The 42,948-nt window shown below is 42.7% G+C and carries 42 protein-coding genes and 1 pseudogene; 19 read left to right on the top strand and 24 right to left on the bottom strand.

Going from position 1 to position 42,948, the window contains the following annotated elements:
• Positions 1-46: 46 nt before the first annotated feature.
• Positions 47-691 (bottom strand): pyridoxamine 5'-phosphate oxidase, encoded by a 645-nt coding sequence (gene pdxH, locus HWQ41_RS11555; RefSeq protein WP_292762735.1) that lies wholly within the window; start codon positions 689-691, stop codon positions 47-49.
• Between the two features lie 127 nt (positions 692-818).
• Here pdxH and HWQ41_RS11550 point away from each other — a divergent pair, with 127 nt between their 5' ends.
• The 4 genes from HWQ41_RS11550 to HWQ41_RS11535 all read left to right on the top strand — a co-directional run bounded on the left by HWQ41_RS11550 (position 819) and on the right by HWQ41_RS11535 (position 4,904).
• Positions 819-1,904, top strand: coding sequence for an AI-2E family transporter (locus tag HWQ41_RS11550; RefSeq protein ID WP_292762733.1), 1,086 nt, complete (start codon positions 819-821; stop codon positions 1,902-1,904).
• A gap of 355 nt (positions 1,905-2,259) precedes the next feature.
• Complete coding sequence (locus HWQ41_RS11545; protein WP_292762731.1) at positions 2,260-2,517, top strand: zinc ribbon domain-containing protein; 258 nt, start codon at positions 2,260-2,262, stop codon at positions 2,515-2,517.
• 154 nt (positions 2,518-2,671) lie between these two features.
• Positions 2,672-3,502: a ScpA family protein gene (locus HWQ41_RS11540; protein WP_292762730.1), complete on the top strand. Its 831-nt coding sequence runs from the start codon at positions 2,672-2,674 to the stop codon at positions 3,500-3,502.
• 232 nt (positions 3,503-3,734) lie between these two features.
• A complete protein-coding gene (locus HWQ41_RS11535; RefSeq protein ID WP_292762729.1) occupies positions 3,735-4,904 on the top strand; it encodes an NDP-sugar synthase in 1,170 nt (389 codons plus the stop codon).
• A gap of 102 nt (positions 4,905-5,006) precedes the next feature.
• Here the strand turns inward: HWQ41_RS11535 and speA are convergent, their stop codons facing one another.
• Positions 5,007-7,022 carry a biosynthetic arginine decarboxylase gene (gene speA / locus HWQ41_RS11530; RefSeq protein ID WP_292762727.1) on the bottom strand — a complete coding sequence of 672 codons (2,016 nt, stop codon included), beginning with the start codon at positions 7,020-7,022 and terminating at the stop codon, positions 5,007-5,009.
• Between the two features lie 294 nt (positions 7,023-7,316).
• Between speA and ndk the strand changes: the two genes are divergently transcribed.
• Positions 7,317-7,766 (top strand): nucleoside-diphosphate kinase, encoded by a 450-nt coding sequence (gene ndk / locus HWQ41_RS11525; protein ID WP_292762725.1) that lies wholly within the window; start codon positions 7,317-7,319, stop codon positions 7,764-7,766.
• A gap of 297 nt (positions 7,767-8,063) precedes the next feature.
• Here ndk and HWQ41_RS11520 read toward each other — a convergent pair whose 3' ends face one another.
• The 4 genes from HWQ41_RS11520 to HWQ41_RS11505 all read right to left on the bottom strand — a co-directional run bounded on the left by HWQ41_RS11520 (position 8,064) and on the right by HWQ41_RS11505 (position 13,523).
• Positions 8,064-8,786, bottom strand: a complete 723-nt coding sequence (locus HWQ41_RS11520; RefSeq protein ID WP_292762723.1) for a TerC family protein — start codon at positions 8,784-8,786, stop codon at positions 8,064-8,066.
• Between the two features lie 589 nt (positions 8,787-9,375).
• On the bottom strand, positions 9,376-9,675 hold the full coding sequence (locus tag HWQ41_RS11515; protein ID WP_229483827.1) for a hypothetical protein: 300 nt from the start codon (positions 9,673-9,675) through the stop codon (positions 9,376-9,378).
• An 813-nt stretch (positions 9,676-10,488) separates the two neighbouring features.
• On the bottom strand, positions 10,489-13,095 hold the full coding sequence (locus HWQ41_RS11510) for a tetratricopeptide repeat protein (RefSeq protein WP_292762717.1): 2,607 nt from the start codon (positions 13,093-13,095) through the stop codon (positions 10,489-10,491).
• Positions 13,096-13,106: 11 nt separating this feature from the next.
• Positions 13,107-13,523, bottom strand: a complete 417-nt coding sequence (locus HWQ41_RS11505) for a hypothetical protein (protein WP_292762715.1) — start codon at positions 13,521-13,523, stop codon at positions 13,107-13,109.
• 392 nt (positions 13,524-13,915) lie between these two features.
• On the opposite strand from HWQ41_RS11505, the gene HWQ41_RS34285 reads away from it, so the two are divergent.
• The gene (locus HWQ41_RS34285; RefSeq protein ID WP_366931656.1) at positions 13,916-14,038 is read left to right on the top strand and encodes a type II toxin-antitoxin system RelE/ParE family toxin; all 123 of its coding nucleotides are present in this window, start codon (positions 13,916-13,918) and stop codon (positions 14,036-14,038) included.
• A 220-nt stretch (positions 14,039-14,258) separates the two neighbouring features.
• On the opposite strand, the gene HWQ41_RS11500 is transcribed toward HWQ41_RS34285, so the two are convergent.
• The 4 genes from HWQ41_RS11500 to HWQ41_RS11485 all read right to left on the bottom strand — a co-directional run bounded on the left by HWQ41_RS11500 (position 14,259) and on the right by HWQ41_RS11485 (position 16,997).
• Positions 14,259-14,702, bottom strand: a complete 444-nt coding sequence (locus tag HWQ41_RS11500) for a hypothetical protein (RefSeq protein ID WP_292762738.1) — start codon at positions 14,700-14,702, stop codon at positions 14,259-14,261.
• A gap of 68 nt (positions 14,703-14,770) precedes the next feature.
• Entirely contained in the window at positions 14,771-15,460 is a 690-nt protein-coding gene (locus HWQ41_RS11495; RefSeq protein WP_292762713.1) for a hypothetical protein, read from the bottom strand.
• Between the two features lie 92 nt (positions 15,461-15,552).
• Positions 15,553-16,323 (bottom strand): Uma2 family endonuclease, encoded by a 771-nt coding sequence (locus HWQ41_RS11490; RefSeq protein WP_292762712.1) that lies wholly within the window; start codon positions 16,321-16,323, stop codon positions 15,553-15,555.
• A gap of 29 nt (positions 16,324-16,352) precedes the next feature.
• Positions 16,353-16,997 (bottom strand): restriction endonuclease subunit R, encoded by a 645-nt coding sequence (locus HWQ41_RS11485; RefSeq protein WP_292762710.1) that lies wholly within the window; start codon positions 16,995-16,997, stop codon positions 16,353-16,355.
• Between the two features lie 427 nt (positions 16,998-17,424).
• On the opposite strand from HWQ41_RS11485, the gene acs reads away from it, so the two are divergent.
• Together acs and HWQ41_RS11475 are read left to right on the top strand one after the other, a co-directional pair.
• Positions 17,425-19,398, top strand: coding sequence for an acetate--CoA ligase (gene acs / locus HWQ41_RS11480; protein ID WP_292762707.1), 1,974 nt, complete (start codon positions 17,425-17,427; stop codon positions 19,396-19,398).
• 91 nt (positions 19,399-19,489) lie between these two features.
• The gene (locus HWQ41_RS11475; RefSeq protein WP_292762705.1) at positions 19,490-19,615 is read left to right on the top strand and encodes a hypothetical protein; all 126 of its coding nucleotides are present in this window, start codon (positions 19,490-19,492) and stop codon (positions 19,613-19,615) included.
• 403 nt (positions 19,616-20,018) lie between these two features.
• Here HWQ41_RS11475 and HWQ41_RS11470 read toward each other — a convergent pair whose 3' ends face one another.
• The 3 genes from HWQ41_RS11470 to HWQ41_RS11460 all read right to left on the bottom strand — a co-directional run bounded on the left by HWQ41_RS11470 (position 20,019) and on the right by HWQ41_RS11460 (position 21,293).
• Complete coding sequence (locus HWQ41_RS11470) at positions 20,019-20,564, bottom strand: shikimate kinase (RefSeq protein ID WP_292762702.1); 546 nt, start codon at positions 20,562-20,564, stop codon at positions 20,019-20,021.
• 130 nt (positions 20,565-20,694) lie between these two features.
• The gene (locus HWQ41_RS11465) at positions 20,695-21,075 is read right to left on the bottom strand and encodes a type II toxin-antitoxin system HicB family antitoxin (RefSeq protein WP_292762700.1); all 381 of its coding nucleotides are present in this window, start codon (positions 21,073-21,075) and stop codon (positions 20,695-20,697) included.
• Between the two features lie 53 nt (positions 21,076-21,128).
• Positions 21,129-21,293, bottom strand: coding sequence for a hypothetical protein (locus tag HWQ41_RS11460; protein ID WP_292762697.1), 165 nt, complete (start codon positions 21,291-21,293; stop codon positions 21,129-21,131).
• Positions 21,294-21,459: 166 nt separating this feature from the next.
• Between HWQ41_RS11460 and HWQ41_RS11455 the strand changes: the two genes are divergently transcribed.
• Together HWQ41_RS11455 and HWQ41_RS11450 are read left to right on the top strand one after the other, a co-directional pair.
• A complete protein-coding gene (locus tag HWQ41_RS11455; protein ID WP_292762696.1) occupies positions 21,460-21,801 on the top strand; it encodes a DUF433 domain-containing protein in 342 nt (113 codons plus the stop codon).
• Between the two features lie 48 nt (positions 21,802-21,849).
• Positions 21,850-22,095 carry a DUF5615 family PIN-like protein gene (locus tag HWQ41_RS11450; protein WP_292762695.1) on the top strand — a complete coding sequence of 82 codons (246 nt, stop codon included), beginning with the start codon at positions 21,850-21,852 and terminating at the stop codon, positions 22,093-22,095.
• A 171-nt stretch (positions 22,096-22,266) separates the two neighbouring features.
• On the opposite strand, the pseudogene HWQ41_RS11445 reads toward HWQ41_RS11450, so the two are convergent.
• Positions 22,267-22,515 (bottom strand): annotated as a pseudogene (locus HWQ41_RS11445) (NB-ARC domain-containing protein); the annotation flags it as partial.
• Positions 22,516-22,985: 470 nt separating this feature from the next.
• On the opposite strand from HWQ41_RS11445, the gene HWQ41_RS11440 reads away from it, so the two are divergent.
• Entirely contained in the window at positions 22,986-23,180 is a 195-nt protein-coding gene (locus HWQ41_RS11440) for a hypothetical protein (RefSeq protein ID WP_292762694.1), read from the top strand.
• 188 nt (positions 23,181-23,368) lie between these two features.
• Here the strand turns inward: HWQ41_RS11440 and HWQ41_RS11435 are convergent, their stop codons facing one another.
• From HWQ41_RS11435 to HWQ41_RS11420, 4 genes are all read right to left on the bottom strand, one after another.
• The gene (locus HWQ41_RS11435; RefSeq protein ID WP_292762692.1) at positions 23,369-23,551 is read right to left on the bottom strand and encodes a hypothetical protein; all 183 of its coding nucleotides are present in this window, start codon (positions 23,549-23,551) and stop codon (positions 23,369-23,371) included.
• 146 nt (positions 23,552-23,697) lie between these two features.
• Positions 23,698-23,988, bottom strand: a complete 291-nt coding sequence (locus tag HWQ41_RS11430) for a hypothetical protein (RefSeq protein WP_292762690.1) — start codon at positions 23,986-23,988, stop codon at positions 23,698-23,700.
• A gap of 210 nt (positions 23,989-24,198) precedes the next feature.
• Positions 24,199-25,026, bottom strand: a complete 828-nt coding sequence (locus HWQ41_RS11425; RefSeq protein WP_292762688.1) for a Uma2 family endonuclease — start codon at positions 25,024-25,026, stop codon at positions 24,199-24,201.
• A 90-nt stretch (positions 25,027-25,116) separates the two neighbouring features.
• Entirely contained in the window at positions 25,117-25,308 is a 192-nt protein-coding gene (locus HWQ41_RS11420) for a hypothetical protein (RefSeq protein ID WP_292762685.1), read from the bottom strand.
• Positions 25,309-25,424: 116 nt separating this feature from the next.
• Between HWQ41_RS11420 and HWQ41_RS11415 the strand changes: the two genes are divergently transcribed.
• From HWQ41_RS11415 to HWQ41_RS11395, 5 genes are all read left to right on the top strand, one after another.
• Complete coding sequence (locus HWQ41_RS11415) at positions 25,425-25,592, top strand: hypothetical protein (protein WP_292762683.1); 168 nt, start codon at positions 25,425-25,427, stop codon at positions 25,590-25,592.
• A gap of 507 nt (positions 25,593-26,099) precedes the next feature.
• Positions 26,100-26,426: a DUF6825 family protein gene (locus HWQ41_RS11410; protein ID WP_292762680.1), complete on the top strand. Its 327-nt coding sequence runs from the start codon at positions 26,100-26,102 to the stop codon at positions 26,424-26,426.
• Between the two features lie 157 nt (positions 26,427-26,583).
• The gene (locus HWQ41_RS11405; protein ID WP_292762737.1) at positions 26,584-28,269 is read left to right on the top strand and encodes an AarF/ABC1/UbiB kinase family protein; all 1,686 of its coding nucleotides are present in this window, start codon (positions 26,584-26,586) and stop codon (positions 28,267-28,269) included.
• Between the two features lie 17 nt (positions 28,270-28,286).
• Positions 28,287-29,024 carry a PP2C family serine/threonine-protein phosphatase gene (locus tag HWQ41_RS11400; RefSeq protein ID WP_292762678.1) on the top strand — a complete coding sequence of 246 codons (738 nt, stop codon included), beginning with the start codon at positions 28,287-28,289 and terminating at the stop codon, positions 29,022-29,024.
• A 656-nt stretch (positions 29,025-29,680) separates the two neighbouring features.
• On the top strand, positions 29,681-29,878 hold the full coding sequence (locus HWQ41_RS11395; protein WP_104908243.1) for an NblA/ycf18 family protein: 198 nt from the start codon (positions 29,681-29,683) through the stop codon (positions 29,876-29,878).
• A gap of 474 nt (positions 29,879-30,352) precedes the next feature.
• Here the strand turns inward: HWQ41_RS11395 and HWQ41_RS11390 are convergent, their stop codons facing one another.
• The 4 genes from HWQ41_RS11390 to HWQ41_RS11375 form a co-directional block, all read right to left on the bottom strand.
• On the bottom strand, positions 30,353-31,906 hold the full coding sequence (locus HWQ41_RS11390) for a serine/threonine-protein kinase (RefSeq protein ID WP_292762676.1): 1,554 nt from the start codon (positions 31,904-31,906) through the stop codon (positions 30,353-30,355).
• Positions 31,907-32,649: 743 nt separating this feature from the next.
• A complete protein-coding gene (locus tag HWQ41_RS11385) occupies positions 32,650-33,663 on the bottom strand; it encodes a glycosyltransferase family 2 protein (protein WP_292762674.1) in 1,014 nt (337 codons plus the stop codon).
• A 233-nt stretch (positions 33,664-33,896) separates the two neighbouring features.
• Positions 33,897-34,343: a hypothetical protein gene (locus HWQ41_RS11380; protein WP_292762671.1), complete on the bottom strand. Its 447-nt coding sequence runs from the start codon at positions 34,341-34,343 to the stop codon at positions 33,897-33,899.
• Positions 34,344-34,642: 299 nt separating this feature from the next.
• Complete coding sequence (locus HWQ41_RS11375) at positions 34,643-35,914, bottom strand: anhydro-N-acetylmuramic acid kinase (RefSeq protein WP_292762669.1); 1,272 nt, start codon at positions 35,912-35,914, stop codon at positions 34,643-34,645.
• Between the two features lie 439 nt (positions 35,915-36,353).
• Here HWQ41_RS11375 and HWQ41_RS11370 point away from each other — a divergent pair, with 439 nt between their 5' ends.
• From HWQ41_RS11370 to HWQ41_RS11360, 3 genes are all read left to right on the top strand, one after another.
• Positions 36,354-37,154 (top strand): hypothetical protein, encoded by an 801-nt coding sequence (locus tag HWQ41_RS11370; protein WP_292762667.1) that lies wholly within the window; start codon positions 36,354-36,356, stop codon positions 37,152-37,154.
• Positions 37,155-37,642: 488 nt separating this feature from the next.
• Complete coding sequence (locus HWQ41_RS11365) at positions 37,643-39,058, top strand: folate/biopterin family MFS transporter (protein WP_292762665.1); 1,416 nt, start codon at positions 37,643-37,645, stop codon at positions 39,056-39,058.
• A gap of 186 nt (positions 39,059-39,244) precedes the next feature.
• The gene (locus HWQ41_RS11360; RefSeq protein WP_292762662.1) at positions 39,245-40,741 is read left to right on the top strand and encodes a carotenoid oxygenase family protein; all 1,497 of its coding nucleotides are present in this window, start codon (positions 39,245-39,247) and stop codon (positions 40,739-40,741) included.
• A gap of 4 nt (positions 40,742-40,745) precedes the next feature.
• Here the strand turns inward: HWQ41_RS11360 and HWQ41_RS11355 are convergent, their stop codons facing one another.
• Positions 40,746-41,903, bottom strand: a complete 1,158-nt coding sequence (locus HWQ41_RS11355) for a universal stress protein (RefSeq protein ID WP_292762659.1) — start codon at positions 41,901-41,903, stop codon at positions 40,746-40,748.
• Between the two features lie 106 nt (positions 41,904-42,009).
• Entirely contained in the window at positions 42,010-42,603 is a 594-nt protein-coding gene (gene kdpC, locus HWQ41_RS11350) for a K(+)-transporting ATPase subunit C (RefSeq protein WP_292762656.1), read from the bottom strand.
• Positions 42,604-42,948 lie beyond the last annotated feature (345 nt).

Genomic DNA, 42,948 nt, shown 5'->3' with positions numbered 1-42,948 from the left:
CCCCATGCCCAATGCCCAATGCCCAATGCCCAATGCCCGCGTCTTCTTATGGTGACAACCGCTCAATTTTCCAAGTGCCATTATCTAAACGGCTATAGAGCAAGCGATCGTGCAGACGGCTAGGGCGTCCTTGCCAAAACTCAATTTCTGTGGGGATCACTCGTAAGCCTCCCCAATGAGGCGGTCGAGGAATCTCCTGATTTTCATATTTGCTCTTAAACTCCTGCAAGCGTCGCTCCAGGACTTCTCGGCTTTCTATCACCTCGCTTTGATTAGATACCCACGCACCCAGGCGACTGTTGGCAGGGCGACTGTGAAAATACTGGTCGGACTCAGTTTCGGAAACTTTCTCTACACACCCACTAATTCGGACTTGACGCTCCAGTTCTGCCCACCAAAAGACTAAAGCCGCCTGGGGATTTTCTGCCAGTTCTTGTCCTTTGTGGCTGTTGTAGTTGGTGAAGAAGGCAAAGCCCCGTTCATCAAAATCTTTGAGCAGCACGATTCTGGCTAAGGGCTTACCGTCTGGTGTGGCAGTGGCAATGGTCATGGCATTGGGTTCGGGGAGTTGTGCTGCTAGTGCCTGATCGAACCATTTTTTAAATTGGATAAAAGGATTGAGGTCTACTTCGAGTTCGCTCAAACCTTCCAAGGTGTAGTCTTTGCGAAGGTCAGCTATTGTTTTGTCCATTTTGACTTGGTTCCTTGCTATTAGATACGCTTATACTTATATGTGTTAAAAATATCTATGATGATGATCAACGCCATCAAGAATTTTTAAAATTATCTCAAGGTATATATAAAGTAGGTTGCATAAGATGCGCCGTTCGGCCTCCCTTCAACGCCTGTTAATTTATGGTCTGAGCGGTCCAATTATCGCTCTCAATGTCTGGTTGCTGTCTGTGCTTTTTCGCTATTTCCAGCATCCCATTACCGTCTTGAGCATTGCGGCGATTCTGGCTTTTCTCCTAAATTACGCGGTTAAGTTCTTTGAACGTGCTCGGATCACCCACACTCAGGCGGTGATCATAGTTTTACTTGCAACGTTAACCCTGTTTGGGATTCTGGGTGTCACCCTAGTGCCGTTGATCATTGACCAAACAATCCAACTCTTAAAGAATATCCCTGATTGGTTAGGCGCTAGTCAAGCAAACCTAGAGCAATTTGAGATGCTGGCAAAACAACGACGTTTGCCAATTGATCTGAGCGTTGTGAGCAGTCAAATCAATGCCAACATTCAGAATGTGGTACAACAGCTAGCTTCCGGTGCAGTGGGATTTGCTGGAACACTGCTGTCAGGATTACTTGACTTAGTGTTAGTCATCGTGCTTGCATTTTATATGCTTTTATATGGCGATCGCGTGTGGAATGGTCTGATCAATCTTTTGCCCTCTAATATTGGAGATCCTCTCAGCAGATCCTTACGCCTAAATTTCCAGAACTTCTTCCTCAGCCAGTTGTTGCTAGGACTTTTTATGGTGCTAACCCTGACGCCAATTTTCTTAGTGATGAAGGTGCCCTTTGCCCTGTTGTTTGCCATATTAATTGGTATTTCAGAACTCATTCCCTTTATCGGGGCGTCTCTCGGCATTGCTCTGGTGACGATTTTAGTACTGTTGCAAAATTGGTGGTTAGCAGTTCAAGTTGCCATAGCGGCAATTCTCATGCAGCAGGTTAAAGATAACCTGTTAGCGCCCAGGTTACTCGGCAATTTTATTGGACTGAATCCCATCTGGATTTTTGTGTCTATTTTGATGGGATTTGAGATTGCTGGGTTGTTAGGGACACTTGTTGCTGTTCCCATTGCTGGTACTATTAAAGGCACTTTCGATGCGATCAAGAGCGGCAAGCCGAGTGACTTTGTATCAACTGTCACTATTGCCCATGACCCACCCCCCGATTAAGAGAGAAGGTCAAAAAGAATGGGGCATAGGGCATAGGGCATGGGGCATAGGAGGGAGTTAAAAGTTAAAAGTTCACCTTCGGAAGCTCAACTTTGAGTCTTTGAGGCTGAACTTTCAAGTTCTAACTCTCCATACCCAATGCCCAATGCCCAATGCCCAATGCCCAAGTCAAAAGTTGCACAATCTGATCTCACAATTCACAATGGTGATTGATTACAAATTTCAGAGGATACTGGTAGCAGGCAATTCCTGATTAAAATCAGCGCAAGCGAACGTATAGAGTACACGCTTTGCTAATAGTCAATGAGTTTAGTGTTGAATTTACGGTCTTTTGATTTCTGCAAGCCGTACACTCGTGACTTCTAGTCATGAGTTAGAAGCCCTCTGGCATGACAGAATTGTGCAGAAAGTAGGTACATTTTACCTCTCATCTCAGACTTGCAACTGTTGTGGTTTTATTAACCCACTGGTGAAAGATTTGAAGTTGCGTGAATGGTCTTGTCCTAGTTGTAATGACTACAACTTGAGAGATGTGAATGCGGTTTTGAACATACTAGGTGAGGGATTGAGATTAATGGTTACTGAGCGTAGCTGTTCGCGCAGCGTCTCGTAGAGAAGTATAGCCGCCGTGGGTATCCCGGAGGCTCTAAACGCCTATCGAGAATCTGTAAGTCGTGAAGTAATTCAGGCAGGACTCGTTGAAGTAGGAATCGCGTGACTTCTAGTCATGCGAGGTTGAATCTCATTAATTAACTTAGAACCCGTTGATGGAAGCTTCCGAGCTATTAGAAACAATCACACTCTTGATTTACCAAGCCGAGCAGGGGGAAATTGATCCTTGGGATGTCCAAGTGATTGAGGTGATTGACCGTTACTTAGAACTGATGGCACCGCAGGCAATAGGAAGAGGCTATGAAGCGGACTTGTCTCAATCTGGACAGGCATTTTTGTCAGCATCAATGTTGGTATTATTCAAAGCCAATACCTTGATGCAATTGTCAACAGTAGGAGATGCACAAGATGGTGTAGAAGATGATGCCCTATTGTCAGGTGAAGATGGTGTATCACATCAGGGTCATCGTCTACCATTAGAACGGCAATTGCGTCGTCGTCCAGCGGCAATGCCGCCACCAAAGCGCCGGGTGACTCTGCAAGAGTTAATCGAGCAATTGCAGATCATGGCTAACCAACTGAAACTGGTAGAAAAAGTCAGCAAACCTATCCGTCCCAGGCGTCAGCCTAGCGTCCAAAGTATGCGGGAGGCCCTGGAGTTAGCTCACCAGGAAAATCTGACAGAAGTCGCTAGGGAACTGGAACAGGTGTTGAATTTATCGGCAAGAGAACTAAGTTTAGAACAAAATTGGTTGAATTTAGAACAACTTGTAGAGTTGTGGACTCAGACAAAGCTTCTCAAGCAAAATGGCTCTGGGCATGAGTCTAAACACAGTCACCTAGTTAGCGTTTTCTGGGCGCTACTACTACTCTCGGCTCAATCGAAAGTAGAGCTATTTCAAGAGGAGTTTTACGATGAGATTAAAATTCGCTTACTTAGAGATTCAGCTAACTCCTGCAAACCTTTTGAGCAGCCGAAGAACTAAGAAAGCCAAAAGTAGCTCTACAGATAATTTACAGATTTGTGCTTCAGCCCCAAAATCCGAGTAAATTGAAAAGATAAGCGATCGCTTGTCATCTAAGTATACCTATGGTTGCAATAACCACTAAATTCCTGTTATCCCTGTCTTGAAGGATAACTTAGAGCAGAAATAAAAACTGATGATTAAGTATCACTCGATGAAAGTAAACTGGCTTGTGGTTGAGGAATAAATTTTTATGAAAGCGATGATTCTCGCGGCTGGCAAGGGTACTCGCGTGCGTCCGATTACCTATACAATTCCCAAACCAATGATTCCCATCCTGCAAAAGCCAGTGATGGAGTTCTTGCTAGAACTGTTACGCCAACATGGATTTGACCAAATTATGGTCAACGTTAGTCATTTGGCTGAAGAAATAGAAAACTATTTCCGTGATGGTCAACGGTTTGGGGTACAGATTGCCTATTCCTTTGAAGGGAAAATTGATGACGAGGGTAAATTGGAGGGGGAAGCAATCGGTTCAGCTGGAGGAATGCGGCGCATCCAAGACTTCTCACCCTTTTTTGATGATACCTTTGTGGTTTTGTGCGGTGATGCTTTGATTGACTTGGATTTAACTGCGGCGGTTAAATGGCATAGAGCTAGAGGGGCGATCGCTACTATTATCACGAAATCTGTCCCCAAGGAAGAAGTTTCTAGCTACGGTGTAGTTGTGACTGACGAAGATGGTCGCGTCAAAGCTTTCCAAGAAAAACCTTCAACTGAAGAAGCCCTCAGCACGAACATCAACACAGGTATTTACATCTTTGAGCCAGAGGTTTTTGATTATATCCCCTCTGGTATCGAGTATGACATTGGTAGCCAATTGTTTCCCAAATTGGTAGAAATCAAAGCTCCCTTCTACGCCATCCCTATGGACTTTGAATGGGTAGATATTGGTAAAGTCCCAGACTATTGGCGGGCGATTCGCGGTGTGCTGCTGGGTGAAATCAAAAATGTGCAAATTCCTGGTCATGAAGTCGCCCCTGGCATCTACACTGGCTTAAATGTCGCCGTAAATTGGGACAAAGTGGATATCACAGGCCCCGTTTATATTGGCGGTATGACGAGAATCGAAGACGGAGCTAAAATTGTCGGCCCTTCGATGATTGGCCCCAATTGTTGGATATGTAGTGGCGCAACAGTAGATAACAGCGTAATTTTTGAGTGGTCGCGCCTGGGTCCGGGAGTCCGGTTAGTCGATAAGCTAGTATTTGGACGTTATTGCGTAGATAAAACTGGCGCTGCGATTGACGTTCAAGCCGCTGCTTTAGACTGGCTGATTACCGATGCCCGTCAGACAGTCCCATCACATACCCCTGTTGAGCGACAAGCGATAGAGGAATTGTTGGGGACAAACGCAAATTAGGGAATGGGGATTGGGGACTGGGTATTAGGGACTGGGGATTGGTTATTGGTATTGAGGATTGGATATTGGGAAAAAATTTCCCTAGTCCCCAGTCCCCAGTCCCTAACTATTTAAGTACGTATATCTTCTGAGGCTCTGCTCGTAGGTTTGTAGCAGCCGCTGAGATTCTGCTAGGGTGATGCGCTTTTCCTCTAAAGCTTTCTCGCAACGTTGGCGAATGTTTTCCACCATATCTTCCGAGTCATACTGGACGTAGCTCACTACTTCGCTCATGGTGTCACCTTTGACAACGTGTTCGATCTGATAGCCTTTAGGCGTTAATTGGATGTGAACGGCGTTAGTATCGCCAAATAGGTTGTGCAAATTGCCCATGATTTCTTGGTAAGCTCCATTTAAGAACATCCCCAAATAATAGGGTTCTCCGGGCTTGTAGGTGTGCAACTCTAAAACTGACTTGACATCGCGCAGGTCAATAAAGCGGTCGATTTTACCATCACTGTCGCAGGTGAGGTCTGCTAAAATTCCTCGCCGCGTTGGTTCTTCATCCAAGCGGTGGATTGGCATGATTGGGAATAGCTGATCGATCGCCCAGCAATCTGGTGCTGATTGAAACACTGACATATTCACGTAGTAGATGGAAGCCATAATCTTTTCTAGGTCTTCCAGTTCATCGGGTACGTATTCTTGCTGTCTAGTGATGTTAAGAATTTTTTGACAACAAGCCCAGTAGAGGCGTTCGGCTTTGGCTCGTTCTCTGAGGCGTAAAATTCCTAAGTTGAAGCGGCTGATAGCTTCTTCTTTGAATTGTGCAGCATCGTGATACAACTCTTGGTAATTCTCTTGGTTGATGGATTGGTAGCTTTCCCAAAGATAATTAATAATTGGGGATTCTCCCTCTTGTGGAGGTTCTGGCGCGTCGAGGGGGACATCGCTAGTACTGAGAACATCAAAAATCAGCAGCGACTGATGGGAAGCGAGCGCTCGTCCACTTTCACTAATCAGTGTTGGTACAGTAATCTGCCGTTCAGCACAGGTATCTTTTAACTCTGCCACGATGTCATTGGCATAGTTCTGCATGTTGTAATTTTTCGATGCATAGAAGTTGGTTTGGGAGCCATCATAATCTACGCCCAAGCCGCCACCAACATCAAGGTATTTCATATCCGCCCCCAGCATCGACAATTCCACATAAATGCGACTGGCTTCTTGGATGGCATCTTTAATTACATTAATGGCAGAGATTTGTGAGCCGATATGGAAGTGCATCAACTGCAAAGAATCGAGCAGGTTAGCTTCCCGTAATTTGTCAACAGCCTCGATTATCTCAGGCATTGTCAAACCAAATTTAGCGCGATCGCCACTAGAGGCACCCCAACGTCCCATGCCTTGGGTACTGAGTTTAGCGCGAACACCTAATATCGGCTTAATACCTAACTGGCGATTGGCATCAATCACCAAATCAACCTCTTCAATTTGTTCTAAGACGATGATTGGTGTTTGCCCTAGTCTTTGGGCTAACATTGCCGTTTCGATGTATTCTCGGTCTTTGTAGCCGTTGCAAACTAATAATGCTCCTGGTGTATCCAAGACAGCCAGAGCAATCATTAATTCTGGCTTGGAACCGGCTTCTAAACCAAATTGATGGGGCTTGCCAAATTTCACTAAATCCTCAATCAAATGCCGCTCTTGGTTGCACTTGACGGGAAACACACCACGGTAGACACCAGGGTAGTTGTAGCGGGCGATCGCTTTATTAAAACAAGCATTCAACCGCTCAATCCGGTCTTCCAAAATATCGGAAAAGCGAATCAACATGGGAAGTCCCAAGTTGCGCTGTTTCATGGCGTTGACCAATTCAAACAAGTCAAGAGATCCCCCGCGATCGCCCTTGGGTGCAACGGTAACGTGTCCAGCAGCGCTAATGGAAAAATAAGGTTGTCCCCATCCTTCAATGCGGTACAAGGCTTCGCTATCCTCAATTTTCCAGGAGCGAGGTAAATCTCCTGTGGTAGGACTAGGTGGTAACAGTTTTTTGTGCTTATGATCTTTCACTTCAGATTTCTGTCCATTGGACGGTAGTACCACCTCGTCAGATGTAGCAGTTGACTCAACACCCATTTCTTCCTAACCTCTGTGTTTCACCCACAAATTAACAATTTAGCGCATTCGTTTGAGAACGTATATGCACCCAAAGATAATTTCTGAGATAAACTCTGATTGGTCATTAGTCATTAGTCATTAGTCATTGGTCATTAGTCATTGGTCATTAGTACAAAACCCTTGGACTCTTGACAGAGGACGAAGAACAAATGACAAATAACAAAGAGAGTAGTCTGAGATAAGACTTCCTTAGATCAGAACTTCGGGGACAATTGACTAAATAAAAAATTCATTAAGTTTTTGGAGATCGCTTTGGAACGCACATTCTTAGCAATTAAGCCTGATGGAGTACAGCGGGGATTAGTGGGGGAAATTATCCGTCGCTTTGAAACTAAAGGTTTTACCCTAGTTGGTTTAAAGTTCCTGAAAGTCAGTCGGGAATTGGCTGAACAACACTATGGTGTTCACCGAGAACGTCCCTTTTTTGGTGGTTTAGTGGAATTTATCACTTCTAGCCCAGTGGTGGCGATGGTATGGGAAGGTGATGGCGTTATTGCATCTGCCAGAAAAATTATTGGTGCGACAAACCCCTTAACAGCAGAGCCGGGAACGATTCGCGGCGATTTTGGTCTAAATATTGGTCGCAACTTGATCCACGGTTCTGATGCTCCAGAAACCGCGCAACAGGAAATAGCCCTATGGTTTAAGGATGAAGAATTGGTCAATTGGCAACCACACTTAACGCCTTGGTTGCACGAGTAATGGAGAGTTAGGAGTTAAAAATTCATAACTAAGAGACCTGGCGAATGGAATTCGCGGCTACACAAACGAGAGCCACACCTCCGTGGGCTAAGAGAAAATTAAGGTTTTTTAACCCACGGAGGTGGGTTTTGCCTGTGTAGACGCGGTTTCTAACCGCCGATTTCACTCTCTAAGTTGACACCAATGCTGTCTCGTCCGCCCTTAACCAAAAGCGGGCAAGATACGCCCACCCTACAAGATTGGATAATTTATTTGTTGGAAATCCCTAATAACTCCTCACTCCTCACTTTTTGCTTCTCACTTAGAGACTTCGCTCTTTTCTGGTTCTACTTGGGGTAATTCAGTGCCAATACGCTTGGAAAATCCCCAGCCTAAAATTAGGAAGATGGCAGGAATCATGATCCATTCTGGTGGAACTAGATCGTCGTTCACCACTTTCAACAATAAGCGCAAGCCCACCAAGGCTACAGTTACATAGCCTGCATCTTCTAGGTTTTCAAATTCGTCTAGCCAACGGATAAACAATCCCGCCATGAATCGCAGCGTAATAATACCAACTGTTGCACCCGTCAGCACCAGCCATTTTTCTTGAGAAACTGCGATCGCAGTTGTCACGCTATCCAAAGAAAATGCCAAATCTGTAAATGCAATCACGGGTATCGCTTGCAATAACGAAGTAAAACGCGGCCCGTGATGGTGATCGTCTTCACTTTGTTGAGAGCTAAAGTGTTGGAATACCAACCACAGCAAGTAAGCAGCACCCAATAATTCAAATTGCCAGAATTGTTGCACCCAGGTGGCGGTAAGAATTAGGGTGATTCGCAGCACATAGGCAACGACTAAACCAAAGTTGAGGGCCTTACGCTCAAGTTCTTTGTCTTCTAGCCCTTGAGCGATCGCAGCCAGGGCGATCGCATTGTCGGCAGATAACACCGCCTCTAAAAATATCAGGATCAGCAGAACTATCGGGGCTTCAACGCTGAAATGAAAGTTGAGGTAATCAAAAATTTGGTCTAGCATCCGGGTTTCTCAAGCAGAAAAAATTAAAATTTGACAGTCACAGAGATTTTCATGTTAAAAAGCGCAATAAATTGCTACTCTATTCAGCTTAACGTGGTTGTGGTGCATTTTGAAGGGGGTTGAATGTGTGCGATCGCCGTACCATTAGGATATTTTTGGTACTATTCCATACACTAAAAGTATAGTATTTAGCTTGATGCGATCGCAATGGACTGCCGTCATTTCGGATCTCGAATTAGAATATAGGACTAGTATTTGATTTTTGAAATGCACGTAGTGGACCCTCAAGGCTTTAATAGTGCATTAGACGTAGACTTTTGTTGGGTGGAGCGGAGCGCAACCCAACATATATCAGGATGTTGGGTTACGCAAAGCCTCCACCCAACCTACAATTTTTTTGATATTTTATCGCCCAATTGTAGAGGGGATTGAAGTTGTGCGGGTAGTGAGTGGCTACCAAGATTTAGAGGCGCTATTTTCTGATTAAAATCACTGCTTTTTGGGTTTAGCAATGTGCTAAACCCCTACGATAGATGAAGTTCAAGTAGGGTGCGTTGCGCTACACGACAACGCACCATATTGATATGTCCTATTGCATTAAAATCTGACGGATTAAAATACTCATTACCTCGCCTGGGTTGGCGGTTGGTAGTAGCGGACTCCAATCGCCGATGCTGGCGTAGCCAATCACTTGCAGATAGTGAATTGTGCTAGTAACTGCTTTTGGAGAACCTATTAATAGATGTTTTATCGGTTCTCTTTTCGGTAATTGATTTTCAGAAGATTGATTAAGGATGGGTGTATTTAAGTTTTCGCCATCTAAGTACTGTTGTAATTCTGATTGGGCGAACTTCTGATTTTTTACAAACTTTTGTACTTGTGTCATCATTGTAATTGTCTCCCAGAATGGGGCTTTAGGGAAAGGCGATCGCAGCTTCTTGGCAGAGGGCGATCGCCTTTCTTAGGGGAGGGAACTAGATTTCTTGTTTCCCCCCTTAATAAGGGGGGATTAAGGGGGGTAATTCGACTTGTGTATACACGGTAGCTTACCAAGGGGGGACTACAGGGGGGTTTTCTTATGTGCATCTTCATACAGAATTGTTTAAGCAGCATTCCTATATTGAAATAAGTCGAGATGCCATTATTGTGCATCAGTAGTTTCCATAGCAATCTTATTTACAGCGATTTTCAGGTAAATGAACCACAAATAGACCTCTCTCCAAACCTCTCTCCTTGTAGGAGAAAGGCTTTGATTTTCTCCCCTTCCCTTGTAGGGAAGGGGCTGGGCAGGGTGGTTTCATACGAAAAAAGAAAAATACATAAGTCTTGATTCCTCGTTTTGTGGCATGGCTTTTACCCCGCTTCCATTCCTCTCCCCCACGGGGGGAGAGGCTTTGAAACCCAGTTTTAGTTTTTCTCTGCTTGTATGAAACCACCCTGCTTGTAGGGAAGGGGCTGGGGGTTAGGTCTCATAATTGTGGTCTAAATACATGAAAACTGCTGTAATTGGTGAAAATTGCGAACCCTAAAGATTATTATTTAATATTTTACCGCCCAATTCTAGAGGGGATTAAAGTTTTGCAGGTAGTGAGTGGCTGCCGCGATTTAGAGGTGCTGTTTTCAGAGTAGGATGAGAAGAGAGCGCTAACTGTCTTCTATGATTACAACTTTTGCTTTAATCAAATAACCCTAAAAGTTTCTGTCACCAAGAATTGTTAGTATTGTTCTTAACTTTAGAGTTATCACTCTTTTGAGCTTGAAGATTTTCTAGATTTTGCCGAACAGTAACCGTATTGGGATGATTTACCCCAAACACCTGCTGACGAATTTCTAAAGCTTGCAGATACAGGGGCTCGGCTTGGTCGTAGCGTCCTTGAGAATTGTAGAGATTTGCCAGGTTGTTCAGGCTGGTGGCAACAAAGGGATGTGCTTCTCCCAGCAGGCGTTTTCTCAGTTCTAAAGCTTGGAGATACAGGGGTTCGGCTTGGTCGTAGCGTCCTTGAGAATTGTAGAGATTTGCCAGGTTGTTCAGGCTGGTGGCAACAAAGGGATGTGCTTCTCCCAGCAGGCGTTTTCTCAGTTCTAAAGCTTGGAGATACAGGGGTTCGGCTTGGTCGTAGCGTCCTTGAGAATTGTAGAGATTTGCCAGGTTGTTCAGGCTGGTGGCAACAAAGGGATGTGCTTCTCCCAGCAGGCGTTTTCTCAGTTCTAAAGCTTGGAGATACAGGGGTTCGGCTTGGTCGTAGCGTCCTTGAGAATTGTAGAGATTTGCCAGGTTGTTCAGGCTGGTGGCAACAAAGGGGTGTGCATCTCCCAACAGGCGTTTATAAAGTTCTAAAGCTTGTAGATATAGCGGTTTTGCTTCGCTGTAACGTCCCATTACACGATACATTTCTGCTAAATTATTGAGACTTTCAGCAACATTAGGATGGTTATCTCCCAATAGATATTTATCAAGCTCTAATGCTTTTAAACATAAAGGTTCTGCCTCCTTGTAGCATCCTTGTTCTCTGTACATATAGCCAAGAGCGTAAATAGTATCTGTTAATAAGGGATGAGCTTCTTGCAGTATGCGCTCTTTAAGTTCTAATGATTGTAAAAACAATGATTCGGCTTCAGAGTAACGTCCTTGAGCGCGATATATTAATCCCAAATTATGAAAATCTGTAGCAATCTCAGGATTTTCTTCTCCTAAAAATCGCTTATCTAGTTCTATTGCTTGTTGCGATAACGGTTCAGCTTCAGAGTAACGCCCTTGATGATAATAGAGTAATGCCAGGTTGTTCAGGTTGCTGGCAACATTGGGATGATTTTCACCAGACAGACGTTTTGTTAGTTCTAAAGCTTGGAAATACAGCGGTTCGGCTTGGTCGTAGCGTCCTTGAGAATCGTAGAGTAATGCCAGGTTGTTCAGGCTGGTGGCAACATCGGGATGTGCTTCTCCCAAACGGGTTTGCACCGTTGATAATCCTTGCTCATACCAAGGTGCTGCTAAGGTATACAAACCTTGTCCTTTATAGAATCTGCCCAAGCCATTGAAAACCCAGAATAAATTTTTATCCTCCACAATATCAATCAGATTTTGTGCCACCTCATTTAAATGAGGAATTGACAGTTGCACTGACTTGATATCCTCAAGGGTAAGAAATTTAGGTATTTTCTGAGCAATTTCTACTAATGCTGCGGCAAAGGCTTTTTTGAAGTCATCGGCTGTGTTTAACCCTACTAATTTCCCTTGCAAAAACTCCCTAATTAAAGGATGAATTTTATAACAACTTTCTCCTTCTGCTACGCTTTGAATTAAATGGCGTTGATAAAGTTGCTTTCTCGCCTTGTCAACATCTGCCTTTGCCCAATTTAGCTGCTGACTGACAGATTCAACTATTTGCCAAGGAATGATATCTGGGGCAAATAAACTCAACAACTCACCGACACACTGTGTCATAAAATCGAGTTGTTGCCAGCTTAATTCAAATACAGCTTCCAATTGAGACTTTTCTTGGGCTGGTAATTGTTGTAAAATCTCTGCCAAAGACAAATTTGGATCTTCTGCCAAATACGCGCCGACTAATTGCAAACCTAAAGGCAGATATCCCAGCCATTTACATAAATTTGCTGCCGTTTGTGGTTCCCGTTGCACCCGCCTATCATTCTCACCCAACAAAGTTGTCAACAAATTCAAAGCATCGTTTGGTGAGAGTTCATCCAAAGTTATCTGTTGAACGGTTGAATGGATATTTCGCAACCGAGTTGTCATCAATATACGGAAGCGGTTATCTGTTGGTAGTACTTGGCGAGAATTTTTCCAGTTAGTCACATCGTCAACATTGTCCAATACTACCAAGACTAGTCCTGTTTGTGGTTGCCAATTATGCCAGCACCATTTTGCTTGTTCCTGGGAAGTCAATAAGTTTTGCGGTACTTCCAGTTTCATGTAAAACTTAGCAAACTCCACAATCTCTGCTGCTAAATCTAGTTTTCTGGCATCTAACCAGCAAAGCCCACCAGGATAATTGACTTTGTAGCGGTGTCCGTATTGTGTCGCCAGTTCAGTTTTACCCATTCCCCCCATACCAGCCACAGCCAAAATTGCTGCGCTGTCATTTTGCAGCAATTTTTTATGCACTTCTACAAGTTTCTCATCCCGCCCGACAAAGTTGGCGACACCCCGGTAAGGAATATTATTTGGAGAAGTTGACTGTAAGTGCTGAGTCGGGTAATTGTTGATACGAATATCGCCTTGATAAACTGTTCCACCCTTTACCTCAGTTTCCCATCCCCTGGCATTATCCTGGTTGCTTTGGTTCATGATGGCTCAATTCAAGAATTGGGGGGTGCATGATGAATGTTAATATCGCCTTGATAAACTGTTCCACCGTCAATCTTATTTTGCCATCCCTTGGCATTGTCTTGATTGATTTGGCTCATAGTGCTTTTGTCTACTATCTTACCAGCCTCAATTTCACGAGCCAGTGTTTCTACTTCTTTAGCAAACTCCGGTTCTTCATGTAAAATTATCTGCAAGTAAGCAGCAACTCGGTCTAAATCTGGTTTAGAGCCTTTTTCAGCAGCAAGTAGGGCTGTTTCTGCTTTCAGATTTCCCCGTAACTTACCCCAAATCTTTTTTCGCAGCTCATCTATTTTAGCAAGGGCTGCTTCAGTAAATTTCTCGACGGTTTTCTCAAATGCTTTGGTAAAAGCCAGAGTTGCGATCGCACTAGCTGTAATTGGTTCCAAAATATCCTACCTTATCCAGCGACATCTTCACTGATGGATACAATAACAGCTGTTTATATTCCAGAGAGATACAGGCTAATCCAATTTATCCCCTGAAAGTCGAGTGTACGTTATAAGGGAAAACTTTCAACGTGAGTAACAATCGCTTCAGCATTCATCAAAAAAATTGAACGTTTGCAACAAATGCTTAAACGTTTCTTATAAATGCTTCAACGTGAGTAACAATTGCTTCAGCATTCATCAAAAAAAATGAACGTTTGCAACAAATACTTAAACGTTTCTTATAAATGCTTCAAGGTGAGTAACTATTGCTGCAACATTGATAATAAAAAATTGAACGTTTGCAACAAATGCTTAAACACTTCTTATGAATGCTCGAACGTGAGTAACAATTGCTTCAGCATTCATTACATCTGTATAAGGTTCGTTTGGGTGAATACCGTATTATCTACCAGATTCAGGATCAACCCTTACTACTAACAGTGATAAAGATTGCACATCTAAAAGATTATTAAAGCTTATCTGGAAAAGCGATCGCCTATATCCCAATACGCTTGGGTTAAGGCTTAACTCCTTTGTCAAAGTCGATTTTTTAACGAACCGCAAAGGACGCATTCGCGCAGCGTCTCGTAGAGAAGAACGCAAAGGAAGAGAAGGAATTCAAAGTCTCTCTCCTTTTAGGAGAGAGATTTAGAGAGAGGCTTTCCAGATACCGTGAAAAGTCAACTAAAAATTTCACAAAATCTCTGCCAACTTTACCAGCAGACTATTTGCTAAATCCACTAACCTGATGTCATCTGTATGAATACTATTTTCTTCACCAGCTAACAAGTTTATCACAACAGATAACCTGTCATTGGTTTCAGAAATTCTCCAAGATTCTTCTAAGTTTACTGCGAAATCAAATAGCGATCGCTCTCCTAAATGCTGTCTTACCTTCACAGCTACACTATCATTACTTACCAAAAATTCTTTAATAGCATCTAATCGAAAATTACCTAATATTTCGTCATTCCCCCACGTTTCCAGCCAGTCTCCATCTACATCCTCAACGTAAAAATTGACAAAATCAACCCCGTAAGTTAGCCAGCTTTGCTGCATTTGTCGGGCTGTTGCTAAAGCTTCCGCAAATGTATCTACTTGATTGTTGCAGCTGTGAATTTCTCTTTTATTAACCATAAAAGCTGTAATTAGCAGGTAAGTATTTAGGCTATAATCCAAATCTGGAATATCAAATTCCACAAAATTCACGAAAATTTTAAATATTTGCCACCAGAAAGGTAATCACTGTTATACAGGGCCACGTTGACTAACTGGTTAACAAAATTAGCATCCTTGGGATTGTAACTTAAAAACAATCCTCTCTCGATTTCCCACGATCGCAGTGTATTTTGCCAAGCTTGGTACTTTTGGTAATTAAGTTCTTCACTAACACTGGTAACTTGAATGCACAGTGGTTGATTGTTACGACTAACAATTAAATCTGTTGCCATAGAAAGGTCGGCAATATAACGCTGCCAAAAACTACCTTCACGACTGACAATATCTTGAGCGATTAATTTAATGATATCATCATCAAGCTGATTAAATTCGCCTGCCATTAATTTTTGTTTCCAAATATAAAACTTGGAGTCACTTGCATTGAACCATCTGGGAAAGAGATAAGCATACCAATATCTCTCAATCGGCGTCATTTGCTCGAACTTTGCTTTTTGTTCTTCTTCTGAAGGTAAGGATTTGATTATCAGCCAAATTGTAGAATCCGTAATCACCTCTAGCAGAAAAGCAATCACAAAAGGTTTAGCAGTCAGGGAACCTGGCTTAATATTCTTTACCCAACGATTGATTTCATCTAATCTTCTCGCTAAATTATGATCTATCGAGGAGGCTTGCTCGATAAGGGACTTTAGCTTCTCCTTAATCTCTTTAGCTTGCAAACGATGCCCTACTTTCAGAAGATAACGCTTTTTTCACACATTTATAACTAAATCTTAACTTGAAAATGTCTTTACTTAATTTCCTGATGTCATTAAATATTCTCTAGAACGATGCCCTGTATACGTAAAACCTCCCGCAGTCGAGCAATTTCTTGTTCTGCTTGTTGGGCGCGTTCTTCTGCTTGTTGGGCGCATTCTTCTGCTTGTTGGGCGCGTTCTTCTGCTTGTTGGGCGCGTTCTTCTGCTTGTTGGGCCAGTTCTTCAGATGATAATATCAATTGATTTTCAGTAGTGAAGAATCTTAATTTACCTTCATAAACTCCCAAATAAAGTTCTAACTGCTGACTCCACAAACGTCCATCAGTGGTGGGTTGAATTTCTTGATACTTACCATCTACTAAATGAAATCCCTGAAGTTCCATTGTTACAGGGTCAAACCAGAAATAATCTGGTGTACGGAAGGTATCCTGATAAACTTGTTTTTTTAAGCCTTTATCAACTGTTGCTGTTGAACTTGACAAAATTTCCACAATCAGATTCGGATATTTGCCCTCTTCTTGCCAAACTACCCAACTCTTACGGTCTTTTTTCTGACTTCCCAAAACTACAAAAAAGTCTGGGCCACGGAAATCTTCTGATTTCTTTTGGTTAGGACTGTAGTAAATCGTCAAATTGCCAGAAGCATAAAAATCTTGCCGCGATCGCCACCATAATTTAAGTATGCGAATCAGCAAATCGATTTGGTCACGATGCAGGTCACTTTCCAAGGGTGGTTCGTGACTCAGTATATCGCCAGGAGGAAAAATAACTTCGTCCTCTGAAATTTCATCAGAGATGAATTCTAGGGTAGCAAGTTCAGACATCAGCGATCGCTCCGCGATTTACGTTCATTTTACTGAAAATTCGGTAACTTGCAGATAGCTTTGCAAACTTGTAATAACTCGATTGCACCTGGAGATTCATTCAGACTTAATAATGGCATTAACTGATAAGTTGGCTGCTGTTCATGTCTTAAACAAACAAATTGATAACGCAGTCCGTTAGTTACCAGTCCCCAAACAGATGGTTGTTGATCTAAACTTTTAAAAGCATAAGTGAGTAATTGAGGTAAACCCTCACCCACTTCGATCGCACTATTTTTCGTTTCAATCACTACAACCCAAAATGGCGGCGCAATATTACTTTGAGGACTGTTGATTGCTAGAATATCCATCCGCCCAGTAATTCTTCTGTCTTCATCTTCGATGGCGATCGCAATGCTATCTTCCATTGTCAACCGAATCGGCACATCGTAAAACCCAGCTAACCGCATTAATGGTGCAATTGTTATAAATTTAACTAAACCTTCAGAAATTTTCCCTGCGCTTGAGTAACGTTCAAAGTCGTTTCTGATTCGCAATAAATCCTGCTGTTCAAACTCAGAAAGTGGTTCTAGCCTTAAGAAATCTGCAAATGAACCATTGGAAAGCTTTTCTAGTTTGAGAAAGCGATGAACATCGTTGAGAGATAGGCTGCTAGCTTCGACTGTGAGTGTCATAGTTTCAGGCTTTGTTTGTGAAGAGTACTTACATATTGCAACATTATGATTATTCTAAACTGCAAGCTGTATAATCTGCGTTTTGCATCATACTTTAGGACTTACGCACTCGTGACGAAAAACTAAGCCTTTGCGATTACTTCGCTTCGCTCGTAATGACGTAAAATCGTAGTCTCTGCGTAAGTCCTGACTTGTATCTCCTCATGGCAAAATACTCTCAGGTTCAACAATAATTACTAATTCGTCATTACGAATTACGAATTGTTAATGACCTCTAGGTATTACACCTTTTTTGATTGCTTGGTTTTGGTTGGTGTAAGCTAAGTAACCTGGCAATTTCTGTTCAGCTTCAGGAAAATCTAAACACTGTCTGACACAAATAAGCTAAAAATAGTTTTCAGTAACAATACCGTTTGCAAATGTAATCATGTCTCAACCAACTATAGAATCAATCCTGCAAGAGAACCGCTTATTTCATCCTGCCTCGGAATTCTCACAGAAAGCCCATATTAAAAGCCTGGATGACTATCAGCGTCTCTATGCTAAGTCCAAAGCCGATCCGCAGCAATTTTGGGCAGATTTGGCTGGAACAGAATTAGAATGGTTCCAAAAATGGGATACAGTATTAGATTGGCAACCACCTTTTGCTAAGTGGTTTGTTGGCGGTAAAATTAATATTTCTTACAACTGCCTTGACAGACATCTCACTACTTGGCGCAAAAATAAAGCAGCATTGATTTGGGAAGGAGAACCAGGTGATTCGCGTACCCTCACTTATGCCCAACTGCATCGGGAAGTTTGCCAGTTTGCCAATGTATTGAAGCAACTGGGTGTACAAAAAGGCGATCGCGTCGGTATTTATCTACCGATGATTCCCGAAGCTGCGATCGCCATGTTAGCTTGTGCCAGAATTGGCGCACCCCACAGTGTAGTATTTGCTGGTTTTAGTGCCGAAGCTTTGCGCGATCGCTTAATTGATGTTAAAGCTAAACTGGTAATCACGGCTGATGGTGGTTGGCGGAAAGATGCGATCGTTCCTCTCAAGGAACAGGTAGATAAAGCCTTAGCTGATGGTGCTGTTCCCAGTGTAGAAAATGTCCTAGTTGTCAAGCGCACCGGACAAGAAACTTATATGCAGTTGGGCGGACGCGATCATTGGTGGCATGATTTGCAAAAGGGTGCATCAGCCGATTGTCCCGCCGAACCAATGGACAGCGAAGATATGCTGTTTGTCCTCTACACTTCTGGCAGCACCGGCAAACCGAAGGGTGTAGTACATACAACTGCTGGTTATAATTTATATACCCACATGACCAGCAAGTGGATATTCGACCTCCAAGATACAGATGTATATTGGTGTACCGCCGATGTAGGTTGGATTACGGGACACAGCTATATTGTCTACGGCCCCCTTTCCAATGGTGCCACAACGTTGATGTATGAAGGTGCGCCCCGTGCTTCTAATCCTGGCTGTTTCTGGGATGTAATTGAAAAATACGGCGTTAATATTTTTTATACTGCACCTACGGCAATTCGGGCATTTATTAAGATGGGAGAACAACATCCGAATGCGCGAAACCTGTCTTCGTTGCGTTTGCTGGGAACCGTCGGCGAACCGATTAACCCAGAAGCTTGGATGTGGTATCACAAAGTAATTGGTGGCGAACGTTGTCCAATTGTTGATACTTGGTGGCAAACGGAAACCGGCGGTATCATGATTACACCGCTACCAGGAGCAATTCCCACCAAACCCGGTTCGGCAACTCTTCCCTTCCCCGGAATTATCGCAGATGTCGTGGATTTAGAAGGAAACACCGTACCCAATAATGAAGGCGGTTATCTAGCGGTGCGACATCCGTGGCCAGGAATGATGCGGACAGTGTACGGCGATCCAGAACGTTTCCGCCGCACCTATTGGGAACACATTCCGCCCAAAGATGGTAACTATATTTACTTTGCTGGTGATGGGGCAAGACTTGATGAAGACGGCTACTTCTGGGTAATGGGTCGTGTGGATGATGTACTGAATGTCTCAGGGCATCGACTCGGTACAATGGAAGTAGAATCAGCCTTAGTTTCACATCCAGCGGTTGCAGAAGCGGCGGTAGTGGGTAAACCTGATGAACTTAAGGGTGAAGAAGTAGTTGCTTTTGTGACTTTAGAAGGCACTTATCAGGCAAGTGAGGAACTGAGTAGAGAACTCAAGCAGCACGTTGTCAAAGAAATTGGTGCGATCGCGCGTCCGGGAGAAATTCGCTTTACAGACGCTTTGCCCAAAACGCGATCGGGTAAGATTATGCGCCGATTGCTGCGGAATCTGGCTGCGGGACAAGAGATATCTGGGGATACTTCGACCTTAGAAGATAGAAGCGTGTTGGATAAATTGCGCGAAGGTGCGTAGCAATTTTAGATTTTGGTGAAGCAGCGCGTTATTGGGGAGCCAGTGCGTTGGGCGGCGAGCCACTCTTGTTGCATCTGGCGTGGTTTCCCCCATGAGCGACTGCTTTGAAACCTTTCCCTTTCCCAAAAACTGGGAAACCAACCCCACCCTAGAAACTTTGGGTAAAACCTACTACGAATACTACTCCCTCTCTTTATCCTCTTCGGTCAAGCTTTAGAGGATTTAGGTTGGGTATAAATCAGATATAAATCCTTCAGCGATCGCAGAGATTATCTAATCTTCTGAAAATATCAGAAACTCGCTTAGGAACGTGGATTAAATAAAATGCAAAACTTCATCCTGTATCTAGCTTCCCTCTCCAATATATCGGAGAGGGATTGAGGGTGAGGTAAGCCAGAGACATAAATTGTATGTTATTTAATTCTTATTCCTTAATATCGATTGAACAAATTACCCAGTCAAAAGAGAAGCAGCAGAAATAACCACCAAAATCCTAACGTCTAAGAATTGTAAGGGGATTTATCTATTTTGGATGTTTTTCGACACAATCTGTTAGTACGTTTTCCTCATATTTTGCACCACCGTCTGATTGTGATCAACATTCTGATCAATATTCCCGATTAATGAGAAACTTGTGTTTTGAGAACGGTAGGAATTGCCTCAAGTACTCGCTGGGCAACGTCTTCAGGTGTATCTCCCTCTCGCTCGATGATGTGCAAATCGGCTTGGGAATAAAGTGGTGTTCGTTGTTCGAGGAGCGATCGCAATTTACCTTTAGGATCAACATCTTGCAGCAGTGGTCTTGTGGTATCCTCAGCTAAACGGCTGTAAATTATCTCCACTGGCACATCTAGCCACACTATCAAACCGTGGTGCAAGTAACCCCAATTTTCTCGCCGCATTACAATGCCCCCACCGGTTGCTATAGTCAACTTTGTAAAAGCACAAACTTGTGAAAGTACGTCGCTTTCTAACTGGCGAAACCCGGCTTCACCAACTTGTGCAAATAACTGATTGACAGATTTACCTGTTGCTTGGGCAATGACATCATCGGTATCCACAAACCCATAAGCCAATTCCTTTGCCAGTAAGCGCCCTACTGTAGTCTTACCAACGCCCATAATACCAATTAAGTACAGGTTGACTCCTTGTAATAAGCTGCTCACCAGTTGCTTCGCTCCAATTCTGAGTGCTGAGTCACAGTTTCTAATTATAAACTCAACGACTCAATCTATGATTTAAAAATACGGAGTTTTGCACCTATCGCGCAACCAGATAAAATTACTTGATTTCTAATTAAGCCACTGCACTTAACAAAGACACAATATACTGATTTAGACTTACACCTTCGCGTTCAGCAGTCTCAGCTAAACGACGATGTAGAGATTTTGGCATCCGCACTAACAACTTACCACTATAACTATTATCACTGCTGGGTAAAGGAATATCATCGCTAGCTTCATAAGCTGTTTCAATCCACAATTCTCGCGCCTCATTAATGTTTGCCATTGTCTCTTCTAGGGTTTCGCCTTGGGTGAGACATCCTGGTAAATCTTTAATTTGAGCTACATATCCCCCCTCTGGATCGGGGTAAAGTGTTACAGGATACTGAAGATTTAAATAATATTCTAGGGACGGCTTCTCAATCTGCTTGTTCTTCTGGTTCAGTGTCTTCATCAATCCACTCTTCTAAATTTAATAGTTCAACTATTTGCTGTACATAAACTCCTTTAACTTTTTTTCCCCCAGTTTTGGGTGCAGTGATCTTCTAGCTTGGGAGTCTCGAAAACTATGATGGCTACCCTTAGACCTTTTTCTTCAAAGCCAAAAGCTTCCAATAAATAGCGTACTTCCTGAAACCGCACTTCTGGAGGCTGCTTGAGAAATTGCTCCACTAATTTCTTGAGTTTACTTATGGAGCGATAGTATCATATATAGTATCAGATAAAATCTGGGGATGTCTACGCCTACGCACTTTTTCACGGACAATAGAAAGGCGATCGCTAATAAACCGATAACTTATAATATAATTTTCTTCTTATAGGAGTATCCTTGGATAAAATGTCTCAGATACCAGTAATCTCAGAACACATTGAAATTACTCTGGGTGTGTGTGGGGGTAAACCGCGCATTGCTGGACACCGAATTACAGTGCAAGATATATTTATTTGGCACGAACGGATGGGGCTTTCCCCTGACGAAATTATTTATCATTATCCCAGCATCACTTTAGCTGATGTCTATGCTGCTCTAGCTTATTACCACGATCATCAAGACGAAATCAGGCAACAAATTGCAGAAGGAGAAGCCTTTGTCAGAGAAGTGCAGGCTGAAACTCCTTCGATTCTGCAAGAAAAACTAAAGAATCGAAATGACACAAAAAATTCGATTCCACCTAGATGAGAATGTCAGTAATGCTATAGCAGAAGGCTACGTCGTCGTGGTATTGATGTGACGACTACACCGGAAAAACGACTGATAGGTATATCAGATGGAGAACAGCTTTATTTTGCAATGTCTGAGAATTGGGTAATTTTCACCCATGATGATGACTTTGTGATATTTCATCAAGGAGGTGGTATGTTTATGCACGCAGGAATTATTTACTGCGCTCAGAACCGCCACTCAATTGGGGAAATATTGAGGCGTTTAATTTTAATCTGGGAAGTTATTGAGCCAGATAGAAATGATATATAAACTTGAATTTCTCTAAAGGCTTTTATTATTTTACTCAAATGCAAAAAAGCGATACCTTCTGGTGCGAGACGCTAGCGTAGCTTGCTTAATAGCAGAGGTACGCTAACGCATCCTGGGGCGACTCCAGTTTTTCAGCTTCACTGAGTATCTAGTTTGGTTACTCAGCATTTATTCTATGTATTTATATAATCCATTATAAAGATAAACTCTAACAGTATTACTACTACGACTTTGATCACCGACATTAGCAATTTCCGCAGAAGTAAAACCGCAAAGTAAACTTATAAGGAATTTGTTTTCAACGTGCATTAAGGCTTTTCCCTTTGCAAAGACTAAATCTACGTATAACTTTTTTAACTCTCAATTATTTTTAACTTATATAAATTTATCTTCTATTTGAATTGAATTCACTGCTGTTATTACTGTTATTAATGTATTTAAAGTCACTTAGGCAATAGATTAACGATTCTTCTGTGAAATCAGCATAAATAATAAACGGTAAATTTCTAACAAATTTAGTAACTTTCTTTAGGTGACTTGACAATTGCTGCTTGGGTATCTTTAGACTTAGCGAAAAAATTAATATAGCTTGTTTGAAACTTTATCCAAACAATTTCTGTCTATCTAAATAATCCGGGTTTTCACTCTGGTGTGTCATTTTAAGTATACACAATACTGTGTTCCTAACAGCACAGGATCGTTATTCTAAAAGTTCAGTTATAACAAGCCCCGCTCAATTAAATGTTTCTGACAAAGGTGTAAATTATGACTTCTTTACCGCGATCGCCCAAAAAAACCTTGCAAATTTGAAGTTTTGGCACAAAAACTACTGCATATTTTACCTGGATAAGCCTGAATTAATAAATAGTAGGATGAATGAGGCGTCAACTATGACTCGAATTCGTGACGTTGTACAAAAAGCCTTAGCAACTGGCTATTTGACAGTGGAAGCTGAAAATCAACTACGACAACTGTTGACTACCCAGTATGACTTGGAAGATTTTAATGCTTTCATGACTTTGCAGGAAGCTGCCATGACTGGTAAGGTAAAGCAGGAGTCTAGAGAGCGGTGTGGCATCAAGTAGAGACCTAGAACCTTGATTCAGTAATCATATATTGGTAGGGTAAAGACAAGGGGATGGGACTGAGCAACTCTTCCAGGAGTCAATTTATCCATTGACTTCTGCCATTTGTTGAGCATTAAGCTGAGACGCATTTAATTTTTCCAGATGAAAACCTCACAGCAAGGCTTTTAGGCTCCAAAAAGTACAATTTAGATGCGCGACAGCTTATCAGCAACAATATCACGAGCTAACCATAACTCCCAAGTCATTAACGGCATTGGCATTAAGTCACTCCAATGTTCGCATTGCTCTGGAGTACTTAATTTTGCTACTGTCCAATGTAAAGGTTGCTTGAGAAAACGATACCAATGATCAATTGTGAACCGACGCAAGTACAAAGATTTGAACGTAACCGAACTAGAATATCAGCAGCAATATTGGCTGTCTTGAGGATAAATGGGGCACAGCCATACTCACTGTCCCAGAGAGAAAGTGGTCTAGAAGACATCGATTGACACACTTTTTCTAGTTGCCCAAGCTATCGTACTATATCCCTATCCAATCGTAATCGGTTTATTTGCCGCGATCGCTGAGAAGAGTGTTTTCCATAGTCCGTTCTTTCAGTGTCATCGCCAGAAGGGTGCGACCAAGCTGTATGAGTTCCTGCTAACAACACACGCCCTTCTGTTGGTATCTGCTTGATGTATCGCTCCATTAATTTGTCTTCATCTGGTTTGGTATCTTGTATCGCTTCATAGATACTTGGCCATTTGCGTCTAAACACTGGTGATAAAGATAAGTCTGCCAGACTGTAGACATTACGGGTCAACAGTATCGCATCTGTCTATTCTGATGTTGCATCATGTGCAGCGAGAAATACTGATTATCAGCGTTGAATCTTAATTTTGGTCGTGGTCAAGAGTAATTTAGATGCGTTTACCCTGATCAGACTCCCTTTTTTTCCTTTGAGTTCAACCATAGGCGATCGCCTATGGCATTATATGCGATCGCGTAGCAGTCCGTAGGCATTCGCAGCACTCTAAATTGTCTCTGGGTCGATATTTAACTCCCGCAGTTTTGCTACCAAACGTTCTGCCTTTTGTTCTGCTTGTTCTGCCTTTTGTTCTGCTTGTTCTGCTTTTTGTTCTGCTTGTTCTGCCTTTTGTTCTGCTTGTTCTGCCTTTTGTTCTGCCTGTTCTGCCTTTTGTTCTGCTTGTTCTGCCTTTTGTTCTGCTTGTTCTGCCGTTTCTTCTGCTTGTTCTGCCGTTTCTTCAGGTGTTGGTACTAGTTGCCCATCTCGTGTAAAAAACCGCAATAGACCCTGATAAATTCCCAGATATAACCCTAGCTGATGACTCCACAAATGTCCTTGCTCCGAAGCTTGTAGAGGTTGATATTCTCCATCTACTAAATGAAATCCCGCAAATTCTTGTGTGTAAGGGTCAAACCAAAAATAATCATGGGTACGAAAAGTATCTTGATAAATTGTTTTCTTTAAATCTTTGTCAGTCTTAGCTGTTGATTCCGAAAGAATTTCCAAAATTACATTCGGATATTTGCCATCTTCTTCCCAGACTACCCAACTTTTACGGGTTTTGCGTTCAGTTCCCAGGACTACAAAAAAGTCTGGACCCCGGAAATGTTCTGATTTGCGTTGGCGTGGACTGTAGTAGATAGTCAGGTTTCCAGCCGCATAGAAATCATTTCTATCTCGCCACAGCCATTTTAGACATTTTAGCAAGAGCATAATTTGCTCTAGATGTAGTTCGCTTTCCAAGGGAGGCTCATCACTATATAAATCACCAGGGGGAAATATAACATCTTGGCAGATGCCTTGTTGAGAATCTAATTCTTGAGCAATGGTCATAGAATGGAGACGGCATCAAGTAGTTATGGGTTTATTGTAGCAGTGTTGTACTTGGCGATCGCATAGCGTGCCGTAGGCATTCACCTATTTTTAAGGTAAGGGTAAATAAACTATTCTGTCTTGATATTCATCTTCTTCTGAAGCCAAAGCAGCTATTATTAATTCTTCTATATTTTCACCAATACTCAAGTTTTGATTGAGGATGAAAATTCCTGATATGTGATGATTAACAGCGATATGATCAGCTAAATGTCCTGGCATAGAAGTTCGGTTGTTTGTCACAAGTACAAAATTCTTCTCCTCACACCAAGATATAATTACTGGATAGAGTCAACTTTTCGGTGGAGTTTCTGATTCTCCTACTAGCTTGATCATAATATCTCGATCAAACCTCCGAATTGGTAAATCGTCGATACACAATTCTGGAAAATATGCAAGCTGCCAATCCTCATCTCAGCTATCAGCTTTTGCGTCAACAGTTGGGACACTTCCTCTTTAAATATGATGACGTTCACAAAAGCGCCTCTGTGCTGAGTGGGGGTGAATTGGCAAGATTAGCGGCGTAGCCCGCCGCAGGCATCGCTATAATCAGGATCTCAGAAATTGACCTGCTGATTCTCGATGAGCCAACTAATAACCTAGATATAGCCACCGTTGAGCAAATGGAAGGTGGTATTAACTAATACAAAGGGGCGCTGTGGGTGATTTCCCATGATTTAGACTTCCTTAGCCAAATTAACATTAGCCAAAGTTTCAAGGTGAGTGAGCAAACCTTGCAAATGACGACTTATTTACCCAGTACACCTAAGCAATATTATCAAGAGTTACTGGAATCTCATAAAACTTAACTAAGATTGCTCTCATTGGCAGTAGTAATATCAAGCACTGAAGGGATATCTAAGCTAGTTGTTGTATCTTCCCAAAGATTGTCATATTTCATAAAATTTCATCAAGCATCTTTTTTACTGAGCTAGTCTAGCGATCGCCAACCCCAAATCTCTAACTCCTCAGCAGAAGCCGTAAAGCATACGGGCAAGTTATAATTCTCTTGCGGATCAACGTAACAAAAATTTATGAGTAACCCCCTTGTGCAAGCCTTTTTCGTAGGCAGAGCGGTAGCTGAAGTAGTCAATGAGCGTTTAGAGGTCGCCTTGACCGATGCTTTAAGTGATTTGGGCAAATTTGATGCCGAAGCTAGAGAGCAGTTGCGCCAGTTTACAGAAGAAGTCCTAGAGCGGGCAAATCGGGCAGCAGAAACAGCTAATGCTGGTCAATCTACCACAGGTAGTAGGCAAGCCAGTTCTGAATCAGGTGACTTGCAAGCAGATATTGATGAATTACGAGCAGAAATTGCCCTGTTACGAACAGAATTGCAACATTATCGCAGAACTTCCGCATAAATTTTGTCATTAGTCATTGGTCATTAGTCATTAGTAAAAAATTGTACGCAAATGACAAAGGACAAATGACAAAGGACACTTAAGAAAAAACAGTTTAGGAATCAGAGTGTCTTTTCTTCCAGGTGATTCGATCGCAAACCAACGGTACACAAAGCATATGGAACAAGGTTATTCAGAAAAGGCATACCGTTGGAATCGGGAAAACTACTCTAGCAGACGGCGTTTTGTGGACATTTGGTCTTTTGTCTTGACCTTAATGTTCAAGCTTTGGCTATACAACAAATCTTGGAGTTACGCGGGTGGAGTAACTGAAGTCAAGCAAGCTGCAAGACGCAAAACTCAAGCGGTCTGGATTCGTAATACCCTGCTGGATTTAGGGCCAACCTTCATCAAAGTCGGGCAATTGTTTTCTACCCGTGCTGATATATTCCCTGGTGAATATGTAGAAGAACTAGCCAAATTACAAGACAAAGTACCGGCATTTAGCTATGAGCAAGTAGAAGCGACCATTGAGAAAGAATTAGGCAAGAAAATTCCTGAACTATTCCATAATTTTGAACCTATTCCCCTAGCTGCTGCTAGCTTGGGGCAAGTACACAAAGCTGTGCTGTATACTGGGGAATCAGTTGTTGTCAAGGTGCAACGTCCTGGACTCAAGAAGTTATTTGAAATAGATTTACAAATTCTCAAGGGAATTACTCGCTATTTTCAAAACCATCCCAAATGGGGAAAAGGGCGAGATTGGTTGGGTATTTATGACGAGTGTTGTCGTATTCTTTGGGAAGAAATTGATTATCTTAACGAAGGTCGTAACGCCGATACTTTTCGCCGGAACTTTCGCGGCTACGATTGGGTGAACGTCCCAAGAATATATTGGCGTTATGCCACGTCCAGAGTGCTGACTTTGGAATATCTCCCTGGAATTAAAATTAGCCAATACGAAGCTTTAGAAGCAGCAGGTTTGGATCGAAAGGCGATCGCTCGTCAAGGCGCTCAAGCCTATTTAATTCAGTTACTCAATAGTGGCTTTTTCCACGCCGATCCCCACCCAGGCAATATTGCCGTTAGTGCAAGTGGGGCTTTAATATTCTACGATTTTGGCATGATGGGGCGGATTAAAGCCAACGTCCGCGAAGGATTGATGCAAACCCTGTTTGGTATTGCCCAAAAAGACGGCGATCGCGTTGTGCAGTCTCTGATCGATTTAGGCGCGATCGCCCCAACGGATGATATGGGCCCAGTGCGGCGTTCCGTCCAGTACATGCTGGATAATTTCATGGATAAGCCCTTTGAAAATCAATCGGTCGCAGCAATTAGTGACGACCTTTACGAAATAGCTTATAATCAGCCATTTAGATTTCCAGCAACCTTCACTTTTGTGATGCGAGCCTTTTCTACTCTGGAAGGGGTAGGCAAAGGTTTAGATCCAGATTTTAACTTTATGGAAGTTGCCAAACCATATGCAATGCAGCTTATGACCGATATGAATGGTTCTGAGGGGAATAGCTTTCTTAACGAATTAAGTCGCCAAGCAGCTCAAGTAAGTAGTACTGCGTTTGGTCTACCACGTAGATTAGAGGATACGCTAGAGAAGCTAGAACGGGGAGACATGCGCTTGCGCGTTCGTTCTATAGAAACTGAACGGCTGTTGCGGCGGCAGAGCAGTATTCAGCTTTCAATAAGCTATGCTCTGTTAATCAGTGGTTTCACACTTTCAGCTACGATCTTAGTGGTTAGCAATCATGCATGGTGGGCACTAGTTCCTGGTTTAATTGCAGCAGGGCTTTCAGTAATCGTGATCCGATTACTTTTACGCCTTGACCGTTACGATCGTATGTATTAATTGTTGCAAAAAAAATTATGAAACTTAATTTCACGGGTTTTAGCGATCCGGGACTTATTCGTTCTAATAATCAGGATGCTTACTATATCGACCCAGAGGGGCGGTTTTTCGTTGTCGCCGATGGCATGGGTGGTCATGCCGGAGGTGAGGAAGCAAGTCGGATTGCCACTAAAGAAATTCAGGCGTATTTAGTGGCAAATTGGCAATCTCCTAAATCTTCCCAAGAATTGCTAGAGCAAGCTTTGTGGGGTGCCAATGAAGCGATTTTGCAGGATCAGCAAAATCATCCCGCACGCGCCGACATGGGTACAACGGTTGTAGCGGTAATTTTTCGCTCCCCAGAGTCGCCCTGGTGCGGTCATGTTGGCGATTCGCGGCTGTATCGCTTCCGGGAGTCGCAATTAGAACAGGTAACGGAAGACCACACTTGGGTAGCACGGGCAATCAAAATCGGTGACATCACCTTAGATGAAGCACGGTTACATCCTTTTCGTCATGTATTATCGCGCTGTTTGGGGCGTGAAGATTTGCATCAGATTGATCTGCAACCACTGGATGTAAAAGTTGGCGATCGCTTGCTGTTATGTAGCGATGGTCTCACAGAAGAACTTGTCGAGCAGAAGATTGCTAGCTGCCTCCAAGACACTCCTTGGGTTGATAAAGCCGCCATGTCTCTAGTTGAGGCTGCCAAAGAGCACGGAGGGCACGATAACATCACAGTTGTCATCGTCTCACTCGAAGAAAATAGTCATTAGTGATTAATCATTTGTCAGTTGTCCAAGGACAAAGGACAACTGACAAATGATTAATCCGGTAGATATACTCAGCAATTTGTTCAGCGTGAGCATTTTTCCTTTTTACAATTTGATACAAATACTTTTAGCCTCCAAAGTGACCTAAGGAGGCTAAATTTGCATAGAATTGCTAAATTGACATCTTGCACGTAATAAGGTAGAGCGACTATAATTCACGCTTATTACCATTCATTCCCCAACCTCCTTAAAATCCCTACCCTCCGAAGCTTCCTCCATGCTGGGGGAGACAGCATCTTAGTTTTTTTGTTTAAGAAAAACTATCGATGGTTAAGGATAGCACTTGATATTCTCCTCAAAGGAGAGTTGTGCCAAGCAGGAAGGAGTCAGGGAGGTAGTTATACCTATCTGGGGCCAAACAGAGCCTATTTTCTGGAATATGCTTCGGCTGACTTGGGTGGTATATCAGTAGGATTAGGTGCAAGATATCAGAGCAGAAAAATTCCCCACTTTGGATGTGGGCAAATCTGTCAAACAATTGTTATCTTTCTTAATACAGAGGAACAAATGTTGGACACTTACAAGTCCAATTATTATCCCATTTGGACTTCTGTGAGCGATATCACTTTCTTTTACGCGTTGTTTTTTCGGAGTTAACTATGAATCAACCCATGAAACTATCCTTGGAACAGCAATTCAGCATTTGCTCATTTTCTACTCAGGTACAAAATATGAGCCACGATCAAGCTAAAGACTTTTTGGTAAAGCTCTATGAGCAAATGGTAGTGCGCGAGGCAACTTATCAAGAGCTTCTTAAGCACCAGTGGGGCTTAGATTCCGGTTCCACTATGGCATAGAGTCGTTCTGATGTCGCAGTGGGCGACCTCCTTCTCTTGCTTGGTTCCAAAGAGGAAAAGAGCTGGGGCTGTCGGGGCGTCAACTTCGATAACTAATTCTACAAGAGCGGCGCAAAAGTTCAATTCACGAAATTAACTAAGAATAATGAGTAAACATTGTCTACGGCACATCTACTGGAGTCTAGACCTAGCTTTAGCTTTCTAGGCTAAATTTATTGTTTGCTTTAGCCAAACTTCTTTTTGTTTCGTCTAGTCTGAGAATCACACCTGCGTAAATTTATAATCTCCTGGAATATGTACACAGAAAGATTTAGAGAGAATTTAGACAGCCCTTATTTGGGAGTTAGTGATCTCACTCTTTATACATATAACTAGAACTTACATGTTTATATATATTTTGTTTATAAAAGTTTACATTCTGGGAGTGCCCACTCCTTAGTTCCATCTAAAACATGTAACATTAAGAAATTATGCCTAGCTAGAAAGATCGTATGGAGAATCTGTATCAATACTTTCCAGTTTTGCCAGAATTTGAGGCTTAATTTTTTCGTACTCGCTTTTGAGTAAGCTTTTACTCATTTGCGGGTCGGCAGAGGACATCAATGTATTGCTCATTGCGACCCAATCTTGCAGTCGTTGGCGCTGGGCAGAAGCGACGCTGGAAAGTAAGATATGGGTACAGCGATTTGGTGTTTCTCGTGCAAAGAACAACAGGCGGTAGGAACCTGTATGCTGTAGTAACCGGGCAATTTCTTGACCAAGACTGGTTTTGAGATCAAGGTAATAAGGTAACCATTTAGCACCATGTTTGCGGTTGTAGATAACAGTAATCCATAGGAGCATGGGATGGGGAATAGAAATGAAAAGAAATTGGTTATAGCGGGTACAGAGTAAGCGCTTTTGAATTTCCTCTTGCGGTAGCATCACCCACAGAGCTGGTAAAACCTCCTCATTGGTGTGAATGGTCTGGGGAAACACAATATCGGCAATTGGTTTATTTTGGGGCCAGGAAATGGCACGAGCAATTTCATCGTTCGACCAGGATGCCCGCAAATCGGCTTTTGTCTTTTGTTCAAGCTTATTGCTCACTGTAGTAGCAGGAACTAAGGCATGGCTGTCTTGCTTAGGGATGCGTGTATGCTCAGGCTTTTCTAGAGATGCTAAAACTCTGAGGATTTCAGCGATATTTTGGGGGCGATCGCGTGGTACTTTAGCTAGAGAACTCATCACCAAATTTTCGATTTCTTTTGGTAGTTCTAATCCGGGTGCAACCTCAGCAAAAGAACGTGGTTTTTGATAGTGATGTGTTTTATACCATGCTCCAAAAGAGTGAGTTGGTGCCACCAGTGGCATTTTGCCTGTGAGCATCTCAAACATCATCACGCCTAAACTATAAATATCAGCACGGTTGTCTAATTCTTTACCCTCCATCTGTTCGGGAGAAGAATAAGCCAGTGTCCCCAAATAAAATTTTGTATGGTCGCCATCTGACTGTAATAACTTAGCAATACCAAAATCTAGAACCTTGACCAATTCTCCGAAACTGGGATCTTGAATCACCAGGATATTGCTTGGCTTGACATCGCGATGGATAATTGGGCAAATTGTGCCCTCAACTAGGATGCCATCATGGGCGCACTGTAACCCCAGGCTGAGTTGACGCGCCATACTCAGGAATCTTAGTAAAGGCAGTCGTTGCTTGCGAATAATATTGTTTAGGCTTTGTCCTTGTAGGTATTCCATGACGTAGAACGGGGTGTTATTGTCATCTACGCCATAGTCCATGACTCGGACAATGTGGATGCTTTTTTGCCCTAGTAAAGCACAGGTTTTTGCTTCTCGCTCAAAGCGGTCATGCAATCGCATCTTTTCATTTTGGATTGATAGGGCGAGAAACTTAACCGCAACAGGTACACCTCCCAACAAAGTATCTTTAGCACGATAAACCCGACCCATTGCTCCAGTACCGATTAACTCCTGGAGTTGGTAGCGTTTGCTGAGTAAGCGACCAATGTTGGGGTCTGACATAGAGAATTTGAATCCAAAAGCAGGTTATAAGTGTTTGGGAGGAAAAGTGCATTCAGACTGATATCTGAATTATTGTGCCCATAAATGACTTTCTAGGCTCGTACCGCAAGGCAGAAGTCGGAGGTCAAAAAGCTTACAGGGTATGCTTTTCAGTGATTTGCACTCGTTGGTCTATTTACGCAGTGCTGTACTAGCTTTTTTTCAGTCCCATGATCTGGCAGGTTGCAACCGAGACGGTTATTGCAACCTGCTAGATCAAACAAGCAGAAAGGGTAGATTTATAATGACGCTTTGTACCATTTTGCACTTTAATTGTGATGTAGTTTTAGTTTGCCCAATTTTGACTAAATAGATAACTCTAGGATCTCCCAAAAACCTTAATTAGGTAGCACCACACTCACCACATAGTTCTGAGAACTGAGTAATGAGTGCGGAGTTTTGAATATTAATAAAGCCTGATGGGGCGACATGAAGCCGTGCTGGGCAGATTTTATCAGATCCAAGCCCTCATGTCTCGTAAATAATGCTCTAGCTTATTAGGATTTATAACTGTTATTTTAATGGTCAATGATCCACAACTAAAGTTTTGCTTGATTAGCACTTTCCTCCTACCTCCAGCAAGACTGTCCTCTGCCTTTATTTTGTAAGTAGGGATAATGACAGATACACCAGGTTTTTAACCTTCAGCCTCATTCTGACTACGTAAGAATATATTATTTCTTGATAAAACTGTGATAATAGTACTAATTATTAGTTTTTCGTTTTCTCTGTAGATTATAAGACATGTCAAAAACTAATTTATTACCCATCACATAGTATTGAATTCGACGTTCGAGAATATTGTTAAACCGAGAAATAAAATCAGAAACAAAGTCCGGATTTTTCCTCATCTCTGTCAATGCTGTTACCCATTTACCTTGCTTTATAGGCACTACAACTTGAAAGTAAGCTAGATTTTTCTTAAAGACTGCAAGATTATAAGACAGAGCACGCATTAAAGCCGGATTTGTTTTCACAACTTCTTGTTGGATGAAATAATTAGTAGCTATGCAGCATTGATTTAGACGTGACAATATGCTTTGACGTACAATAGAATTGGGGCGTGAGCGGTAGAAATAATAGGGTTTTGGCACAAGAAAAAAGCGAGCGCCATTGATTAAGCATTTCATATCAAGCCAAAAGTCCTCAGTTATCCTTATAGTTTCATCGTACTCAATGCCGTGCTTAACCAGAAATTCTCGTTTGAATATAGGCTTGCTTAAACCCAGATGCAACCCTACTTGTCCATAGACATCAGTTTCTACAAAATAAAGAATATCAATTTGGAGAATTTTATCTATATGTTCTCCACTTTCTTGAATCAATGTACTCCAAGGAGATGTTGTACCATCTTTGATTAAATAAAGATCGTCAGCAATCATATCTGCATTTGTTTCCTCGGCCAGCAACACAAGCTTTTCTAATCTTTCAGGAGCATACCAGTCATCTGAATCAAGAACAGCAATCCATTCTCCTTGGGCTGCTCTGAGGGCACGATTACGCGCAGCAGAAACCCCACGATTTTGTTGATTAACTATTACTTTGAGACGTTGGTCAGTAAAACTTTTAGCGACTTCTACAGTTTTATCACTTGAACCATCATCGACCATGATAACTTCAATATCAGTGAGCGTTTGCTCTAAGGCTGACTCTATTGCCTTCGCAATATAAGCTTCAGTATTGTAAGCAGGGATAATGACAGAGACTTTAGGATTCACGAAACTGAACTCCAGACTACACGGTTCGGTTAAAATACTAAAATACTGACGATAATTTGATAATTTCTTTTTTACTATACAACTCATATACAACTCAGTAGGTCGGCGAGAATAAACGATGACTCCTCAAGGTCAGACATGAGACATTGGACGTTGGGAAACCAGTGCGTAGCCAGAGTTGTTTGAGCGACCGGCTTCCAGCCTAGACGCACAGCAGTGAGGCAGCGCTACCCTTAGGTTGACTGACGCTCTAGGCTAGCTTCCATTGTGTTAGTTAAAAAATGACCAGCCAAGATGCCACTACTGAGGTAGTATGTATCTTCCGAAATCCGGTGCAGGGTTTCAAAGCCACTACGACGCTGACGATCGCCTAGTACCCAGTAACGCTGCACAATAGTATCTAGACCAATCCAGCCTTCGCCTTCAACCTGCCCCAAAAGATTATGTTGTAGTAAAAAAGTATACTGGCGCTCTCCCTCATGCAGCCGCCCCTTGTATTGTAGAGAGATTTCGGAGCGATCGCTACCAGGAAATATCAGTTTTGTGGCCATAGTGAACCAGTTATCTCGATTCCAAGCTACCAAGGTCATACCCTTGACGCTGATTGGCATACCATTACGTTCCAGCCAATTTCCTTGCATTGCCCAGCGTCCTGGTTCCAATAAAAAAGTATGAGCCACCTTCTATATTCCCTGTCTTGATCGAGTGCCACCAAGACTACAGTTATAGCAGGGCTGAGTTGTGTTAGCGGATAGCTATGGTTTAGCCCGTGCTGAGTTGCGAGTCACCGTTCGCCCTTGGCGTTGACGGAGCCAGACGCTAAGGGCGAGACGCTGCGCGTAGCTTGCTTGTATTGTAGGGGTACGCGAACTCGCTCTAAGCGTTCGCGTAGCGTCTCGTAGAGAGCGTCATTTTGAATTTTGAATTGTTAACTTGTTTGTTTTTCCTGTCTCAGGACTCATTACTCAGGACTCACTACTCAATACTGACCTTGGTAAATTTCTCCCAAAAGCACTTCTTGAGGTGCCCCAGTCGCAGTAGGTAGGTTGCCAGGAATGCCCAAATTTCGCCAGTAGGCTAAAACCGCGAAGGCGATCGCTTCTTTAAAATCTGCGCTCAAGCCGACTTCATCTGTAGTCCAGACTGGTATTGATGTCAACAAAAACTGTAATCTTTGTTTCAAATAGAGATTGCGACTACCACCGCCACATAATAGTACCCGTTGTGGCATTTCCAGCAAAAAAGTTCGGTAACTATGAACAATTGAAGCAGCTGTAAGTTCCGTGAGAGTTGCCAGTACGTCGGCAGCATTGAGTTGGTATGCTTGGGCATCTTTTAAACACTGATGTAGGTAAGTCACACCGAATAACTCTCGACCAGTGGATTTGGGGGGCGGTAGATGAAAGTAATCTTGGTTGAGCCATTGTTCTACCAATGGATGGCTTGGAGTACCACTCGCTGCCCAATTGCCATCTTCATCGTAAGTTTTAGCACCAGCGCTTAAATTCTCCACCGCCAAATCCAATAGACTATTTCCTGGGCCAGTATCCCAAGCGCGAATTTTTGAGAGCCAGTCACCATGCCGAGGCGGAATATAAGCAACATTGCCAATACCACCAATATTTTGAATACAACGCCCCTCTTGGGGATGACTGAGTAAATAGGCATCTACTCTGGGCACGAGAGGCGCACCATGACCACCAATAGCGATATCAGCAACGCGAAAGTTGCTCACAGTTGTAATGCCTGTAAGATAGGCAATTAATGCACCGCGCCCTAGTTGCAGACTGTAACCCAAGGGAGTGCTGTTAGCGGTAGCGGAGTGTTTAGCCCGTGAGGAATGAGGAGCGAGCATTTCTCTCCCTCTCTCCCCCTGCTCCCTTGCTTCCCCTGCTTGCCCTGCGCCTCCTTTGGGTGGTCGATGATAAACTGTCTGACCGTGGGAGCCAATTAGAGTGGCTGGCTGATGACCAATTTGAATATTTTGAGCAGCTTGGGCAAAGACTTGGGCGATCGCATCATCTATTTCTGCCAATTCTGCCATTGAGATGGCAACGCCTGCACCAACTGCCAATATTCTTTCTCTGAGTTCGGCTGGATAGGGATATGTTACCCCAGCTAGCAACTCAACTTTGAGATCAAATTCTGTACCGGAAATCTCTACCAACGCAGCGTCTATGCCATCTACGGATGTGCCACTAATTAAACCGATAACGCGAGTAGGGACAGCAACTTCTTCAGTCGGATGCATTGATAAAGATTCTTTTGTTGATTGCAAGAGGTAGTTTAATTTATGTTACTACCCATGTCAAAAAAAACTCAGGTGGCATAGTTGACTGGAGAAAGACGCATAGCAAGGTAAGCTCATCTAACCAATGCCTCATGCCTCATGCCTTCTTTATCTAGAACCCTAAAAATATAAACTGCCTGCAAATCACAAAATAGCACCTTTTATAAAAAAAGTTTGTTTAGAATTTAGCACTGATAACTTTGCGCTTTCTACATAAAGCGATAGATGTTACAGAACTTAATATCAGTGATTTTACTCTAAATGAAGTCCAATAAATTACATTTTTATCTGGGCGGAATCAAATCGCAAAAGTAGTAATCCTTCTGATGTTGAAATCTAGAAGCACACCGCACAATGAGCGTTGAACGAGAAAAAATTTAACACCGAGAAGAATTCTAAAATGAAAAGTCTTTTAATTAAGTCTGCGATCGCTTCTGGTATCGTTTTGTCCTTAGCTACTGTTACCCGTCCTGTAATGGCTTCGTCTTTTACGGTATCAATAGAAAACGCAGGCGTACAAAATGCACAATTATCAAATCTTGTGAATGCTCACGTACAAACGTTTGATGGACAAACACAAGGTTATAGTCAAGCAGGCTTTCAATCGAATGATGGAACGACAAATGTTGGTAGCTATAAGAATACTCTGATCCAGAATCCAGACCAATATGGTGGTGCTGGTGGAACAGGCAAATATTTTGATGTAAACGCCAACATATCTGCTGGTCAAACGGTTTCTACCCTAAATTTAGCAAACCCAGAAAGTTACTTTGGACTTTGGTGGTCTGCGGGAGACGCTAATAACGTACTTACATTTCTTTCACAAGGTCAGGTTGTACAAACTATAACTACTGCTGATGTGGTTAAATATATCGCAGGGTTAGCAAATAAAGCCAGCTACTACGGTAATCCTAATTCGACATTCGCAAATCAGGATTCTGGAGAACCCTTTGCGTTCATCAACTTCTACGATGTTGGTGGAACTTTTGATCAGGTTCAATTCAGCAATATTGGCGGAAGTGGTTTTGAATCAGATAATCACACAGTCGCCACTGGCTACAAGAGCATCATCGGTAATGTAGTTACCCAAGCAGTTCCTGAGTCTTCTTCTCTATTAGGTGTTTTGGTGATTGGTTTTGTGGGTGCAACTTCAGTTATGACTCGTCGAGTCAACAAAAAGTCAGTTTTGCAATTGTCATAACTCGATGCCTAAGCCAGGAATTCACCTTCCTGACTCGGCGTTGACAAACCGTGCATGAGACGTTAACCTTACACGGCTTCTCAATAATTTGGTAAGATTTTCCTGATTTTCTCTATACCCTAACCCCAGGCTCCACGTTCGCATAGCGTGCCGTAGGGAGGATTTCAAAACTTCCGGTGACAATTCAACATTAAATACAAATACAAGCTAGGGCGAGCTTACTTCCGGTAGGTTCGCCCTAATCCTTTTGTAATTTATCAAAACAGAATTTAGGAGTCAGAATACAGGAAAGGTATTCTGTACGACTGGTGTTAGCGTTCGCGCTGCGTCTTGATTCTGACGCCAAGCCGCAGAGCAATCCTAAGCTGCGCTTCTGAATTCTTCTTCAATCACGCTCACTTACTTAAAAGGAAAAAGCTTACAGAAAACCCACATCCTCAGAATCGATATGATAGAAAAGTAAATAAAATTTAAAAAATATTTATCGAATGGTGCTTCAATCATCTGGCTTGTCCAAGGTCAAAGACTCATTAACACAAAAAATCTTCTTGGGTAATGAACCCAATGCGGAGTTAATTGCAATTCTCACCGTTTACTTTGTCCAAGGAATTTTAGGGTTATCGCGTCTAGCCGTTAGCTTTTTCCTCAAAGATGAACTGCTGCTGAGTCCAGTCCAGGTGTCGGCGCTATTGGGAATTGTCTTCCTACCTTGGATGATCAAGCCAGTGTTTGGTTTTATCTCTGATGGCTTGCCTATATTTGGCTATCGTAGGCGTCCTTACTTGATTTTATCCGGGATACTCGGATCTGTTTCTTGGGTGAGTCTGGCCACAATAGTTCATACTAGCTGGGCAGCGACGTTAGCGATCGCTCTTGGTTCTCTCTCTGTCGCCATGAGTGATGTCATAGTTGACTCGTTGGTTGTGGAACGAGCCAGAGGCGAATCGCAAGCGAAAGCCGGTTCACTACAATCTCTGTGCTGGGGTGCTTCTGCGATCGGAGGTTTAATAACAGCCTACTTTAGCGGTCTGCTGCTTCAATACTTTACTACCCGTACCGTCTTTGGGATTACCGCTTTATTTCCGCTGATTGTTTCAGGGGTGGCTTGGTTAATTGCTGAGTCGCCCGTTAGCAAAGATTCTCAAGACAGTAATCAGACCAACTCTTTACCAATCAAACATCAACTGGGGCAGCTACGCCAAGCCATTACCCAAAAAACAATTTGGCTACCAACAGCGTTTATCTTCATTTGGCAAGCTACCCCAAATGCGGACTCAGCCTTTTTCTTCTTTTCTACCAACGAACTACACTTTGAACCAGAATTTTTGGGGCGGGTACACTTGGTAACAAGTTTCGCTTCTTTAGCAGGTGTTTGGATTTTTCAACGTTACCTCAAAAGCATTCCTTTTCGCGTGATTTTTGCCTGGAGTACCGTCCTTTCGTCAATTTTAGGGATGACGATGCTGTTGTTGGTGACTCACACAAACAGGCTGTTAGGTATAGATGACCACTGGTTTAGTTTGGGTGATAGTCTTATTCTCACTGTGATGGGGAAAATTGCCTTTATGCAAGTGATGGTGCTAGCAGCAAGGCTTTGTCCCCCTGGTGTGGAAGCGACATTATTTGCCTTGCTAATGTCGGTATTTAATTCAGCAGGAACGGTTTCCCATGCATTCGGCGCATTAATCACCTATTGGCTGGGGATCACTGCAACGAACTTTGAGTCACTTTGGCTATTGGTGCTAATTACTAACCTCAGCACGCTGTTACCCCTACCATTTATCAACTGGCTACCTGCTGCTGAGGAGCAAACTGAGACATCAAAGGATGGGGAACAACTGTTTTTGCCAGATTTGATGTCTGAGTTGGTACTGAAAGAACCAGAGTCGGGAATAGTAGAATAGTGTAACAAATATTACCAAAAATTGAATCAGTGCGTTACGGTGTTGGCGTAGCGGTGAGCCAGCGCAGTCTTCTGCCAACGCAAAGGAGCGTCTCCAAGAGTTGGGGAGACGCTAGCAAAGTCGCAAAGAAATTATTTTCTAGCGGCTATATGTTTTCGTGCAAGGTAACAATAAAAAACAAAGTATATGCATTTTAAAAGTCAAGAGAGCTTAGTTACAGAAAAATCCTACACTCGTGCAGACTGGCAAGGAGGATATCAATCTGTCACCCAAGAGTTTGATTATTGGATTGATGATATAGAAGGACAAATTCCCAGAGAATTACAAGGTACGCTGTTTAGAAATGGCCCCGGTTTGTTGGATGTGAATGGGCAACTTCTTCATCACCCATTTGATGGGGATGGGATGATTAGCAAAATTACCTTTACCAACGGCCGCGCTCATTTTCGCAACCGCTTTGTCCGCACAACTGGCTATTTGGCAGAGCAAAAGGCGGGAAAAATTCTCTATCGCGGTACTTTTGGTACTCAAAAACCCGGCGGCTGGTTAGCTAATATCTTTGACTTCAAACTCAAAAATATCGCCAATACAAATGTTATCTATTGGGGTGGGAAACTGCTAGCACTGTGGGAAGCTTCTGAAGCATATCGCCTCGATCCCTATACTCTTGAAACCTTGGGAACCGAATATTTTAATGGTGTTTTGTCAGCAGGTGAAGCTTTCGCTGCACATCCCCGCTTGGAAAAGAATTGTGATCAAGATGGCGGCGCACCTTGCCTGGTAAATTTCTCGATTAAGCCGGGATTATCTACCACAATTACTATTTTTGAGCTAAACCCAGCAGGTGAAATTGTCAGACAGCACGCTCATAAGGTTCCAGGTTTCTCTTTCATCCACGATTTTGTCATTACTCGCAATTACTGCATCTTCTTTCAAAATCCTGTCACCTTTAATCCTATACCTTTCGCCTTGGGAATACGTGCGGCGGGAGAATGTATCAAATTTCAGCCAAATCAGCCAACTCAAATTTTAATTATTCCCCGCTTCCCCAAAGAAGGGCAAGAAAAGATAAAAATTCTGGAAACTCAGTCGGGTTTCGTCTTCCATCATGTCAATGCTTTTGAGGTAGGAGAGGAAATTTTGATTGACTCCATTTCTTACCAAGATTTATCAAAAATCGAACCTAAAAGCGATTTTCGACAAGTTGATTTTGAGGCGCTCTCACCTGGGCAACTCTGGCGATTTTATTTGAATCTAAAGGATGGGACAGTACGGCGGGAATTGATTGATGGCCGCTGTTGTGAATTTCCCAGCATACATCCGGCGAATGTGGGACACCCTTATCGATATCTATATATAGGTGCGGCTCATGCAGAGACTGGTAATGCTCCCTTACAAGCATTGCTGAAAATTGATTTAGAGTCTCTTGAAAGACAACTTTGGAGTGCTGCACCCCGTGGTTTTGTAGGTGAACCGATTTTTGTCCCGCGCCCAGGTTCTGAAAAGGAAGATGATGGTTGGGTATTAGCTTTGGTTTATGATGCTGTCCATCACCGCTCAGATTTGGTAATTTTGGATGCTAGTGATTTCTCTAAAGGACTGATCGCACGGCTACATCTGAAGCATCATATCCCCTATGGTCTGCATGGGAGCTTTACTTCTGAGATTTTTATGGAAATTTGATCCCCTATTTAGGTGAAACCATTTTTTCGCTGGAAATGATATGCAAATCGATATTTTTGAGCAAACGGACTAATTTTTGCGTCAAAGATCCTTTGAGGAGCATTTGCCAGCGCGATCGCTGACTCTCACCAATTACAATTTGGGTAATCCGATATTTCTCGGCGACTTCAGCGATCGCATTTGCTACGTTACTGTTGGTAACATGAAGAAAAGTACCTTCAAATTCTTTACAGAGTTTCTCACAAGTGTCAATATGTAGGCTTTCCTCCTTGCTGAGGAAGCGTTCTGGATCGGCAACGAACAAGGTATAAAGTGGGGCATTCATATAGTTAGCTAGCCTCGCACCCCGGCGTAACAGCTGCACTGAGTTGGGATAAGTGGATATGCACACCAAAACCCGCTCGTGAATATTACAGGATTGGCCGTTAGGGATAGTGGCGATCGCATTTCCTTCCACGTTGTCTGCTACTTCCCGCAAAGCCAACTCCCGCAAAGCAATCAGGTTACGGCGTTGGAAAAAATTATCGAGGGATTGTTGGATTTTTTGGGGTGCATAAATCTTCCCTTCTAATAACCGTTCTTGTAGCGTTTCGGGTGTGACATCTATTACCACAATTTCATCAGCATCATCCAGAATCCTGTCAGGAACTCGCTCACGGACTACCACACCTGTAATTCGTGCTACTAGATCATTAAGACTTTCCAAATGTTGCACATTCATTGTGGAGTAGACATCAATACCTGCTGCCAAAACTATTTCTACATCTTCGTAGCGTTTTTCGCGTGGGCAACCAGGGACATTGGTATGAGCAAGTTCATCGATTAACACCAACTGGGGCGATCGCTTTAAAATAGCATCTGTATCCATATCCGTTAGCATCAACCCATCCCGAAGATATTGCTTGCGGGGTAAAATCTCCAGTCCCTTTGCCTTCTCAGCTGTTTCCTTGCGCCCGTGGGTTTCCAAAAGCCCAACGACGACATGAATTCCTTCATGTTTGAGTGAATGTGCCTCTTCCAGCATCCGGTAGGTTTTGCCTACTCCAGGAGCCATACCAATAAATATTTTATGCTTACCCCGCCGTCGTGCCGGATAAAGCGAGTAATTTGCAGAATTTAAAGGTGTAGTGCCAGCCGAACCAGTATTACTATGATCTGACATTTCATTATTGATTCCTATAGCAAGCCTATTTCATCGGAAAACGGCGCTTTACTCATACCCAATACCCAATGCCCAATGCCCAATGCCCAATGCCCATTTCTTAATTTTACTGACGATTAATATCTTGAAAGTCAAGAGCATAATTCAATCGGAAAACATTCACTCCCGGTTCGCCAAAAATCCCTAAAAATCTGTCATCAGTATACTTATTAATTAAACGTAGGATTTCATCTTCTTTTACTCCCCGCGCACCAGCAACCCGCGCCAATTGCTGCCGTGCTGCTTTAAAGGAAATATGCGGATCTAAACCAGAACCAGAGGTATAAATCATATCAGCGATCGGTTGAAGATTTTCCTCTCGCAATTTATCTGCCTCTTCTAAAATCCGCTTCAGTAGCTCTGGATTGCTAGCAGCGAGATTGCTGGCTCCAGATATGCCAGTTGGCTTGGCTTTTTTTCCTTGGCTATATCTAACAGTACTGGGACGAGGATGGAAATATCGCTCAGATGTGAACACTTGTCCAATCAAAGCGGAACCAATTGGTTCATCATTTGAATTCAGTTTGATGCTGCCGTTAGCTTGATAAGGGAAAAAAACTTGACCCACTACCAGGATTATCAGCGGATAGATGATTGCAGTCAACGACCAAAGCATTAGAGTTATAAAAATTGCTCTGATGGTTTCTCGAATAATAGCCATAAAAAGTTTTCCAATTGCTCCTAGAATTTAATTTTTAATTTTTAATTTTTAATTCTTTTGCCGACGCAGCAGGAGTTTCAGGGTGCTGTTAGCAACAGCATAAACAACTGGGGCAACTACCACATTCAAGCACAGCAGAATCAAAATAGCGAGTGGTAGGTGTTGTTCACGTCATTGCGACCAAACAAAGGACATCGCCGAAGCAGTGCTGAGTTAAAAGGATGTTTATTCATATTCTTCTTGTTCCCCCTCTCAACAGGTAAAAGTAAAAATAAAAAAGGCAAAAATGTTTATCGAAACAGAATAAAGGCGTCAGTCGTCAGAATACAGGAAAGGTATTCTGAC

The organism is Nostoc sp. NOS(2021), from assembly GCF_017115025.1.
In the GTDB taxonomy this organism is placed as follows: Bacteria; Cyanobacteriota; Cyanobacteriia; order Cyanobacteriales; family Nostocaceae; genus Nostoc.
The sequence above is the reverse complement of the archived record's forward strand: the minus strand, read 5'-3'. Positions and strand labels throughout refer to the sequence as shown.

Excerpts from the sequence above, each read along its gene's own strand:
- pdxH (WP_292762735.1), bottom strand. The coding sequence starts at position 691 with ATGGACAAAACAATAGCTGACCTTCGCAAAGACTACACCTTGGAAGGT.
- HWQ41_RS11550 (WP_292762733.1), top strand. The coding sequence starts at position 819 with ATGCGCCGTTCGGCCTCCCTTCAACGCCTGTTAATTTATGGTCTGAGC.
- HWQ41_RS11540 (WP_292762730.1), top strand. The coding sequence starts at position 2,672 with ATGGAAGCTTCCGAGCTATTAGAAACAATCACACTCTTGATTTACCAA.
- HWQ41_RS11535 (WP_292762729.1), top strand. The coding sequence starts at position 3,735 with ATGAAAGCGATGATTCTCGCGGCTGGCAAGGGTACTCGCGTGCGTCCG.
- speA (WP_292762727.1), bottom strand. The coding sequence starts at position 7,022 with ATGGGTGTTGAGTCAACTGCTACATCTGACGAGGTGGTACTACCGTCC.
- HWQ41_RS11520 (WP_292762723.1), bottom strand. The coding sequence starts at position 8,786 with ATGCTAGACCAAATTTTTGATTACCTCAACTTTCATTTCAGCGTTGAA.
- HWQ41_RS11515 (WP_229483827.1), bottom strand. The coding sequence starts at position 9,675 with ATGATGACACAAGTACAAAAGTTTGTAAAAAATCAGAAGTTCGCCCAA.
- HWQ41_RS11510 (WP_292762717.1), bottom strand. The coding sequence starts at position 13,095 with ATGAACCAAAGCAACCAGGATAATGCCAGGGGATGGGAAACTGAGGTA.
- HWQ41_RS11500 (WP_292762738.1), bottom strand. The coding sequence starts at position 14,702 with ATGGTTAATAAAAGAGAAATTCACAGCTGCAACAATCAAGTAGATACA.
- HWQ41_RS11490 (WP_292762712.1), bottom strand. The coding sequence starts at position 16,323 with ATGTCTGAACTTGCTACCCTAGAATTCATCTCTGATGAAATTTCAGAG.
- HWQ41_RS11485 (WP_292762710.1), bottom strand. The coding sequence starts at position 16,997 with ATGACACTCACAGTCGAAGCTAGCAGCCTATCTCTCAACGATGTTCAT.
- acs (WP_292762707.1), top strand. The coding sequence starts at position 17,425 with ATGTCTCAACCAACTATAGAATCAATCCTGCAAGAGAACCGCTTATTT.
- HWQ41_RS11475 (WP_292762705.1), top strand. The coding sequence starts at position 19,490 with ATGAGCGACTGCTTTGAAACCTTTCCCTTTCCCAAAAACTGGGAAACC.
- HWQ41_RS11465 (WP_292762700.1), bottom strand. The coding sequence starts at position 21,075 with ATGAAGACACTGAACCAGAAGAACAAGCAGATTGAGAAGCCGTCCCTA.
- HWQ41_RS11455 (WP_292762696.1), top strand. The coding sequence starts at position 21,460 with ATGTCTCAGATACCAGTAATCTCAGAACACATTGAAATTACTCTGGGT.
- HWQ41_RS11440 (WP_292762694.1), top strand. The coding sequence starts at position 22,986 with ATGACTCGAATTCGTGACGTTGTACAAAAAGCCTTAGCAACTGGCTAT.
- HWQ41_RS11425 (WP_292762688.1), bottom strand. The coding sequence starts at position 25,026 with ATGACCATTGCTCAAGAATTAGATTCTCAACAAGGCATCTGCCAAGAT.
- HWQ41_RS11410 (WP_292762680.1), top strand. The coding sequence starts at position 26,100 with ATGAGTAACCCCCTTGTGCAAGCCTTTTTCGTAGGCAGAGCGGTAGCT.
- HWQ41_RS11405 (WP_292762737.1), top strand. The coding sequence starts at position 26,584 with ATGGAACAAGGTTATTCAGAAAAGGCATACCGTTGGAATCGGGAAAAC.
- HWQ41_RS11400 (WP_292762678.1), top strand. The coding sequence starts at position 28,287 with ATGAAACTTAATTTCACGGGTTTTAGCGATCCGGGACTTATTCGTTCT.
- HWQ41_RS11395 (WP_104908243.1), top strand. The coding sequence starts at position 29,681 with ATGAATCAACCCATGAAACTATCCTTGGAACAGCAATTCAGCATTTGC.
- HWQ41_RS11390 (WP_292762676.1), bottom strand. The coding sequence starts at position 31,906 with ATGTCAGACCCCAACATTGGTCGCTTACTCAGCAAACGCTACCAACTC.
- HWQ41_RS11375 (WP_292762669.1), bottom strand. The coding sequence starts at position 35,914 with ATGCATCCGACTGAAGAAGTTGCTGTCCCTACTCGCGTTATCGGTTTA.
- HWQ41_RS11370 (WP_292762667.1), top strand. The coding sequence starts at position 36,354 with ATGAAAAGTCTTTTAATTAAGTCTGCGATCGCTTCTGGTATCGTTTTG.
- HWQ41_RS11365 (WP_292762665.1), top strand. The coding sequence starts at position 37,643 with ATGGTGCTTCAATCATCTGGCTTGTCCAAGGTCAAAGACTCATTAACA.
- HWQ41_RS11360 (WP_292762662.1), top strand. The coding sequence starts at position 39,245 with ATGCATTTTAAAAGTCAAGAGAGCTTAGTTACAGAAAAATCCTACACT.
- HWQ41_RS11355 (WP_292762659.1), bottom strand. The coding sequence starts at position 41,903 with ATGTCAGATCATAGTAATACTGGTTCGGCTGGCACTACACCTTTAAAT.
- kdpC (WP_292762656.1), bottom strand. The coding sequence starts at position 42,603 with ATGGCTATTATTCGAGAAACCATCAGAGCAATTTTTATAACTCTAATG.